Annotated in this window: 48 protein-coding genes (1 of these 48 running past the window's edge); 21 read left to right on the top strand and 27 right to left on the bottom strand. The window is 69.1% G+C overall.

Annotated elements, in window-relative coordinates; genetic code table 11:
• From ccoG to ccoN, 5 genes are all read right to left on the bottom strand, one after another.
• Positions 1–1,242, bottom strand: partial view of a cytochrome c oxidase accessory protein CcoG gene (gene ccoG, locus ACS5RC_RS04390; RefSeq protein ID WP_478342585.1) — the 5' portion only. 258 nt of this gene lie to the left of the window's left edge; the window shows 1,242 of its 1,500 coding nt (coding positions 1–1,242); the start codon lies at positions 1,240–1,242; its stop codon lies off the left edge, out of view.
• 178 nt (positions 1,243–1,420) lie between these two features.
• The gene (ccoP, locus tag ACS5RC_RS04385) at positions 1,421–2,299 is read right to left on the bottom strand and encodes a cytochrome-c oxidase, cbb3-type subunit III (protein ID WP_478342584.1); all 879 of its coding nucleotides are present in this window, start codon (positions 2,297–2,299) and stop codon (positions 1,421–1,423) included.
• A gap of 4 nt (positions 2,300–2,303) precedes the next feature.
• Entirely contained in the window at positions 2,304–2,462 is a 159-nt protein-coding gene (locus ACS5RC_RS04380) for a cbb3-type cytochrome c oxidase subunit 3 (RefSeq protein ID WP_478342583.1), read from the bottom strand.
• Positions 2,459–3,205, bottom strand: coding sequence for a cytochrome-c oxidase, cbb3-type subunit II (gene ccoO, locus ACS5RC_RS04375; protein ID WP_478342582.1), 747 nt, complete (start codon positions 3,203–3,205; stop codon positions 2,459–2,461). Before ccoO ends, ACS5RC_RS04380 begins: the two co-directional genes overlap by 4 nt.
• Before the next feature lie 68 nt (positions 3,206–3,273).
• Positions 3,274–4,953 carry a cytochrome-c oxidase, cbb3-type subunit I gene (gene ccoN / locus ACS5RC_RS04370; RefSeq protein WP_478342581.1) on the bottom strand — a complete coding sequence of 560 codons (1,680 nt, stop codon included), beginning with the start codon at positions 4,951–4,953 and terminating at the stop codon, positions 3,274–3,276.
• Positions 4,954–5,753: 800 nt separating this feature from the next.
• Between ccoN and ACS5RC_RS04365 the strand changes: the two genes are divergently transcribed.
• Together ACS5RC_RS04365 and ACS5RC_RS04360 are read left to right on the top strand one after the other, a co-directional pair.
• Complete coding sequence (locus ACS5RC_RS04365) at positions 5,754–7,034, top strand: SulP family inorganic anion transporter (RefSeq protein ID WP_478342580.1); 1,281 nt, start codon at positions 5,754–5,756, stop codon at positions 7,032–7,034.
• Positions 7,035–7,569: 535 nt separating this feature from the next.
• Positions 7,570–8,513 (top strand): IS630 family transposase gene (locus tag ACS5RC_RS04360; protein ID WP_478342579.1). Its coding sequence is split into 2 segments (ribosomal slippage): positions 7,570–7,906 and positions 7,906–8,513, totalling 945 coding nucleotides; the frame shifts between segments, so codons are not numbered across the junction.
• Between the two features lie 123 nt (positions 8,514–8,636).
• Here the strand turns inward: ACS5RC_RS04360 and ACS5RC_RS04355 are convergent.
• Positions 8,637–10,646 carry a methyl-accepting chemotaxis protein gene (locus ACS5RC_RS04355; protein ID WP_478342578.1) on the bottom strand — a complete coding sequence of 670 codons (2,010 nt, stop codon included), beginning with the start codon at positions 10,644–10,646 and terminating at the stop codon, positions 8,637–8,639.
• A gap of 204 nt (positions 10,647–10,850) precedes the next feature.
• Here ACS5RC_RS04355 and ACS5RC_RS04350 point away from each other — a divergent pair, with 204 nt between their 5' ends.
• Positions 10,851–11,318, top strand: a complete 468-nt coding sequence (locus tag ACS5RC_RS04350; RefSeq protein WP_478342577.1) for a PAS domain-containing protein — start codon at positions 10,851–10,853, stop codon at positions 11,316–11,318.
• Positions 11,319–11,512: 194 nt separating this feature from the next.
• Here the strand turns inward: ACS5RC_RS04350 and ACS5RC_RS04345 are convergent, their stop codons facing one another.
• From ACS5RC_RS04345 to ACS5RC_RS04335, 3 genes are all read right to left on the bottom strand, one after another.
• Positions 11,513–13,561 (bottom strand): GAF domain-containing protein, encoded by a 2,049-nt coding sequence (locus ACS5RC_RS04345; RefSeq protein ID WP_478342576.1) that lies wholly within the window; start codon positions 13,559–13,561, stop codon positions 11,513–11,515.
• A 391-nt stretch (positions 13,562–13,952) separates the two neighbouring features.
• On the bottom strand, positions 13,953–16,346 hold the full coding sequence (locus ACS5RC_RS04340; protein ID WP_478342575.1) for a putative bifunctional diguanylate cyclase/phosphodiesterase: 2,394 nt from the start codon (positions 16,344–16,346) through the stop codon (positions 13,953–13,955).
• A 9-nt stretch (positions 16,347–16,355) separates the two neighbouring features.
• Positions 16,356–17,831: a methyl-accepting chemotaxis protein gene (locus ACS5RC_RS04335; RefSeq protein ID WP_478342574.1), complete on the bottom strand. Its 1,476-nt coding sequence runs from the start codon at positions 17,829–17,831 to the stop codon at positions 16,356–16,358.
• A gap of 377 nt (positions 17,832–18,208) precedes the next feature.
• Here ACS5RC_RS04335 and ACS5RC_RS04330 point away from each other — a divergent pair, with 377 nt between their 5' ends.
• From ACS5RC_RS04330 to ACS5RC_RS04315, 4 genes are all read left to right on the top strand, one after another.
• On the top strand, positions 18,209–19,306 hold the full coding sequence (locus tag ACS5RC_RS04330; RefSeq protein ID WP_478342573.1) for a PAS domain-containing protein: 1,098 nt from the start codon (positions 18,209–18,211) through the stop codon (positions 19,304–19,306).
• Positions 19,307–20,403: 1,097 nt separating this feature from the next.
• Entirely contained in the window at positions 20,404–20,712 is a 309-nt protein-coding gene (locus ACS5RC_RS04325) for a hypothetical protein (RefSeq protein WP_478342572.1), read from the top strand.
• Positions 20,713–20,763: 51 nt separating this feature from the next.
• Positions 20,764–20,964 carry an FkbM family methyltransferase gene (locus ACS5RC_RS04320; RefSeq protein ID WP_478342571.1) on the top strand — a complete coding sequence of 67 codons (201 nt, stop codon included), beginning with the start codon at positions 20,764–20,766 and terminating at the stop codon, positions 20,962–20,964.
• 761 nt (positions 20,965–21,725) lie between these two features.
• The gene (locus ACS5RC_RS04315) at positions 21,726–22,502 is read left to right on the top strand and encodes a glycosyltransferase (protein ID WP_478342570.1); all 777 of its coding nucleotides are present in this window, start codon (positions 21,726–21,728) and stop codon (positions 22,500–22,502) included.
• Positions 22,503–22,818: 316 nt separating this feature from the next.
• Here the strand turns inward: ACS5RC_RS04315 and ACS5RC_RS04310 are convergent, their stop codons facing one another.
• Positions 22,819–24,306, bottom strand: a complete 1,488-nt coding sequence (locus ACS5RC_RS04310; protein ID WP_478342569.1) for a DUF2252 domain-containing protein — start codon at positions 24,304–24,306, stop codon at positions 22,819–22,821.
• 176 nt (positions 24,307–24,482) lie between these two features.
• Here ACS5RC_RS04310 and ACS5RC_RS04305 point away from each other — a divergent pair, with 176 nt between their 5' ends.
• Together ACS5RC_RS04305 and ACS5RC_RS04300 are read left to right on the top strand one after the other, a co-directional pair.
• A complete protein-coding gene (locus tag ACS5RC_RS04305; protein ID WP_478342568.1) occupies positions 24,483–25,520 on the top strand; it encodes a phosphatase PAP2 family protein in 1,038 nt (345 codons plus the stop codon).
• A 78-nt stretch (positions 25,521–25,598) separates the two neighbouring features.
• Positions 25,599–26,261 (top strand): DUF4142 domain-containing protein, encoded by a 663-nt coding sequence (locus ACS5RC_RS04300; RefSeq protein WP_478342567.1) that lies wholly within the window; start codon positions 25,599–25,601, stop codon positions 26,259–26,261.
• Between the two features lie 120 nt (positions 26,262–26,381).
• On the opposite strand, the gene ACS5RC_RS04295 is transcribed toward ACS5RC_RS04300, so the two are convergent.
• Entirely contained in the window at positions 26,382–26,657 is a 276-nt protein-coding gene (locus ACS5RC_RS04295) for a hypothetical protein (protein ID WP_478342566.1), read from the bottom strand.
• A 259-nt stretch (positions 26,658–26,916) separates the two neighbouring features.
• On the opposite strand from ACS5RC_RS04295, the gene ACS5RC_RS04290 reads away from it, so the two are divergent.
• Together ACS5RC_RS04290 and ACS5RC_RS04285 are read left to right on the top strand one after the other, a co-directional pair.
• On the top strand, positions 26,917–28,131 hold the full coding sequence (locus tag ACS5RC_RS04290) for a glycoside hydrolase family 5 protein (protein WP_478342565.1): 1,215 nt from the start codon (positions 26,917–26,919) through the stop codon (positions 28,129–28,131).
• Positions 28,132–28,238: 107 nt separating this feature from the next.
• Entirely contained in the window at positions 28,239–29,087 is an 849-nt protein-coding gene (locus tag ACS5RC_RS04285) for a metal-dependent phosphohydrolase (RefSeq protein ID WP_478342564.1), read from the top strand.
• A 135-nt stretch (positions 29,088–29,222) separates the two neighbouring features.
• Here ACS5RC_RS04285 and ACS5RC_RS04280 read toward each other — a convergent pair whose 3' ends face one another.
• The 9 genes from ACS5RC_RS04280 to ACS5RC_RS04240 form a co-directional block, all read right to left on the bottom strand.
• Positions 29,223–29,696, bottom strand: a complete 474-nt coding sequence (locus tag ACS5RC_RS04280) for a CoxG family protein (protein ID WP_478342563.1) — start codon at positions 29,694–29,696, stop codon at positions 29,223–29,225.
• A gap of 143 nt (positions 29,697–29,839) precedes the next feature.
• Positions 29,840–30,544 (bottom strand): ABC transporter ATP-binding protein, encoded by a 705-nt coding sequence (locus tag ACS5RC_RS04275; protein WP_478342562.1) that lies wholly within the window; start codon positions 30,542–30,544, stop codon positions 29,840–29,842.
• The gene (locus ACS5RC_RS04270) at positions 30,537–31,298 is read right to left on the bottom strand and encodes an ABC transporter ATP-binding protein (RefSeq protein ID WP_478342561.1); all 762 of its coding nucleotides are present in this window, start codon (positions 31,296–31,298) and stop codon (positions 30,537–30,539) included. The genes ACS5RC_RS04275 and ACS5RC_RS04270 overlap by 8 nt, the downstream gene beginning before the upstream one ends.
• Positions 31,295–32,308: a branched-chain amino acid ABC transporter permease gene (locus ACS5RC_RS04265; RefSeq protein WP_478342560.1), complete on the bottom strand. Its 1,014-nt coding sequence runs from the start codon at positions 32,306–32,308 to the stop codon at positions 31,295–31,297. Before ACS5RC_RS04265 ends, ACS5RC_RS04270 begins: the two co-directional genes overlap by 4 nt.
• A gap of 12 nt (positions 32,309–32,320) precedes the next feature.
• The gene (locus tag ACS5RC_RS04260) at positions 32,321–33,211 is read right to left on the bottom strand and encodes a branched-chain amino acid ABC transporter permease (protein WP_478342559.1); all 891 of its coding nucleotides are present in this window, start codon (positions 33,209–33,211) and stop codon (positions 32,321–32,323) included.
• A gap of 20 nt (positions 33,212–33,231) precedes the next feature.
• Positions 33,232–34,464 carry an ABC transporter substrate-binding protein gene (locus ACS5RC_RS04255; protein ID WP_478342558.1) on the bottom strand — a complete coding sequence of 411 codons (1,233 nt, stop codon included), beginning with the start codon at positions 34,462–34,464 and terminating at the stop codon, positions 33,232–33,234.
• Positions 34,465–34,532: 68 nt separating this feature from the next.
• A complete protein-coding gene (locus ACS5RC_RS04250) occupies positions 34,533–36,899 on the bottom strand; it encodes a xanthine dehydrogenase family protein molybdopterin-binding subunit (RefSeq protein WP_478342557.1) in 2,367 nt (788 codons plus the stop codon).
• Positions 36,896–37,399, bottom strand: a complete 504-nt coding sequence (locus tag ACS5RC_RS04245) for a (2Fe-2S)-binding protein (protein ID WP_478342556.1) — start codon at positions 37,397–37,399, stop codon at positions 36,896–36,898. The genes ACS5RC_RS04250 and ACS5RC_RS04245 overlap by 4 nt, the downstream gene beginning before the upstream one ends.
• Entirely contained in the window at positions 37,396–38,274 is an 879-nt protein-coding gene (locus tag ACS5RC_RS04240; protein ID WP_478342555.1) for an FAD binding domain-containing protein, read from the bottom strand. Before ACS5RC_RS04240 ends, ACS5RC_RS04245 begins: the two co-directional genes overlap by 4 nt.
• Before the next feature lie 200 nt (positions 38,275–38,474).
• On the opposite strand from ACS5RC_RS04240, the gene ACS5RC_RS04235 reads away from it, so the two are divergent.
• The gene (locus ACS5RC_RS04235) at positions 38,475–39,080 is read left to right on the top strand and encodes a TetR/AcrR family transcriptional regulator (RefSeq protein WP_478342554.1); all 606 of its coding nucleotides are present in this window, start codon (positions 38,475–38,477) and stop codon (positions 39,078–39,080) included.
• A 241-nt stretch (positions 39,081–39,321) separates the two neighbouring features.
• Here ACS5RC_RS04235 and ACS5RC_RS04230 read toward each other — a convergent pair whose 3' ends face one another.
• Entirely contained in the window at positions 39,322–41,412 is a 2,091-nt protein-coding gene (locus tag ACS5RC_RS04230) for a methyl-accepting chemotaxis protein (protein WP_478342553.1), read from the bottom strand.
• Positions 41,413–42,175: 763 nt separating this feature from the next.
• On the opposite strand from ACS5RC_RS04230, the gene ACS5RC_RS04225 reads away from it, so the two are divergent.
• Positions 42,176–43,474, top strand: coding sequence for an O-antigen ligase family protein (locus ACS5RC_RS04225; protein ID WP_478342552.1), 1,299 nt, complete (start codon positions 42,176–42,178; stop codon positions 43,472–43,474).
• Between the two features lie 42 nt (positions 43,475–43,516).
• On the opposite strand, the gene ACS5RC_RS04220 is transcribed toward ACS5RC_RS04225, so the two are convergent.
• The 4 genes from ACS5RC_RS04220 to fliL are packed head-to-tail and all read right to left on the bottom strand — an operon-like array spanning position 43,517 to position 46,519.
• Complete coding sequence (locus ACS5RC_RS04220) at positions 43,517–44,314, bottom strand: MotE family protein (RefSeq protein WP_478342551.1); 798 nt, start codon at positions 44,312–44,314, stop codon at positions 43,517–43,519.
• Complete coding sequence (locus ACS5RC_RS04215) at positions 44,311–44,784, bottom strand: DUF6468 domain-containing protein (RefSeq protein ID WP_478342550.1); 474 nt, start codon at positions 44,782–44,784, stop codon at positions 44,311–44,313. Before ACS5RC_RS04215 ends, ACS5RC_RS04220 begins: the two co-directional genes overlap by 4 nt.
• Before the next feature lie 4 nt (positions 44,785–44,788).
• On the bottom strand, positions 44,789–46,003 hold the full coding sequence (fliM, locus tag ACS5RC_RS04210; RefSeq protein ID WP_478342549.1) for a flagellar motor switch protein FliM: 1,215 nt from the start codon (positions 46,001–46,003) through the stop codon (positions 44,789–44,791).
• A gap of 12 nt (positions 46,004–46,015) precedes the next feature.
• Complete coding sequence (gene fliL, locus ACS5RC_RS04205; RefSeq protein WP_478342548.1) at positions 46,016–46,519, bottom strand: flagellar basal body-associated protein FliL; 504 nt, start codon at positions 46,517–46,519, stop codon at positions 46,016–46,018.
• A gap of 276 nt (positions 46,520–46,795) precedes the next feature.
• On the opposite strand from fliL, the gene flgF reads away from it, so the two are divergent.
• From flgF to ACS5RC_RS04165, 8 genes are all read left to right on the top strand, one after another.
• Positions 46,796–47,536, top strand: a complete 741-nt coding sequence (flgF, locus tag ACS5RC_RS04200; RefSeq protein ID WP_478342547.1) for a flagellar basal-body rod protein FlgF — start codon at positions 46,796–46,798, stop codon at positions 47,534–47,536.
• A 23-nt stretch (positions 47,537–47,559) separates the two neighbouring features.
• A complete protein-coding gene (flgG, locus tag ACS5RC_RS04195; protein ID WP_478342546.1) occupies positions 47,560–48,351 on the top strand; it encodes a flagellar basal-body rod protein FlgG in 792 nt (263 codons plus the stop codon).
• Positions 48,352–48,367: 16 nt separating this feature from the next.
• Positions 48,368–49,444, top strand: a complete 1,077-nt coding sequence (gene flgA / locus ACS5RC_RS04190) for a flagellar basal body P-ring formation chaperone FlgA (protein ID WP_478342545.1) — start codon at positions 48,368–48,370, stop codon at positions 49,442–49,444.
• 28 nt (positions 49,445–49,472) lie between these two features.
• A complete protein-coding gene (gene flgH / locus ACS5RC_RS04185; protein ID WP_478342544.1) occupies positions 49,473–50,216 on the top strand; it encodes a flagellar basal body L-ring protein FlgH in 744 nt (247 codons plus the stop codon).
• A 46-nt stretch (positions 50,217–50,262) separates the two neighbouring features.
• The gene (locus tag ACS5RC_RS04180; RefSeq protein WP_478342543.1) at positions 50,263–51,333 is read left to right on the top strand and encodes an NAD(P)H-dependent flavin oxidoreductase; all 1,071 of its coding nucleotides are present in this window, start codon (positions 50,263–50,265) and stop codon (positions 51,331–51,333) included.
• 127 nt (positions 51,334–51,460) lie between these two features.
• The gene (locus ACS5RC_RS04175) at positions 51,461–52,306 is read left to right on the top strand and encodes an ABC transporter ATP-binding protein (protein WP_478342542.1); all 846 of its coding nucleotides are present in this window, start codon (positions 51,461–51,463) and stop codon (positions 52,304–52,306) included.
• Positions 52,307–52,340: 34 nt separating this feature from the next.
• Positions 52,341–53,126, top strand: coding sequence for an ABC transporter permease (locus tag ACS5RC_RS04170; protein WP_478342541.1), 786 nt, complete (start codon positions 52,341–52,343; stop codon positions 53,124–53,126).
• Positions 53,127–53,137: 11 nt separating this feature from the next.
• Positions 53,138–54,145 carry an ABC transporter substrate-binding protein gene (locus tag ACS5RC_RS04165; protein ID WP_478342540.1) on the top strand — a complete coding sequence of 336 codons (1,008 nt, stop codon included), beginning with the start codon at positions 53,138–53,140 and terminating at the stop codon, positions 54,143–54,145.
• Between the two features lie 182 nt (positions 54,146–54,327).
• Here the strand turns inward: ACS5RC_RS04165 and ACS5RC_RS04160 are convergent, their stop codons facing one another.
• A complete protein-coding gene (locus ACS5RC_RS04160; RefSeq protein ID WP_478342539.1) occupies positions 54,328–55,248 on the bottom strand; it encodes an ROK family protein in 921 nt (306 codons plus the stop codon).
• On the bottom strand, positions 55,245–56,630 hold the full coding sequence (locus ACS5RC_RS04155) for a dicarboxylate/amino acid:cation symporter (RefSeq protein ID WP_478342538.1): 1,386 nt from the start codon (positions 56,628–56,630) through the stop codon (positions 55,245–55,247). The genes ACS5RC_RS04160 and ACS5RC_RS04155 overlap by 4 nt, the downstream gene beginning before the upstream one ends.
• Positions 56,631–56,791: the final 161 nt, after the last annotated feature.

Raw genomic sequence — 56,791 nt, 5'->3', positions numbered from 1 at the left:
CGTATAGCCGTTGCGAACCGAGCCATCGGAGAGTGTCACGGAGAGCGGGCTGCGGTCGTGCAGGACGCTCAGGCCGGTGAAGCTTCGGGTAACGAGACTGTAGAGCATGAAACCGCCGATGCCGGCTATGAGCGCCAAGTACAGAATCGTGCGAGCCCGAATGATGCGGCTGATGGGTTCCTTCCCGGCCGCCCGGCTCCGGCGGTTCGCCTCCGTGTCGTAACCGATCAGCCCGGTCGTGCGTCCGAGCTTGTCCATCACCGTGTCGCAGGCATCGACACACAGGCCGCACTGGATGCAAGCCATCTGCAGGCCATCGCGGATGTCGATGCCGGCCGGGCAGGCGGCCACGCAGGCGAAGCAGTCGACGCAATCACCGGCCGGCTGGCCAGCCGAGCGCAAAGCCGCCGCCCTCTTCGCCGGCGTGCGCGGCTCGCCGCGGTCGCTCGTGTAGAGAATGTTGAGGGCGTGCTCGTCCGTGAGCGCGGCCTGGATGCGCGGCCACGGGCACATATAGGTGCAGACCTGCTCGCGCATGTGGCCGGCGAGCCCGTAGGTGGTCGCCGTCAGGATCAGGATGGCGATGTAGGCCGGCGTTGGCGCCTGGAAGGTCGCGAGTTGGCCTACCAATGTGGGCGCGTCCGCGAAGTAGAGCACCCACGCGCCGCCGGTCCACCAAGCGATGAGGAGCCAGAGGGAATGCTTCATCCCCCGCAGCGCGATCTTTTCCACCGACCACGGCGCGGCATCAAGCTTCAGCCGCTCGCGTCGGTCGCCCTCGATCAACCGCTCCACGGCCAGAAACAGGTCCGTCCATACAGTCTGCGGGCAGAGGTAGCCGCACCAGACCCGGCCCGCGACCGCGTTCAGAAGGAACAGAGTCAGGGCCGCCAGGATCAGGAGACCCATCACGTAGGTCACGTCCTGCGGCCAAAGCTCGATGGAGAAGGCGTAGAAGCGCCCCCTGTCGAGGTCGAGCAGCACCGCCTGGGACGGCTGGGCTGGGCCCCGATCCCACCGAAGGAACGGTAAGGCGTAGTAGATGCCGAGCGTGACCGCGAGCAACGCCCATTTGATCCTGCGAAAAGCGCCGCGGACCGCCTGCGGTTGGATCTTGGTCCGGGCGGCGTAGAGCGATCCGTTCAGCGCCGGGATGGCTGTGCGCGTGGCGGCGGCGCCGAACTTGCCGACGCGGCGCGGCGTCGGCTTTTCGATCATCCGGCTGGGTTTGGTGCGCGACATCGGTCCTGGGTTCCGTCCAGCTGCGAGCCGGCCTCAAAGTCGTTAGAATGCCGTCGGGCGGTTCGCCTTGATCTCGCTCAAGCCGGGAGAGGAGCCACCTTCGGAACCGTGGGTTCTGAACGTGATCCGCGACACATCGGCCGCCTTGGCCGCCTTCGACGAGCCGGCTGAAATACCGCTACCTGCCACCGCCCAATCCGTGCACGTAGACGGCGAGTGACTTGATCGTGGCCGGATCAAGACGGCCTTCCCAGGCGGGCATCACGCCCTTCCGCCCGTTCGTGACCGTCGTGACGATCTGCTCGGGCGCAGACCCGTAGAGCCAGATCGCGTCGGTGAGGTTCGGCGCGCCCATCTCGGGATTTCCGTCCGCGCTCTCGCCGTGGCAGCCAGCGCAGTTGTCGGCGAAGATCTTGGCGCCTTTCTCCAGGCTCGCGCCTGTGACGCCCGGTCTGCCCGACAGCGAGAGCACGTAACTCGCCACTGCATCGACCTCATCGCGCTTCAGGACGCCGTCACGGCCGAAGGCCGGCATGTCCCCGCTATGGGTCTCGCCGTGACTCGAGCGTGCGCCATACCGAATGGTCCGCTCGATCGCCTCGGGCGTCCCGCCCCACAGCCAATCGTCGTCCTGCAGGTTGGGATAGCCTATCCGGCCGGTCGCTGCAGTGCCGTGGCAGGCGGCACAATTGTCGCCGAAGGCCGCCTTTCCGGTGGCGAGTGCGAGGCGGAGCAGGTCCGGATCGGCGCGGATCTCCCCGACGGTGGCGTTGGCGAGCCGCGCTTGGCCGCGGGCGTCGCGGTCGCGGCGCACTGCCTCGACCTCAGTCAGAGCGGCTTCGCGTCGGGAATAGCCGAGCGCCCCGCCGGTATAGCCGCTCAGAAGTGGCCATGCCGGATACGCGACCCAGTAACCGAAGGACCACACGATGGTCGCGTACAGAGTATAAAGCCACCAGCGCGGCAGCGGATTGTTGTACTCGGCGATGCCATCCCATTCGTGACCGGTGGTCTCCGGGCCGGAGGTCGACTTGTCGGTTTGGGCAGTATCGGCCACGGCGTCAGTCCTCGATCAGGGGCAGGTAGGCCGCTGCGTCGAACCCGGCCCGGTTGCGCGGTCGGAAGGTGTAGATGGCGACGGCCATGAAGACGCCGACGAAGTAGAGGAGTCCGCTGGTCTGCGCGAAAGCGGCAGCACTTTCGTAGGTCACTGCGCTCACCTCAGGTTTTTCTTGTCTTCGTAGATCTTGAAGTCGACCATCGTACCGAGGACCTGCAGGTAGACGATCAGTGCGTCGATCTCGGCGGGCCTGCCCTTGTCGCCGCCGAAGTCACGAACGGTCGCGCCGGGATAGCGGCGCTGTAGGTCGACAGCCCCCGCCCCATCGGGATCGAGTTGGGCCCGCAGGTCGGTGCGAGCGAGCGCGATCATCTCGTCGGTGTAGGGTACGCCCAGCGCTTGGTTCGCCTTGAGGTCGTCGGCGATGGCGTCGGCGTCGAGGGGTCGTTCGAGGAACGCGTAGGCCGGCATGATTGAAGCCGGCACTACGGCGCGCGGGTCCTTCAGATGCTCGCGGTGCCACGGGTCCGAATACTTGCCGCCGACGCGGGCGAGGTCCGGGCCGGTCCGCTTCGAGCCCCACTGGAACGGGTGGTCGTACATGCTTTCGGCGGCGAGCGAGAAGTGGCCGTAGCGCTCGATCTCGTCGCGCATCGGTCGGATCATCTGGCTGTGGCAGAGGTAACAGCCCTCGCGAATGTAGATGTTGCGACCAGCGAGTTCGAGCGGCGTGTAGGGACGTATGCCCTCGACCTTCTCGACGGTGCTCTTGAGATAGAAGAGCGGCGTAATCTCCACGAGGCCACCAATGGCCACGACGAAGAGCGCGCAGATGAGCAGAAGGATTGAATTCTTCTCGAAGATTTCATGCCTCTTCCAGAGGCCGGGCGGGGCGGTGGCCATCGGTCTTATTCCGTGATGTAGCGAGCGGGAGCACGGGGCTGACGGGTACGGGCGGCCCGGAGCGTTCTTCACTCCGCCGGGGCGAGACTGGTGGGATTTGGGCGGGTGGCGCCGGCGGGTAAGGGCTCGCTCTCAGCGGCCGTCCTGCCCGCGATGGTCATGGCGAGGTTATAGGCCATGATCAGCGCACCGGTCAGAAACAGGACCCCGCCGAGCGCCCGGACCAGATAGTAGGGCTGCAGCGCCTCGACCGTCTCGGCGAAGGAGTATTCGAGGAAGCCGAGAGCGTTATAGGCGCGCCACATCAGACCCTGCATGATACCTGCGACCCACATCGACGTGATGTACAGAACGATGCCGAGCGTCGAAATCCAGAAGTGCCATTCCACCAGCTTCAGGGAATAGACCTCACGCCGGTTCCACAACCAGGGCACGAGGCAGTAGAGGGCGCCGAAGGAGATGTAGGCGACCCAGCCGAGCGCGCCGGAATGCACGTGACCGATGGTCCAGTCCGTATAGTGCGAGAGGGCGTTCACAGCCTTGATGGCCATCATCGGACCTTCGAACGTCGCCATGCCGTAGAACGCAAGCGACACCACCATGAAGCGCAGGATGGGGTCGGTTCGAAGCTTGTCCCAGGCACCCGACAGCGTCATGAGACCGTTGATCATACCGCCCCAGGAGGGCATCCACAGCATGATCGAGAAGGTCATACCGAGCGTCTGCGCCCAGTCGGGCAGTGCTGTGTAGTGCAGATGGTGCGGCCCTGCCCAGATATACATGAAGATCAGCGCCCAGAAATGGATGATCGACAGGCGGTAGGAGTAGATCGGCCGCTCTGCGCGCTTCGGGACGAAGTAGTACATGATGGCAAGGAAGCCGGCGGTGAGGAAGAACCCCACCGCGTTGTGGCCGTACCACCACTGGATCAGGGCATCCTGCACGCCCGCGAAAACCGGGTAGGATTTGGAGCCGAGGAGATTCACCGGCATGGCCAAGTTGTTGACAACGTGCAGCATCGCGATGGTCACGATGAAGGCTAGGTAGAACCAGTTCGCCACGAAGATGTGAGGCTCGCTCCGCTTCCCGATCGTCGCGAGGAACACCAGCAGGTAGACGACCCATACAAGGGTGAGCCAGAGGTCGGCGTACCATTCCGGTTCGGCGTATTCCTTCGACTGGGTCACGCCCATGAGGTAACCGGTGCCGGCGATAACGATGAACAGATTGTATCCCAGCACCACGAACCACGGTGCGAGTTCACCCGCGAGCCGCGCCCGACAGGTGCGCTGGACGACATAGAATGACGTGCCGATGAGGACGTTGCCGCCGAATGCGAAGATCACTGCCGAAGTATGCAACGGGCGCAGGCGCCCGAATGTGGTGTATTCGAGCCCGAGGTTGAGCGCGGGCGCCCAAAGCTGGAAGGCGATGATGCAGCCGACAGTGAAGCCGGCGATGCCCCACGCCATCGCGGCAACGGACGCGAACTTAACCGGGCCGAGGTTGTAGTTCGGCTTGCCGTCGATCTCCTGCGGGATGGCCTGGACCGGCCGTCCTTCGTAGCGTTTGAGGAGCGCGGCGATTCCCGTCACCGCGGCGAGGGTGAACAATGCCATGTGAAAGCCGAACGGCGCGTCAACCGCACGGGCGGAGGCCAAAGCGCAGAGGCAGGCGCTGACGAGCAGAAAAATACCCAGGCCGGCCTCTTCCTCTGTCATGTATTTGGATGATGGCGTCGCACCCATGGGTCGCTCGATTCGTCTCGCGCTGGATCGGCTATGCCTACGCTTAAGATCGCCGCCCTCTGGGAGCTTTGATTTCGATCAACCGGGCTCTCGTAGCGACTCCGCTCGGTCGCGTGCCTCCCGAACGAGCAGCTACCTGAAGTTCTGCGCGTGATCAGGGCCGAGTACGCGCAGACCGTAGTTCAGTGGCACCGATGAGGCTGGTTTGGTCGAGGCGTAGTCTTATTTTAGGATTGAGCCACCCAGCAACCCCTATTAAAAGCCCAGTCGCGAGATCATCGCGGCTGCCCGGACTATTCGCGAGTGCATCGGCCAGGTAACTAGCCCTCCCGACAACGTTCTCACCGAGGCCAGATACTTGATTCGAGACATGGGTGCGACGGATGCATCTGCGGCCACGAGTGTCCGCGAGTGTCCGCGAGTGTCCGATAAAGGCAATCGAGGCTGGCCAACGCAAAATCGAATACGAGATTTTCGTCTCGCTTCAGAACAAAATTTGCTTTATATACAGGATCCTACCGTTGCCAATTCAGCACTTCGAGTTTTGTCACGGCAATTAGAGATGAGCCAGGCAACGATCCCGGGCCTCGCACGCTTCCGCAATCAGGCACTGCGCCGCAGGGGAGCCAAGCGGGTCTGGGCACGCGCAACATCTTTGATGTAGGTCTTTACAAACTCCGGCTCGACCCGAAGACACTCGCGCCTGCATGATTGCGATGGATTAAGGCGAAGCATGACGTTTTGGAAACGTGGATGCCGGAGCATCGTCACCATCGAGTTCTGCGAGACCCGTACGACCTATGCCTAACGGCGCCGCCACTGCTCATCTCTACAGGCCCAAGCTCGCCACGGTCCTAGCCGAGGGTTACGGACCCTCTGCGTTCCGCCGCGACATCATGGCGGCGCTTACCGTCGCCATCGTAGCCCTCCCGCTATCAATGGCCATTGCCGTCGCCTCCGGGGTCTCGCCTGATCGCGGACTCTACGCTGCCATTGTCGGAGGGTTTCTCGTCTCGGCGCTCGGCGGCAGCCGATTCCAGATCGGCGGACCGGCAGGTGCCTTCATCGTCCTCGTCTCGACCACGGTCGCCCGCTTCGGCATCGACGGTATGCTGCTAGTCGTGTTGCTCTCGGGGGCAATCCTCACCATTGTCGGCGTGCTCCGGCTTGGCTCGCTGATTCGACACGTCCCACATGCGGTGACGGTAGGGTTCACTGCCGGCATCGCGTGCACGATTCTCGCAAGTCAGTTGCGAGAACTCGGCGGCTTGCGGCTGGAGGGCTCAGAGCCTGGGCCGGTGATCCCGAAGCTTGTGGCCCTTGCGACGGCGCTGCCAAGCCTAAACCTAGCTTCACTCGTGTTGGGCACTGGGGTCACAATCACGATCTTCGCCCTGCGGCGCTGGAAGCCTGCTTTGCCCGGCATGCTGGTGGCCGTCGCCGCCGCCTCCGTTCTCACCTGGGCCTTCCGCCTCGACGTTGCCACCGTGACGACGAGCTTTGGCGGGGTGCCGAACAATCTGCCTATGCCCCGGCTCCCGGAGATAACGCTGCAGCGGTTGCTCGACACCTTGCCGACTGCGCTGGCCTTCGCGCTACTGGGCGGGATCGAAAGTCTGCTTTCGGCCAAGGTCGCCGACGGCATGACCGACCGCGTCCACCGTTCGAATATGGAATTGGTCGCGCAAGGACTTGCCAACGTCGCCTCTGCCCTGTTCGGTGGAATCAGTGTGACTGGCACCATCGCGCGGACTGCCACCAACATCCGAGCTGGGGCAGCGAGCCCGATTTCTGGCATGTTGCACGCCGTGTTCCTGCTCCTGTTCATGCTGATCGCCGCGCCCCTCGCCGGCTTCGTGCCCCTCGCAGCGTTGGCAGGCGTACTGATGGTCGTGTCTTGGAACATGGTCGAGAAGGCCGAATTCGCGCGTCTTCTGAAAACCCGGAACACGGCGTCAATTCTGCTCGCTACCTGCGGCCTGACCGTGATCCTCGATCTGACAGCAGGCATTGTCGTGGGATGCGCGCTGGCTGCTGCCTTCGCCCTGATGCGCCGAGGCGTGCCGGCAGAAGACCCCTGAGGCGTAGTCTGTCCTTGAGACGAGCTCCTTCTGATACCGAAACCTCAGCATGTGCACGGCCCGTGCGCGACCGGGAGGCTCGCAACCCCAATCAACTCAAGCGAGACGGCCTCTACTCGTTGCTTACATCTTGCGAATTTCGCGGAAAAATTTCAAGCCGTCGCTGTTTTAATGCTGGCGATCAGAATAGATTGGAAATCGCGATCCATTTATCTGCCACAAAACACGGCGAAAATTGCGAGGCATCGCGTTTTCTGCGTGCCTGGATCAAGCGTCGGTGAGCGACCTGAATCGTATCACTGAACAACGAACGAACTAGACGCGGCAAGCTCTCAGTCGCCGAACCGACGTCCTATTTGTGGAGCACGGCGAGGTTCGGTCCGGGGAACTCCCGCAAGTCGGCCAGCAAGAGCGTACTCAAGCCAGCGATTCCGTCCCGTTCTAGAGCGTTTTTGGCCTGAGCTGAATCGGACGTGCGGAATTCACGCAGCGGTGTAGGGCTGATTCATTGTACGCTCCCGATGAGGAGCGAGGCATGGGCCGACCCTACAGCCAGGACCTACGCGAACGCGTCGTTGACGCGGCCGGGGCGACGTCGCGTCGACAGGCGGCCGCGCGCTTCGGGGTCGGCGTCGCCACGGCGATCCGCTGGATGGCCGCCCTGACGACGACCGGGACGGTGGCAGCCCGTCCGCAGGGGCGAGCCCGCCGCTCCAAGCTCGACCCGCACGAGGCCTACCTACGGGGTCTGATCGCTGAGACAGACGACATCACCCTGGAGGAGATGCGCGCTCGCCTGAAGGACGCGCACGACCTCACGGTCGGGCTGGGTACCCTGTGGGCATTCCTCGACGCGCGCGGTCTGACCTACAAAAAAAGACGGCCCACGCCACGGAGCAGGACCGCCCGGATGTGAAGGCCGCGCGCCAGGCCTGGTTCGAGGGGCAGCCCGCTCTCGATCCAGCCCGCCTCGTCTTCATCGACGAGACCTGGACCTCGACCAACATGGCCCGCACCCACGGACGCTGCCCGCGCGGCGAGCGGCTGCGCTCTCCCGTGCCGCACGGCCACTGGAAGACCACGACCTTCGTCGCGGGCCTGCGCCTGTCGGGGATCACCGCGCCATTCGTGCTCGATGGACCGATCAACCGCGACGCCTTCGAAACTTACGTCGCGCGTGTGCTCGTGCCCGAACTCGCCCCCGGCGACATCGTCGTCATGGACAACCTCGGCAGCCACAAGGGGCCGGCCGTGCGCGCAGCGATCGAAGCGGCAGGCGCGCGGTTGCTGTTCCTGCCGCCCTACTCGCCAGACTTCAACCCGATCGAGATGGCATTCTCCAAGCTCAAGGCGCTGCTGCGCAAGGCGGCCGAACGCACGGTCGAGGGGCTGTGGACGGCCATCGGCTGGCTCATCGACACGGTCACACCCAACGAGTGCGCCCACTTCTTCGCTGCCGCAGGATACGAACCAGATTAAACCGAAAACGCTCTAGTCCCATGTCGGGACCAGAACGGGCGGGACGGTCGAGCGCGGCGCAGAGCCGCCGCGCCGTCTGCGACCAACTATCAAAGGGCAGGACGACGAATCCCGGTCACCGCCTCAAGCCGCGCGGATCTTCGCGAGGAAACGCGAGACCTCGCCGCCCAGATGCTCGGACTGGCGCGAGAGATCGGACGCAGCCGTGAGAACCTGGGTCGCCGCAGCACCTGTTTCCTCGGACGCGCGGGCGACCCCTACGACGTTGTTCGTAACCTCGGCCGTGCCGGTCGCGGCTTCGGCGACGTTGCGCACGATTTCCTGAGTCGCCGCGCCCTGCTGCTGCACTGCCGCGGCAATCGAAGATGCGACACCGTTAATCTCTTGGATGCGTCGACGGATGCTGTCGATTGCGCCCACGGCCCCGCCTGTCGCTCCTTGAATGCGCCCGATGTGGCCAGTGATCTCCTCCGTTGCACGCGCCGTCTGGTTGGCGAGTTCCTTGACCTCGGAGGCGACGACTGCGAAGCCTCGGCCGGCCTCGCCGGCGCGTGCCGCCTCGATCGTGGCGTTGAGCGCCAGCAGGTTGGTCTGGGATGCAATGGCCGAGATCATGGAGACCGCTGTGCCGATCTTGCGCACGGCCTCGCTGAGTTCCTGCACGAGGGCCACCGTCTGCTCGGCCTCCGAGGCCGCCTGGCCCGCGAGGTCCTCCGAGCCCGCCACCTGCCGGCCGATCTCGTTGACCGAGGCGCCGAGCTCCTCGGCGGCGGCCGCGACGGTGTTGACGTTGGAGGCGGCCTGGTTCGCCGCCGCGGCGACCGCCGTCGACTGGCGCGCGGTCTCGGTGGCGATGCCCGACATGCTGGAGGCCGTCGCCTGCAGCTCGGTCGCCGCGGAGGCCACGGTCCCGAGCACGGTCCCGACGGTGTGCTCGAAGGCGTCGGCCAGCTCGAGCAGGCCCGCCTTGTGGCGGGCCTCGGCCTCGACGCGCTGCCGGGTGCTCTCCTCCTCCAGGCGACGGACCTGCTCGCGCTGCTCGACCTGGGCGGTGACGTCGATGGCGAACTTGGTGACCTGCACCGGGCGCCCGTCCGCGTCGAACACCGGGTTGTAGCTCGCCTCGATCCAGACCTCGCGCCCGCCCTTGCCGAGGCGGCGGAACAGCCCGGCCTGATACTCGCCGCGCCGGAGCGCCTCCCAGAACCGGGCGTAGTCCGGGCTCGCGCGGTGGTCCGGCTCGACGAACAGGCTGTGGTGCTGCCCGACGACCTCCTCGGCCGCATAGCCGACGGCGGCGAGGAAGTTGGCGTTCGCCTCCAGCACCCGCCCGTTCAGGTCGAAGCTGATCACGGCCTGCGACCTGCGGATGGCGTCGACCTGCCCGCGCAGGGCGTTGGCCTCCACCGTCTGGGCGGTGATGTCGGTAGCATACTTGACCACCCGGGTGACCGCGCCGGCCCCGTCGCGGATCGGGTTGTACGAGCCCTTGATCCAGACGGTCCGGCCGCCCTTGGCGACCCGCTTGAACGCCGCGACCTCGGCGCGGCCCGAGCGCAGGCCGTCCCAGAAGGCCGCGTAGTCGCGGCTGTCGCGGTAGGCGGCATCGACGAAGAGGCCGTGGTGGCGCCCGCGGATCTCGTCGAGGGCGTAGCCCATGACGGCGAGGAAGGCCGGATTGGCCGTGAGGATGGTGCCGTCCGGCGCGAACTCGATCACGGCCTGGGAGGCCTCGACGGCGGCCAGGCGGCGCGCCTGATCCTCGCGCTCCAGGCGCTCGGCCGCGTCGCGCCACTCCAGCACGTAGCCCGCAAGCGTCGGGCCCTCGAGAAGGGGGGTGACGACGACGTCGAGGCGGCAATCCCCGAGGCTCACGACGGCCGCGTGGCGCCGGACCAGGCCGGTCGGGACCAGGCTCTGCCCGGCGGCGTCGCGCCAGAGGCTGTCGACGTGCCGGCCGACGACGTCGTCCGGACGCGGGCCGCCCGGGCAGGCGGTGAGCAGGTCGCCGAGCGCCGCATTCGTCGTGGTGACGATCGCCCGCGCGTCGAGACCCACAATCGCGGTGCCGAGGCCGGACAGCGCCGCATGATCGTACCGGGCATTACGTCTGCCGCCGAGAAAGTCGAACATCGATACCCCCTGAGGTCTTCTGAGTCCCGTCGGCGGCTATACCTTGGCCGGTCTTGGACGATGCTTCATTGTGGTGATGGCTGCATTTAAGATGTCTGAACTAAATCGAACACACGCCGCGCCAAACATGTCTTTGCCGAGGAAAGATTCCTTAACGAACTCTGATTTACGCTTCCGCCTGTCGGAGATGGAAGGAATCGTGCCATGGACCTCGCCGGCTTGGTCAGGCTGTTCGCGGAACCCCTGGACATCGCGGTGGTGCTGACGGACATCGATCTGGAACGGCCGGGCCCGACCGTGCTCTACGCCAACCCGGCCTTCGCCCGCCTCAGCGGATACGCCGTCGCGGACGTGGTCGGCCGCTCGCCGCGGCTGCTGCAGGGGCCGGGCACGAACAGGGAGGCCACGCGCCACATTCCGCGGCTGCTGACATCCGAGGGCCGCTTCCTCGGCTGCCTGCAGAATTACCGCCAGGATGGCGCCCCCTACCTGTGCGAGATCGACGTGCGCCCGATCCTCGGTCCGGACGGCCGGGCGCAGGCCTTCATCGCCTTCGAGCGCGAGGTCGTCCGGCGACGGGGCAGGCCCTCGCTCTCGGGCACCCGCCGTTACCGCGCCACGGACGCCGCCGTGGCGCCGCTGCTGGCCGGCGATGTCCCGATCTTCGCCTGAGCGCGGCGGCGCGCTGGCCGAGATCCGCGCCGGCGCCACGGGTCGACGGGCACGGGGCGATATCCAGCTTCGTCGGCCGCGACCCGAGCGGACGGGCGGACGACCGCCGCTCCTATGAGGTCACGGGATCCGCGGACAGGATCTCGGGCGAGGGCCCGAGGGTTCCGCGGGTTCGGCCGGACGGCTCTCCGGGCTCAGGCATCGACCTGGAAGGCCGCCAGGGGCGCCTCGACCGAGAAGACGAGCCCGTCCGGGGCATATCGGGACGCGACCACGCCCCCGACCTGGCCGGCCAGGCCGCGCTCGATCAGGCGGCTGCCGAAGCCCTTGCGCGCGGGCGGCGCGACCGGCGGCCCGCCGTATTCCCGCCAAGTCAGGTCCAGCCGCGCCCCCGCCCCCTCGCCGTGGACCTCCCATCCGACGGCGACCCGCCCGACATCGTTCGACAAGGCTCCGTACTTGACCGCGTTCGTCGCCAACTCGTGCAGCATCAGGGAGAGCGACAGGGCGACCTTCCCGCCGATCGGCACCTCCGGTCCCGAGAGGTCGAAGCGGGACGTCGCGTCCGCACCGACATGCAGGGCGCGCGCGACCACGTCGCGAATCGGGCTGCTCGCCATCTCGCCGTCGAGCAGAAGGTCGTGCGACTGCCCCAAAGCGGCGAGCCGGCCTGCGAGGACGTCGCTCGCGGCCGCGAGGTCGGTGGCCGAGCGCATGGTCTGCGTGGCGATGGCCTGGACCATGGCGAGGAGGTTCTTGAAGCGGTGGCCGACCTCGCGCATGCGCAGATGCTGCTGCTCCTCCGCGGTGATCCGGCCGATGGCGAGTTGGGCGCGCTCGGCCACGGCCTGGGCGAAGGCCACGTCCTCCGCTGTCCATTCACGGGGCGCCGCGTCGTGCAAGCACAGGACGCCGACGAGGCGCCCGTCGGCCATCGCCGGCACGTTGACGAGGGCGCCGATCTCGTAGCGCCCGAGGGCGCTCAGATTCGCGGCGGTGCGCGGGTCGGTCCGTACGTCCGGGATGATCACCGTCTCGCCCCGGCGCAGATCTTCGACATAGCGTCCGTAATCCGCGTAGCGATGGCGGCCGACCACGCTGGCCCGCCCCGGCCGCGTCCAGTCCCGGTCGATGCGGATCTCGTTCTCGGAGCGATCGACGGCGCCGTAGGCCGCCCGCGACAGGCCCAGGGCCTCCCCGGCCGTGGCCGCGGCGAGGATCGCGACCTGCTCGGCGTCCGAAAGCTCGTGCAGCCGTTCGCCGAGGCTGGTCAGGGCCGCTTGCCGCTCCGCGGCGCGTTTGGCCGCGGTCTGATCGCGCGAGATGGCGAGGAGACGCTCCGGACGTCCCTCCGACCCTTGGATCGGGGTCACCACCACGTCCCAGAACTTGCGCAGGCCGAGCTGGGTGTCGGCCCAGGCCGCGAACCGGCCGACGTCGCCCGCCCGCGCAGCCGCGACCGCCTGCCGGACCAGGGCGGCCTCCGGCTCCGACCAGAATCGCTCCCAGGGCGTGCCCATGACGGCGCCGAAATCCCGGATCCCGAGAACCCGCTTCCCCGGTTCGTTCATGAAGGTGATGGTGCCGTCGAGGTCGAGCACCTTGATGCAGTCCTGGGACGCGGCGAGCACGCCCGTGAGGAACGCCTCGCTGGCCCGGAGGCGGGCCACGGCCTCCACCTCGGCGTTCAGGGCGCGCCGCGCTTCCATCAGGGCCATCACCTGCTCGCCCAGCGTCCGCAGGATCTCGGACTGGGCCGCCGTCAGGCCGCCGTCGCGGGGCTCACGGTCGATGACGCAGAGCGTGCCGAGCCCGTGACCGGACGTCGTCCGGAGCGGCGCCCCCGCGTAGAAGCGCATCGCCGAAGGCCCCGTCACGGCGGGATTGCCCCTCGTGCGCGGGTCCTGCGTCAGGTCGGGAATGACGAGCAGCGCCGTCTCCGGCAGGGCATGCACGCAGATCGAGTGGTCGAGCGGCGTCTCGGCGTGATCGATGCCGACGCGCGCCTTGAACCTCTGCCGGTCGGACGCGACGAGCGTGATCATGCCGACCGGCGTGCCGCAGAGCTGCGTCGCCAGCCGCACGATGGCGTCGAACGCCGCCTCCTGGTGCGTCCCCAGGATGCAATAGGCCGCCAGAGCCGCGAGGCGTCCCGGCTCGTCGACCCACGGATGCGCGTCGACGGCGTCGTCGGTCCCGCCGGCGAGGGGCGCACCGGACCGGCTGTCCCACTCCGCGATCATGCGCCGGGGCTGATCGCCTGCGGCAGTCGCGCCGATGGGTCGCGGCTGGCGCGGGGCGGGTCGAGATCCGAAGCGACGTCCCCCGCAGCCTGGCTCGACACGGCTTTTCCCCACGACACGACGCGCTTCCCGCCTACGAGGTCGTGCCGCCGAGGCGGCGCCGACGAACGGACCCGCGCCGCGACCGCACCCGCCACGCCTGGACCGAACCCATGTTATTGCGTCGTTCGGGGTTTGAAAAGAGTTCCGCCTCGGCCCGCGCGCCATACAGCGACTAGCATGAGGGATTAAACTTCATTTCAACAGTTCAGGTCCAGAACGATGCCTGGATGATAGTTTTTGCCGCAAACCCTGATCGGAGCCGTTCTCGGGATCACGGTCTTGCGGTGGGTCAGGCGATGGCGAGGGCGGCGGATCGCGGCCAGTCGCGATCCCGCGCCACCGCCGGCGAGGCGACCGCCTCGATGCGCGCGATCAGGTCGATGATCTCCGAGGCCGGCCGGGCGGGGCTGTAGAGGAAGCCCTGCGCGATGTCGCAGCGCTTGGCGCGCAGCACGTCGAGCTGCTGCTGCGTCTCGACGCCCTCGACCGTCACGTTCATCGACAAGGCGCGCGCCATCCGGGCGATGGCCTCGACCACGGCGACCTTCTCCGGGCGGCCCTGCAGGTCGCGCACGAAGGAGCGGTCGACCTTCACCTTGTCGAACGGAAATTCGGTCAGGTAGCTCAGGCTGGAATAGCCCGTGCCGAAATCGTCGAGGGCGATGCGCACGCCGAGGGCGCGCAGCCGTTTGAGATTCTCAAGCACGTCGGGGCCGTGGTCGAGCAGGACCGATTCGGTGATCTCGATCTCCAGGCGCTCGGGCGCGAGGCCGGTCTTGCGCAGGATGGCGGCCACCTCGTCGTGGAAGGTCGGCATGCGCACATGGATGGAGGAGATGTTCACCGCGACCCGGAGATCGGACCAGGCGCGGGCGTCGGTGCAGGCGCGCTTGAGCGCCCAGCGCCCGATCTCGACGATGAAGCCGGTGGCCTCGGCGATGGGGATGATCTCGCCCGGCGAGACCCAGCCGTGATCGGGCTTGTTCCAGCGCAAGAGCGCCTCGAAGCCGGTGACGCGGCCGCTGCGCATGTCGACGAGGGGCTGGTAGTGCAGCTCCATCTCTTCGGCCGCAAGGGCGTCGCGCATGTCCATGTCGAGCCGGCGCTGGCGCTGCACCCGCTCCTCGAGGGACGGGTCGAAGCTGTGCCAGCGCCCCTTCCCGGCCGCCTTGGCGCCGTAGAGCGCGAGATCGGCGCGCGAGAGCAGGCTCGACGGCTCGATGGCATCGTCGGGCACGGAGGCGAGGCCGACGCTCACCCCGATCTCGATGCGCACCTCGTCGATGCGGAACGGCAGGCGCAGCTCGGCGACGATGCGCCGGGCCAGCGCCTCGGCCTCGTCCTTCGTCGCGCCCGCGGCGACCACGGCGAACTCGTCGCCACCGAGGCGGAAGACGGTCTGGTCGGGCCCGCACAGCGCGCTCAGGCGCAGGGCGGTCGCCGCGAGAAGCCGGTCGCCGACGAGATGGCCGCGCCCGTCGTTCACCGCCTTGAAGCCGTCGAGATCGAGGTAGCACAGGACGCCCCGGCGCCCCGCGCCCGTGGCGGCGGCATCGCAGAGCGCCTGCACCGCCTCCTGGAAGGCCGCGCGGTTGGGCAGCCCCGTCAGGTTGTCGTGACCGGCCAGGAAGGCGATGCGCTCCTGCGCCTCGCGGCTCGCGGTCGCGTCCGATCCGACGCCCCGGTAGCCGACGAAGGTCCCCTGGCCGTCGAAGACGGGCCGGCCGTTGAGCGTCAGCCAGCGCCGGCCCTCCGTCGCCCGGAGCCGGACGGTGCGGTCGCGGAAGGGGGTGCGGGCCTGGATGGCGGCGACGACCTCGTCGACGCCCGCGCCGGTGCCCGCCGCGTCGGCGAAGTCGCGCAGCAGGCCCTGGAGAGTGCGGTGGCGCAGGGCGGTGGGATCGAGGCCGAGCAGGCCGGCCATCGCCGGGCCGGATTGCCGGAGCCGGCCGAGGCTGTCGGTCTCCCAGAGCCAGTCGCTGGTGCCCTCGGCGAAATCCTTGAGCAGGAGCTCGATGGTCTCGCTCTGCGCCTGGACCACCACGCGGTCCCGGATGCGCTGGTAGGCGTGCCGGCACAGCCTGCGCGCGCTGACGAACACGAAGGTGGCGTAGAGCGTGAGCAGGAGCCCGACATACTGGCCGACCACGCCCTCGCAGCCGGCGAGCCCGACGAACATGCCGACGACCACCGGCAGCACGGAGAGGATCGCGAGCGAGAAAACCGGGCCGGCGACGTAGGCATGCGAGATCAGGGCGGCGCAGACGGCCCCGACCACCACCCGGTAGGCGTTGTCGACGCTGGGCAGCAGGACCGCGGGCATCGTCGCCCAGGCGAGGCCGCGCCCGAACGCGAGCAGGCGCAGGACCCGGAACGCCTCGCGTGCGGGGGGGCGGCCGTCGCCCTCGCCGACGCCGTCGCGATAGCGCCGGATCGCCGCGAAGGCGGCGGCGCAGAGCGCCGTCACCGCCGCGGCCAGGCCGGACAGGTAGGCCTGCGAGGCGATGTCCCAGAAGATCGCCGCGAGCGTCAGCACGACCGCGGCCTGGGTGAAGGCGGAGTAGCGGCCGAGCTGGAGGGTCTCCTTCAGCATCTCCGCGCGCGATGCGGCGCGGATCCGCGCGTCGGCGTCGGAGGGGCCGGTCGCGACGTCGGCGGATGGAACGCGGTTGCGGTCGGTCATGGCTGCCCGTCAGGCCGCCATGCTGCGGGAGGCGTCGCGGACGAGGCGGGCGGACCCGTCGACCTCGCGGGTCGAGGCCGCGATCAGGCCGACGTTCTGGCTGATCTCCCGGACGGCGTCCGTCATGGCCTGCATGTTGACCGACATCTCCTGGGCCACCGCCGCCTGCTGCTCGACGGCGGTCGAGATGGCCGCGGAGATCTCGTTGACCTGCCCCACGGTCTCGCCGATCCCCGCGATGGCGGCGGCGGCCTCGTTCGCGGCCTTCTGCGTCTCGGCGATCTGGGTGCCGATGCTCTCGGTCGCCTGGGCGGTCTGGGCCGCGAGGGTCTTCACCTCGGCGGCCACGACCGCGAAGCCCCGGCCGGACTCGCCGGCGCGCGCCGCCTCGATGGTGGCGTTGAGGGCCAGCATGTTGGTCTGGGAGGCGATCCTGTCGATGGTCTCGACCACCTCGCCGATGCGCTTGGCCGCCGCCGCGAGGCCGGCCACGACCGTCGAGGTGGCGGTGGCCTGCTCCACCGCCCGGCCGGTGATCTGCAGGGCGCGCGCGACCTGCCGGCTGATCTCGCCGACCGAGGCGGCGAGCTCCTCGGCGCCGGCGGCCACGCTCTGGGTGTTGCCGGAGGCCTGCTCGGCGGCGCTGGCCGCGCCCACCGCCTGCTGCGAGGCCTGCGCGATCGAGCCGGCGATGCCGTCGAGGTCGCGGTCGATGCCGCGCTGGAGCGCGGCCCGCCGCAGCCGCTCGGACGCGGCCGCGGTGATGTCGGTCGCGAACTTGACGACCTTCACGAGCCGGCCGGAGGCGTCGCGCACCGGGTTGTAGGTGGCCTGGATCCAGGCGTCCCGCCCGCCCTTGGCGAGGCGCTTGTACTCGGCCTGCTGGAACTCGCCCCGCCGCAGCGCCTCCCAGAAGCGCTGGTACTCCGCGCCCTGCTCGGCCGGGTCGACGAAGATCCGGTGGTGCCGGCCCTTCACCTCGGCGAGATCGTAGCCCACCACCGCCAGGAAATTGGCGTTGGCCGTCAGGATCGTCCCGTCGAGGGCGAATTCGATGATGCCCTGCGAGCGGTCGAGGGCGTCGAGCTTGCCCTCGAAATCGGCGTTGCGCAGCTTCTGCGCGGTGATGTCGGAGGCGCATTTGAACACCCCGTAGGGCTTGCCGTCGCGCCCGAGGAGGGGATTGTAGCTCGCCTGGATCCAGACCTCGCGGCCGCCCTTGCCGATCCGCCGGTACTCGGCCTGCTGGAACTCGCCGCGCCGCAGCGCCTCCCAGAACTGCCGGTAGGCCGCGCCCTCGCGCTCGGCCGGATCCACGAACAGGGAATGGTGCTGGCCCTTGATCTCGTCGAGGCGGTATCCGAGGGCCGCGAGGAAGTTGGCGTTGGCCGTGATCACCGTGCCGTCGAGGTCGAACTCGATGAGCGCCTGGGACGCATCCAACGCGTTGAGCTTGGACCTGAGTTCGTTAGTCGGCCACAGCATCGGGATCTCCAACCGGCGACGGGCATCGCTCGCCCCTCTTTCCCAAGGATAGACAGGGGGGTCCTACCGCAGCCTCAATTGAATCCGCGAAACCGAGGGGAAGATCGACATTTTTCGGTCGAATTTTCTGTCATTCTACCGAAGCCCCGGTGCGAAGGGCTCGGCTTGAAAGATTTCAGGTCAGACAACACGGGTGGAACGGGCGGATCCGCGGCGTAAACCTTACCGAATGATGCGAGCGTCGAGCGGGTCCGGAGACCGGCGGCCCCGGTCAGGCCTTGAACAGACATGGAACGCGGGACTTAACGGCTCGGCCATACCGACGTGGCATACAACCTCAGGCAGTTCGCGGCGGCGGCTTACTCGGGAGCATCAGGATGCCCACACGTGCGCTCATGCGCCCAAACCAAGCCGCGAACGGCAATGCCGCGCCTCGGCTGTTCTCGTCGCGCCACTTCCTCAAGCTCATCGAGGACACCGGGAAGGTCGGGTTCTGGTCGGCGGACCTGCGTGCCGAGCGGGTCGATGCCTCGCCGGGCCTCTACCGCATCCTGGGGCTCGACCCGGCCTCCGAGATGACCTTCGGCTTCGGGCTGGACATGATCCATCCCGACGATCGGGCCGCGCACGGCGACCAGATCGCGGTGCTGCGCTCCGGCCAGCCGGTCAGCCGCGAGTTCCGCATCGTCCGACCGGACCGGACCCAGCGCTGGATCCTGCACCATGCCGAGGCGCTGCTGGGCCCGGACGGCCAGCCGAGCCAGGGCATGGGCGTGGTGTTCGACGTCACCACGCAGCACGACACCATGAACGCCCTCATGCAGCGCCACGACCGCCTCAATGCCCTCGTCGCCGCCACCGCCTCGGTGTTCTGGGTCAACAAGGCGAACGGCGAACCCAGCGAGATGCCGCAATGGATGGCCCTGACCGGGCAGAACCATGCCGAGATGCAGGGGCTGGGCTGGCTCGATGCCGTCCATCCGGACGACCGGGCGCGCACCCATGCCGCCTGGAGAACCGCGGTCGAGCACACGGCCCCCTACAACACCGACTACCGCGTGCTCTGCGCGGATGGGATCTACCGCTGGTACAATGCCCGCGGCGCGCCCGTCCTGAACAAGGACGGCTCGGTCCGCGAGTGGGTCGGGGTCTGCCTCAACGTCCCGGGACGCAACCGCTACGGCGCCCCCGCCGCCGAGCCCCCGGCGGCGGCCTCCAGGTCCGCTGAGGCATCCGCCGGAGCACCTCTGACCTCGGGCCAGATCCGCGCCGCGCGCGGCCTCACGGGCCTGTCGAAGGACGAATTGGCCCGGCTGGCGAACGTCTCCGTCTCGACGCTCAATCGGCTGGAGGACGCGAACTCCACGATCCAACCCCGGCACGACACGCTGCTGGCGGTGCGCCGGGCCCTGGAGGCATCCGGGGTCGAATTCGTGTTCGAGCCCGGAAAGAAGCCCGGCGTGCGCGAGGCCTGAGCGTTTGGTCGCGCGACGAGGCGCCGGGCCCGCAGCCGCGGCAGGCGAACCCGAGCGTGGGCACCCGACCGACCGCGTCCGAAATGGGGATCCGGAACGGTCAGGCGCGACGTGCCCGGGCGGCCAGCCGGATCGGTCTCCGCCACGGCCCGGTCCGACGTCCGCGCGAGCGACGATGGCGCTTGCCGAAGTCCATGCGGCCCGCTTCGTGTCTCGCACGCTCGCAGCTTCGGAATGCTGGCCGACGACGCCGAAGCCGCCTGTCGGGTCGGCCGGTTTGAGCGGCTCCGGATGGCTTGACCGACGGTCCAGCATCGACCTGACTTCTGACCGGGATCGATTGCACGCTGAGCCGCGGGCCAGTCACATGCTCAATATCGCCCTCGCGCTGGGTCCGTCTTGGGACACCACGTCTCGCGGATCAGGCTCGATCCGAGCGGGTGCTTGGTTTTTTCCAGAGCACGCTTAGCCGACTGCTCCGGCCGTCCTTGCCGTCTGCTGCAAAGGCCTGCTCAGGCACGGGTTCCGTGATAGCGGGGCGCCGCCGGCGGCCCCGGAATGCATGCGGACCGGGCCCGATGATGCAGGGGTATCGGGCCCTTGTATGCACGGCGGGGTCGGAACCGCATGGATGTTGCGGATGGCGACCTTGTAAGATGCAGGACACAGCGCCTGACGCCGACGAGCAAAGTCGGATCTACGCGCTTTGCCCCACCGCCAATCCCGGCTCGAAGTCCGGTCCAGACCAGCATGTCGGACCTGCTCCGCGGCAATTGATCGAACATCGACTTGTTCCGATAACAGGTTTCAACTGTCGTTCATCACGAAAGATGCGTTGATCGTGATGTCCATGATCAGCCGACACCCCATCGCGCGACGAGCAGTCCTTGCAACGATGTGATTTTCCAAATAAAGGCGCAGCCATTTTGAATGAAATAAATAAAAGTTAGGCTTTAAACATGTAAATTCCAATAGGGAATGATATTAATGAGTTGAGAAGCCCGCAATAGATTTCGAATTATCTTGCCAGCAGGAATCATGACCACTGGCGCCGAAGCCACGTACAAACCGCATGCCGTCGCTCACCATCCAGTTTCATGACGACGATCAGTTCAGCGGAAGGATTCAAAATGCCGTATGATCCCGCAGCATATCTGCAACGGACGTTTTCACTGTGTGGTGAAGATACGTTCCTAGATCAGAATTTTTCATGGAGATGGGATCGGTTTTACGCCGATATCGGTGCGCACCATCCTTTTAGAAACTCGAATACTCCTCTTTATCACGAGCGCGGACGGCGTGGCATGAACGTTTATGTCGACCTGCGCGCGATCGAGGCCTTCAAGGACGGGAGGCCGAACGATGTGAATCTGTTGCAGGGCATGGCCCTGAAGCCTGGCAAATGAACAGCTCATATATTCAACGACGGTGCGGTCAACACATTTTCTCATGAGACGGTGGAAAATCATAAAACGAAGGACGGCCGGGAAGTCATCGAGGAACCAAACGCTCCCGTACGTCCTATATCCGACCTCCTTGACGATGCGCTTCCGAGCGAACAAGACATCGATATCATGAATATCGATGCCGAAGGTATGGACGAGGAAGTGATCAGATCAAAAATTCAAATACATATCGGCCTCGGGCATCGTTTGTAGAAGCTCACGGCGTTACGCACTACTATTTCCAATACCACAGCATCGTTCAATGTTTGACGGAACAGAGCTACGAAGTGGCAGGATTTCTCACCTTGACCACGATCTTCCGGCAAATCGGGCACTAGCTGTGCGTGAGCGATACAGAGCGCAGGAGCCTACGGTTAAGGGAATCGTCTGGGCGGCAGACGCTCGTATTCGGACCACCCGCCAGCCTGTCTGACGAGCCAGAATCTGTCGCGAAACGGAGCCATGAGACATTTCACGATCAGTCTGTCTGCCGGGACACTGCGATGAGTATAGCCGCGTGAGGGCTCACAGACGGGCGCGCACCGTCATCGGCGGGACGCCGCATCGGATCGTGCGCCCGTTCGGCGAATGCCGATCCCCATCGGAAGGCAGCGTGCCGTCGGCAAAGGCTTTTTTCAGATGTGCCGTCGCGCTGGGCCGGACACGACCGAATGCAACTTAAGAGGGAATACAGCCTGAATGAAACCTAGAGAAAGACAATGTCTCTTGAGTCCGCAGCATGAAGATTGTAGCAGGCGGCGATCCTCCAGGGAGGGGCATTATCGCGCGGAACTTTCTGGCGCTCCTGTGATTGCGGAGCATGTATCTGTCTCGAAACGCACGGCGTCGCTCAGCGGGCCTGGTCCCAGGAGTCGAGTCAGACTCTGAGAAGTGGTATGGCTTCACTGCCACGGTTGTTGGGCGACGAGTCGTATGATCCGGGTAGCGCCGTTTGCGTCCTCAGGAGAATGGTTTTGGGACTGAGAATCGATTTTTCCGACATTGAAATTTGCATGTTGACACATAACGAGGAACTGCTTCTCGAGCAAACGCTGCTCTTGGCAAAGCATTTCTTCCCGCGCTTCGCGTTTGTCGACCAGAGCTCCTCCGATCGGACAGTCGAAATCATCCGGGACGTCATCGGCGATCGAGCGACAATCGTCGTAGAGCCGCACGGATATATTCGGGATATCGGTTTTGCAGGCGCACGGAACAAGGTCAGCGATTTATGCACTCTGCCCTGGCTCCTGCACGTCGATGCGGACGAAGCCGTCAGCATTCTGAACCCGGAGAGCCAGATCGTCTCGGATAACGCCGATGCGGCGGCGCAATTCTTGGGTGTACGGCGTAACAACCTTGGCCGACCGGCCGGCATCACGATGCCGTCGACACCGGAGGAAATGTCACGCTTGCCCGTCGAGTCCGAGGAGTTTCACACGCGTCTGTATCGGAACAACGCGGGCATCAAATGGCATTCCTTCATCCATGAGGAGCTCTGGCAGGGTGGCCGCCGGCTGCCTCACGAGGTCCCGGAGTGCAACGTTCTACTCAATCATCTATCTCGATTTAAGGGACATGAGATTTCTGATAGAAAAGAAGAGTTTTATGGCTGGATGCTTGTTCACGGTTTTGGAATGTCCAACAAGCCGGAAGAGAACCTGTCTGAGTATTCCATAACTGTATTCCGGCAACGAGAAGAATACTTTCGCACGATGGCGAAGCAATTCGAAAAATCTCGACCGCGCGATTGAGGATGATCCTGCTGTTTCGGTATTCGACCGTTGACTGGTAACGAGCTTCGGCAGTCGCCGGCAACGTGTTGTAAGGCCTAAGGATACGCCGAAATCTTATCCTGACGCCCGCTATCGGCAACGCGATGACACGGCATGGCAGCCTCGCGAGATCCCCGGATCGGGGATCGATGCACGGGCCGGGAACACGGGACGATCTCCGGCGATCCGATCACGGTGATTTGTCCAAGTCGTTTAGGACCGTCGTTCATGACCCCTCGCCGCAGCGACGTGCTTTTCGCGGCGAATGATCCGCCGTATCGCAGCGCTTGACCCTCTACAGATGCGCATCCTCCGCGGCGACGAGACGCCCGGATCGGATCGCGTCGAGGAAACGGCCATGGTCCTCCGCGTTGCGGTCGCCGTAGGCATGCGCCCAATCGGCCAGGGCCTCGCGCAGGTCCGCGTGACCGCCGCGCCCGCAATAGCCGGCGATCGCCGCGGCGTCTCCGGTTCGCGCATGCGCGCGGGCCAGCAGCGCGCCGTAGGCCCAGGAGAAATACAGGAGCGGCTCCCCGCGCATGCAGGAGACCGGGATCTCGCCCTTCATGTTCTTCATCTGGCGGACGTAGAACGGCCGGCCCTCGATCGTGGTCCAGCCGAGGAGCGGGTCGCCGACCGCCTGGAGCAGGCGCTGGCCGTAAATTACCCGCTCGCCCTCATGGTCGGCATAGGGGCGCGGCATCGGCGGCAGGTAGGGCGCGTGGGCGGGACGCACGGCTTCCTTGACCTGGAGGAAGAGCACGTCCTGATCGGAATTGCCGCAGAGCAGCGCCACGTAGGCCCGCGTGCCGACGCTGCCGACGCCGACGACCCGATGGGCGACGTCGACCACGTGGTAGCGGTTGAGCATGAAGCGCCGCTCCCGCGGCAGGGTCTCGGCGTAGCGCTCGAGCCCTGCGATCACCGCGTCGCGAAGGTCCGGCGCGACGGGCGTGAGGATCGGCGGCTCGTCGCGGAAGCGCCAGCCGCCGTCGACGCGGCGCTCGCCCACCCGGTCGAGCAGACTCTGGTTGTGGCGCTTGCGGGCTTTGGCCACCGCCTTCAGGACGACGGCGCGGGAATCCGCGTCGATCGCGATGCCGGAGAACCGGAGCTGATCGGCCCGGGTGACCTGGTACCAGACCTCCAGGGAGCCCTGCGGCGCGAGCTCGCGCATGGTGTGCTGGTAGCCGCCGACCGCCGCGACGATCGCGCGGCGGCGCTCGCCCGCGGGCACTCCGTCGCCCCGGGCGGCTACCTCGATGCTGGCGACGAGCCGCTTCAGGTCCCATTCCCAGGGGCCGACCGTCACCTCGTCGAAATCGTTGAGGTCGAGCACCACGTCGCGCTGCGGCGTGCCGAACAGGCCGAAATTGCCGATATGGGCGTCGCCGTTCATCACCACCATGATCTCGCTCCGCGGCGCGTGGGCGAGATCCCAGGCCATGACGGGCGCGGCCCCGCGCAGAAAGGCGAAGGGCGAGCTCGCCATCCGGGCGACCCGCAGCGGGATCAGGTCCGCCTGCCGGCCCGCCTGCGCCGCCTCGATGAGCGCCACCGGGTCGGGCCGGTCCCCGGTCGGGTCGAGCGCGGCATGGGCCCGGTGCGGCACCGCCTCGCGCAGGCGCTTGCCCGCGGCGCGGCGGGTCTCCCAGGGCTCGCCGCTCCCGCGCAGGTCGATCCGCGGATAATCGGCCAGCGGCTCGAGCACGATCTCGGCGGCGGCCTCGGCCTCGCCCCGCACCACCGCGTCCTCCCCGTCGGTATCCCCCAGCCGGTCCATCTGCATCCTTGCGCGCTGTATTCTCCACAAGGTTTAGGGCGCGCCGGGCCCAGCCCAATGGGACCATTCCGCCTCGCCCGCCGCGACGATCCGCATTCCGCCTCGGGAGAGCGCAGAACCAATACCGCCGCCGCGCGTAACCCAGGGCGGGATTCGGGCGCGGAGCACGGGACGGGATGGAGTCGATCGAAGCGGGAGAGGCGCGGGCTCGCGCGCGACCTCGGCGCGCCGCCTTCCTCGATCGGCTCCTCTGGTTCTCGGCGGCGGTCGCCGCGCCCCACCCGCTGCTCTGGCTGGCCGCCGCCCTGATCGCGGCCGCGGATGCGGTCTGGCTCGCCGTCGCGGGCATCGCCCTCGACCCGGTGGCCCCCGCCTGGCTGGCCGCCCTCGGGCTCGCGCTCGTCGCCGCCGCTTCGTGCCTCGGGCGCCTGAAATCCGATCCGACGCTGCGCGCGATGGCGCTGGCGAGCGCCGCGCTCGTCGCCTTCACGATGCCGGTCGCCGTGCTGCACTACCTCCTCGCCACCCTCGACCTGCCGCTCGCCGACGCCTCCCTGGCGCGTGCGGAAGCTGCCCTCGGCTTCGACTGGCCGGCCTATCTGTCCTTCCTCGAGGCGCATCCGCGGCTGAACTGGTGGCTGTCGCTCGCCTACCATACCAGCGGCCCGCAGGTCGGCCTGACGGTGATCGTGCTCGCCGCCACGCACCGTCTCGGCCGGCTCTGGAACTTCGTGCGCCTGTTCTGCGCCACGCTGCTCTGCGTCGTCGCGGTCTCGGCCCTGCTGCCGGCGGCGGGGACCTACGTCCATTACGCCCCGCGGATCCTGCCCCAGGACCGTCTGGAGACGATGGGCGCGCTCTGGCATCTCGACGCCCTCAGGGGCCTGCGCGAGGGCAGCCTGCACAGCCTGGCGCTGGGCGACATCCGGGGGCTCGTCACCTTCCCGTCCTTCCACGCCTGCCTCGCCCTGCTCACGGCCTGGGCGCTCGCTCCGGTCCGCCTGATCGGCCCGCTCGCGATCCTTCTGAACGCCGCGGTCGTAGTGGCCTCGATCGGATCGGGCGGACATTACCTCCCGGATATCCTGGCCGGTCTCGTCCTGGCGCTCGCCGCGCTCGCCGGCCGCAACGGCCTGCGCGGCCGGTTGCTCGGCGCAGGCCGGCGGCCCGCCGCCCGGGGGCGACGTCCGGTCCCGGCCGCGTCAGGAACATAGAACGCAACTCTCGGTTGCAATTTTGGCAACCCGGCCTCTCTCGCGCGCGGGTCGCACCGTCCCAACCCGGAGCCCGAGATGCTGCGCCGCGATTTCCTCGTCCATCTGCTGACCGCGACCGCCGCCCTGGCGGTCACCCGCACCGCCCTCGCCCAGCCGATTCCCGCGGGCGCGGTCCCGACCCCGGCCTACCTCGCCATGGCGACCAAGGGCGGGATGTTCCTGGAGACCACCGCTCGCGACGCGCATGAGAAGACCGGCAACCCGCGGGTGAAGGCGTTCTCGCGCGCCGAGGTCGTCGAGCAGGTCGGCCTCGCCCGCAAGATCGACGGCTATACCGGCGGCGCGCCGATCGCCGCGGCGCCCGCCGCGCCGGGCGGCCTGATCGGCGGCCTCGTCGCGGCGCCGCTCGCGGTGGCGGGCGGGGCGGTGGAGGGCGCGGCCGGCCTCGCAGGCGGCGTGATCGGGGCGCCGCCGCCGAACGCCATGACCACGGACGCGCAGAAACAGCAGATCATGAGCCAGCTCGCCGAGCTGCCGCCGGGCCCGCAATACGATGCGGCCTTCGTCACCGCGTCGCTGCAGGGGCACCGCGAGGCGCTGGCGATCCACGGCTCCTACGCGCAGGCGGGCGAGGATCCGGGCCTGCGCCGCATTGCCCGCGGCGCGCTGCCGCTGATCCACAAGCACATCGCGCTCCTGTCCCGGATGCAGGCCCAGATGGGCCCGCAGCGGGGCTGACCCGGACAAGGGCGCGGGGCCTCCCCGCGCCGGTGCGACGTATAAAAAAGCCGTTCCCGCCCGTCCAGGGCGGAAACGGCTCAACGGCATCGGGCGGACACCCGCCCGGCCCGGAATTCCTCAGTACGGATAGCCGTAATAGGGCCGCCGCACCGGCGCCCGGCGATAGCGCACCGGCGCGTCCTCGTCGTAGCCGCCATAGGTCTGCAGGTAGGGATCGGTGCGCGGGTCACGGTAATTGCCGTTGTTGACGCCCGCCGTGCGGTCGTTCCCGCTCAGCGCGGAATAGGGCGAGAGACCGCTGCCGGAATCGCCGCCGCCGCCGCGCGCCATCGCGGTTCCGGAACCGCCCAACAGGACCGCGGCCATCGCGGCGCCGAACAGGATCGTCTTCATCGGAGATCTCCCAGGCAGAGGGGACGGGTCGTTCCCTAACGAACGGTGACCCGCCCGGTGATGTTCCGGGGCGCCCACTGCCCGCGACGAGAGCGCCCGGCGCGGGCGATGCATGAGGGACCGCATGGGACAGGCGCATCGCTCACCGCTTCGGGCAAAATCTGGGGCAAGACTTGGGGCAAGACTTGGGGCAAAGCTCCGGGCAAGGCTCCGGGCAAGGGGTCCGGCATCGCTGCGGACGGCGCTCGGAGCGCTGCTGATGCTGGCGCTCGCGATCGTCCCACCGCCGGGACGGGCGGCGGAGCACGGGCCGCCCGTCGCGACGATCCGCGACGGGCGCTTCGTCGCGGCGGACAGCAGGCCGCTCGATCTGCGGGGCATCAACCTCGGCAACTGGTTCGTGCCCGAAGGCTACATGTTCGGGTTCACCCGCGCGACCGCGCCGCGCGAGATCCGCCAGGTGGTGAACGAGCTCGTCGGCGAGGAGGCGGGCCGCCGCTTCTGGCGGCGCTGGGAGGACCGCTTCGTCACCGAGGCGGATCTCCGCTTCCTCGCCGGGATCGGCTTGAACCTGATCCGCGTCCCCCTCGACTATCGCCAGTTCCAGGTCGAGGACCATCCCGAGATCTGGCTCCAGGACGGGTTCGAGCGTCTCGACGATCTGCTACGCCGGAGCGCGGCGGCGGGCCTGCACGTGATCCTGGACATGCATGCCGCGCCCTGCGGGCAGGCCGGCCAGAACATCGACAACGCCTACGGCTACCCGCATCTCTACGCGGACCCGGCCTGCCGCGACCGCTTCGCCGCCATCTGGGGCAAGATCGCGGCCCGCTACGCCGACGCCCCGGCGCTCCTCGGCTACGACCTGCTGAACGAGCCCCTGCCGCGCCAGATCCCGGGCTTCGATTACGCGGCGGCCGATCGCGCGCTGGTGCCGGTCTACGAGGCGGCGATCCGGGCGATCCGCGCCGTCGATGCCCGCCACATCGTCTTCCTCAGCGGCACCAATGGCGGGATCGACTTCGACGTCCTGGCCGGCGCCGAACTCGACGAGGCCGTCGCGCTGACGTTCCACTATTACAAGGCCGAGCCGACCGACCGGGCGGTCGCCCGCTTCACCGACGTCGCCCGGCGCCTGCGGCGGCCGATCCTGCTCGGCGAATCGGGCGAGGCGCCGGACGCGTGGATCCGGACCTACCGCGAGCGGCTGGAGGCGAACGGAGTCGGCTGGGCCTTCTGGACCTACAAGAAGATGGACTCGACCTCGTGCCTGCGGACCTACGGCCCACCGCCCTACTGGAGCGAGATCGTGGCCTACGCGGACGCCTTCGACGCGCCGGTCGCCGAGCGGCAGAAACTCAGGCCGCGCGCCGAGCATATCAGGCTGGCGCTCGAGGGCCTGCTCACCAATGTCGCCTTCCACAACACCCAGGCGGTGCCGGGCTTCGCGCGGGCCCTGGGCCTGAGCGAGTGACCGGCCGGAGCCGATCGCCGGCGCGGGGGCCTGAACCGAGGGCCGCGGCGCCCTACCTCAGGTGACGGTTCCGGCCCGCGCCGCGCGGGGCCGCGGCGAGGCCTGCCATGTTCGACCCGACGAAGCTCCTGGCGAAGGCCCTCGGCGAGCATCTCGCCCAGACCTACACGCGCTTCTTCGGCGCGCAGGAGCCGCGCTACGCCGAGGTGATCGACGGCGCCGCCCGCCTCACCATCGAGCGCATCGTCGGCAGCGACGCGCTCTATCACGACGCCTACCACACCGCGCTCGTGACGATGGTGGCCCAGGATATCCTGCGCGGGCGCTTCCTGAGCCGCGGCGTCGGACCCGACGACTGGCTGCACGCCATCCTGGCCGCGCTCTACCACGATATCGGGCATGTCCGGGGCGTCTGCTCGGGCGACCGCGACGGCTGCTTCGTCATCGACCCGGACGGCCGGACCACGACCCTGCCGCGGGGCGCCTCGGACGCGGCGCTCGGCCCCTACCACGTCGAGCGCTCGAAGATCGTCGTGCGCGAACGCTTCGGCGGCCACGCCCTCGTCGATGCCGAGCGCGTCGCCCGGGCGATCGAGCTGACCCGGTTTCCCGTGCCGGAGGATGCCGACCATTCCGAGACGGGCACCGAGGCCGGCCTGATGCGGGCCGCCGACCTGATCGGCCAGCTCGGCGATCCGCTCTACCCGCGCAAGCTCAACGCCCTCTTCCAGGAATTCGACGAGTGCGGCCTCAATGCGCGCCTCGGCTACGCCAACCCGGCCGATCTCGCCGAGGGCTACCCGGCCTTCTTCTGGTCGAAGGTCGAGCCGGTGCTCGGCGACGGGATCCGCGCCCTCGACCTCACCGTCGAGGGACGGCGCTGGGTCGCCAACCTCTACGCCCACGTCTTCGCCATGGAGCACGACCGGCGCCGGATGGGCCCCAATCCCGGCTGACGGACCCGGCGCGGGCGGCACCCAGCGGCATTGTCCGAGAGCGCGGGCGCGACGGGGTGGGACGGCCGAGGGCCGGTTCGCCGTTCACCGGCGATGCCGATGCGTGGCGTCCTCGGCCGCCCGGGTTCGCGACCCTCAGGACGTCGCGGCGGCGTCCGTGATGGGCGCGGGGGCGCCGAGTTCGGCGGCGAAGGCGCCGAAGAACTGGTCGGCGAGCTTGCGCGAGGTCGCCTGCATCAGGCGGCCCCCGAGGGAGGCGATCTTGCCGCCGATCTCGGCCTTCGCCTCGTAGGTCAGGAGGGTCCCGCCGTCCTCCTCGTGGAGCGCGACGACGGCGCGCCCCTTGGCGAAGCCCGCCATGCCCCCGTTGCCCTGCCCGACGAGCGTATAGCCTTCGGGAGCGCGGACATCCTCCAGCCGGACGGTGCCGGCGAAGGTCGCCGAGACCGGGCCGACCTTCAGGGCGACCTTGGCGGCGAATTCCTCCGGCGCGGTTCGGGCCAGATCCTTGCAGCCGGGTATGCAGCGCGCGAGAACCTCCGGATCGTTGAGGGCTGCCCAGACAGCCGCGCGCGACGCCGCGATCCGATATTCCCCGGTGATGTCCATCGCGTTCTCCCGTCCGAAATCGCAGCCGCCGTACCGGGTCCGGACGATCCCTTCGGGATGGCGGATCCGGGCTTCGCTCAAGCGCCGCGCGGGCGCGCCCGATGCGGCCTCCGCTCGAACCGAGCGGAGGCCGCATCGGGCCGTCAGACCGCGCAGTAGCGCTCCTGAATCTCGCTGTCGGCGCGCAGCGTCGCGGCCGCGCTTTCGTGGACCACCGCCCCCTGATCGATGATCACGGCCCGGTCGGCCAGGCCGAGGGCCCACTCGACGTTCTGCTCCACGAGAAGGAGCGTCACGCCCCGCTCCCGCAGGGAGACGAACAGCCGTCCCATCTCCTCGACGAGGACGGGCATGATGCCTTCGGAGGGCTCGTCCAGCAGGATCAGCCTGGGCCGCGCGATCAGGGCGCGGGCGATGGCGAGCATCTGCTGCTCGCCTCCCGACATCGTCACCGCCACCTGATCGAGGCGCTCGGCGAGGCGCGGGAAGGTCTCGGCGATCTCCGCGATCGCGGGCCCCTCCCGGATCGCGGCGGGCGCGCGCAGCAAACCGAGCTTGAGATTCTCGCGCACGGTGAGGCCCGGAACGATGCGCCGGTCCTCCGGCACGTAGGCGAGCCCCAGGGGAAAGCGCCCATGGGCCGGGCGACCGAGCAGGTCGTGCCCGAGGAAGCGGATCCTGCCGCCGACCTTTGGGATCAGGCCCATCACGGCCTTCATCGTCGTCGTCTTGCCGGCGCCGTTGCGGCCGATCAGGGCCAGGATCTCGCCCTCGCGCACCGCGAAGGTGAGAGAGTGGAGGACATGGCTCGCCCCGTACCAGGCGTCGAGGCGGTCGATCTCAAGCATGGCCGTACCCGCCGCTCTGACCGAGATAGACCCGGCGGACCTCGCGGTCGGCCTGGATCTCGGCCGGGTTGCCGTCGGCGATGAGGCGCCCGTGGTGCAGGACGAGGATGCGCTCCGACAGGCCGAGGATCATCTTCATCTTGTGCTCGACGAGGAGGATGGCGCGCCCCTCCGCAAGGCGGTGGAGGAGAGCCACCATGTCCTTCGTCTCCTCCGGCCCCATCCCCGCCGTGGGCTCGTCGAGGAGCAGGAGCTTCGGCTCGGCGGCCAGCGCGATGGCGATCTCCAGGGCCCGCTGCTCCCCGTGCGCCAGGGCGGCGGCGAAGCGGCCCCGTCGGCCGGCGAGGCCGACGGACTCGAGCAGCGCGTCGGCCCTCTCTTCGAGCCCCGGCAGACGGTCGCGCCGGCTCCAGAAATCGTAGCGGCTCGCCCGCGCCTGCAGCGCGGTGCGGACGTTCTCGTGGGCGGTGAGCCCAGGGAAGACCGTGGTGATCTGGTAGGAGCGGGCGATGCCCAGATGCGCGAAGCGGGCCTGGGGCAGGCGGGCGAGGTCGCGCCCGCCGAACCGGATGGATCCGCTCGTGGGCTTCAGGGCCCCCGAGAGCAGGTTGAAGAAGGTGCTCTTGCCCGCGCCGTTGGGGCCGATGACCGCGGTGACGCGCTCGCGGCCGAGGGTGGCGCTGATGCCTTCGAGGGCGGTGAAGGCGCCGAAGCGGCACCCGAGATCCTCGACCTGGAGGACGGGGCCGGTCACGGGCGCCCCCGCATCGCACCGAGCCCGGCCAGCGCCGCGCCCCAGAGGCCCCGGGGCAGGAACAGCACGAACAGGATGAAGACGGTGCCCAGCGCCAGTTGCCAGTGCGGCGTCCACAGGCTCAGGGCATCCTCGAGCACGAGGACCGCCAGGGCGCCGACGAAGGGCCCGAAGAAGGTTCCGGCGCCGCCGACCAGGGTCATCACCACCGCCATGCCCGAGGTGTGATAGGCGAGGCTGTCCAGCGGCACGATCGAGAGGTGGATCGCGAACAGCGCCCCGGCGAGGCCGCAGAACAGGCCGGACAGCACGAAGGCGAGGAGCTTGGTGCGCTCGACGTCGAAGCCGCAGCTCCGCGCCCTGGTCTCGTTCTCGCGGATCGCCTCGATCACGGCTCCGAAGGGCGAGGCGAGGATCCGCGAGATCATCGCCAGGGCTGCGCCGACGAAGACCAGGACCACGCAATACTTGGTGAACGGGTTGAGGATGTCGACGGAGAGGGGCCCGAGGCCGATCCTGGCCACCGTGAAGCCCCGCAGGCCGTTCTCGCCGCCGGTCCAGGCGGAGGCCTGAAGCGCCGCGTAATAGACGAGCTGGGCCAGCGCGAGCGTCACCATGGCGAAGTAGATGCCCCGCGACCGGATCGAGACCGCGCCGAGGAGGAGGGCCAGCGCCGCGGCGGCGGCGACCGCGAGCCCCATCGCCGCGAGGGGATGCAGCCCATAGGCGCCGATGGCGATGCCGGTGACGTAGGCCCCGGTCCCGAAGAACGCTGCGTGTCCGAACGAGAGCAGGCCGGTGTAGCCGTAGAGCAGGTTGTAGCCGACGGCGTAGAGCCCGTAGATCAGGACGTTGACCGCGAGCGCCTGCGACGGGAGCAGGAACGGCAGCGCCAGCAGCGCCAGGATCGAGAGCGGCGCGCGCAACCGCGACAGGGTGCTCCCCGCGAGGAGCGACCGACGCGACACGGGCGGCGCGGTCGCGCGGATGGTCTGTTCGAGGGGCTGCATCGTCGCTCTCCCTCAGGCGCCGAGGCCGGGCTTGCCGAACAGCCCCTGCGGCCGGACGAGGAGCACCAGCGCCATGAAGGCGAACATGGCGATGCTGGCCATCTCGGGGGCGAGAAGGGCGGTCATCGCGACGACGACGCCGACGAGGAGCCCCGCGACGACGGAGCCGAGGAGGGAGCCCATCCCGCCGATCACCGTGACGGCGAAGGCCTCGCCCAATACGACGTTGCCCATATCCGGGTTGACCGACCGCATCGGCGCGGCGAGGACGCCGCCGAGTGCCGCGAGCGCGATGCCGAGACCGAAAACCCACAGCCACAGCCGCTCGATATCGACCCCGAGCACCCGCAGGATCTCCGGGTCGCGGGCCCCGGCCCGGACGATCAGCCCGAGCTTCGTCCGCTCGAGCCCGACCCAGAGGCCGACGAGGACCAGGGCGACGATGCCGATGACGAAGATCCGGTAGATCGGGAAGAAGCCGATGCCGAGGTCGGCCACGCCGGAGAGAGCCTCCGGGGTGGCGAAGGGCAGGCCGTCCGAGCCGAACAGGATGCGCACGCCCTCCACGAGCACGTAGCCGAGGCCGAAGGTGAGGAGCAGAGCGTCGTCCGGTGGGCGGCCGGCCAGCGGCCGGATCAGGAACCGTTCCACGACGAGGCCCAGGGCCCCGACGAGGAGCGGGCCGAGGATCAGGGCCGCCCAGAAGCTGCCGGTGCGCTCCATCACGAACACGCCCGCATAGGCGCCGACCATGAAGACGTTGCCGTGCGCGAAATTCACGATGCCGAGCATGCCGAAGATGATCGACAGGCCGAGCGCCAGCATCACGAAGACGGCCCCGAGCGCGACCCCCGAGAACAGCTGCATGGCGATCAGTTCGAGATCGAGGGATCCCCAGTCCATGGCCATCTCCCGCTTCCCGGTCAGGCGCGGTGCCCGAGTTCGTCGCAGCTGCGCAGGGCCGCCTCCGACCCCGCCTCGATCGCCAGGATGGAGAAGAGGTCGGCCTCGTTGGCCATCTCGGACTTCTTCTTCGATTCGGTGACCAGCACCGACTGCACCGCCTGGTGATCGCAGGCGCGGTAATGCTCCGGCCCTTTTGCGACGTCGTATGTCAGGGCTTCGAGGGCGGAGACGACCTTGTCCGTGTCGGTGCCGCCGGCCGCCTTCACGGCCATGAGGAGTGCGCGGACGGCGGCGTAGCCGTAGGCGCCGTAATCCGTCGGCACGGCGCCGCCATAGGCCGCCCGGAAGGCGTCGTTGAAGGCCTTCGCCGAGGGGACGCTCTCTTCCAGGCGCCAATAGTAGTTGCTGGCACCGACGACGCCTTCGAAGGCGTCGGGGCCGGCGGCGAGGCGCTGGTTGTGCAAGAGGACCGGCACCACGATCCGGGAGACCTTCTTCAGGCCGAAATCGTTGGCCTGCTTGATGCTGTTGGCTTGGTCGCGGCCGAAGTTGCAGATGCACAGGATGTCGGCCCGCATCGCGCGCAGACGCGGCATGAAGGTCGAGTAATCGGCCGCGCCGAACGGGTGCAGGATCTCGCCGGCCGTCTCCGCGCCGATCGCGGCGGCGGCGCGCTTGAAGCCGCGCAGCATCTCGTGGCCGTAGGCGTAGTCGGCGACGAGGTAGGCGACCTTCGTGCCCTTCCGGAACGCGTGCTTGGCGACCGCGGCGGTCGTCATGTGGGGGTTCAGCGCCTCGTGGAAGGTGGTGCGGCTGAAGTCTTTCGCCTCGTTGATCGTGTCGGACTGGCTGATCGACACGTAGAGCACGCCGCGCGAGCGGGTGATCTCGTTGACCGACAATTGCACCGCGCTCGACAGGGCGCCGACGATGAAATGGGCCTTGTCCTTCTCGATCAATTCCAGGGTGCGGGTGGCGGCCTCGCCGGGATTGAGCTTGTCGTCGCGGACCAGCAATTCGGCCATCCGCCCGTCCAGGCCGCCGGCGTGGTTGAACTGCTTCACCGCGAGTTCCGCCGACCGGATCTGGTCCTTCGCCTCGGCGCCGAACGGGCCGGTCACCGGCGTCGGGAAGCCGATCCGGATCGGCTCGGCGGCGCGGGCCGGGCGCGGACGGCCGATCCCGCCCAGGGTCCCCGCCACGGCCATGCCGGCGACGAGCGTGCGGCGCGAAAGCGTACCCTGTCCCATCACCCGTTCCTCCTGTGCGCGCGCGGGGCTCTTGAAGGCCGGCCCGCGTCGCGACCTCTCGACCAAGGTCAGACCACGCCGAGCGCACTCAGGATGCGCTCGGGCGTCATGGGCAGCTGCGAGATCCCGGCCCCGAAGGGGAGCAGGGCATCGTTGACGGCGTTGAGAGCGGCGCCGCTCGAGGCGGCCGTGCCGGCCTCGCCGCAGCCCTTGGCGCCCAGTTCCGTATCCTGCGTCGGCGTCTCGACGTGGCGGATGACGATGTCGGGCATCTCGCAGGCCATCGGCACGAGGTAGTCCGTCATCGACCCGTTCAGGAGCTGGCCGGTCTCGCCGTAGCGGCACTCCTCGAAGAAGGCGGCGCCGAGCCCCTGCACCACGCCGCCGCGGATCTGCTCGTCCACGAGGAGCGGGTTGATGATCCGGCCGCAATCCTCGACGACCCAATGCTTCAGGATGCGCACGAGGCCGGTCTCGGTATCGACCTCGACGTGGCTGCCGTGGATGCCGTTGGTGAAGGCGAAGGGATAGCCGTGGGGCGCGAAATGGTGCGCCACGGTGAGCGCGGACGACACGCCCGGCGGCAGCAGGTCGGAGCGATAATAGGCGAGGTTGGCGACCTCTTTCAGCGTCATCCGCGGATTGCCCTCCGCATCGGTCACCACGCCGTCGCGAATGTCGAGGGTGCCCGCCTCGGCCTGGAGGATGGCGGCGGCGATCGCGAGGATCCGCGCTCGCAGCTTGCGCGCGGCCTGGAGGGCGGTCTCGCCGCCGATCCCGGCTCCGCGGCAGGCCCAGGTGGCGCCGCCGGAGGGCGTCGTCTCGGTGTCGCCGGTGAGCACCCGGACGCGGTCGCGGTCGAGCCCCACCCCCTCGGCGACGATCTGGCCGACGATCGCCTCGCTGCCCTGGCCCTGCTCGGTGATGCTGATGGCGCAGGCGACGTCGCCCGCCGGCGTCAGCTTGAGGATGCAGCCGTCCTGCGCCGAGATGTGGGCGCCCCCCACGCCGTAGAAGGCCGGCGTTGGGTTGGTGATCTCCACGTAGGTCGCGATGCCGATTCCCCGGTGGATGCCCTTCTCCCGCAGGACCGCCTGCTCCGCACGCAGGGCCGGGTAATCCATGACGGCATGGAGCCTGTCGAGGCAGGTCGCGAGCGAGAGCCTCTCGAACCTGTACCCGCTCGGCGTCGTGTGCGGGTACATGTCGTCGGTGACGTAGTTGCGCCGCCGGATCTCGAACGGGTCGAGGCCGAGCTCGCGCGCCGCCAGATCGACCAGCCGCTCCGTCACCGCGCAGGCGATCGGGTGGCCGACCGCCCGGTACTGGCTCATCTGCACCTTGTTCTGGGCGAGGACCGTGAGGTCGGCCCGATAGTCGTCGATCCGGTAGGGCGCGCCGATCAGGCGCACAACCTGGTTGCCCTCCACGGCGCTGGTCCGCGGATAGGCCGAGAACGGGCCGACGCCGGTGACGTCGTCCACCTCGATCGCCCGCATCCGGCCCTCGTCCTCGAAAGCGAGCCGGGCGCAGACCCGGTGGTCGCGGGCGTGGATGTCGCTGGCGAAGGCCTCCATCCGGTCGGCCGTGAACTTCACGGGCCGCTTGAGCAGGAGGCTCGCACCCACCACCGCCATGTCCTCGTGGTAGAGATGCAGCTTCATCCCGAAGGAGCCGCCGACATCCGGAGCGATCACCCGGACCCGGGCCTCGGACAGCCCGAAATGGCGGGCGTAGATGTCCTGGAACTGATAGGGCGTCTGCGTCGATTGATGGACGGTCAGCCGTTCCTCGGCCGGGTCGTAATCGGCCACGAGGGAGCGGGGCTCCATCGTCACGGCGGTGTGCCGCCCGAAGCGCAGATCGACCTCGACGCTCCGGGCGCCCTGGAAGGACCGCTCCGTGTCGCCCGCCTCGATTCGCGTGCGGAACAGGACGTTGTCGGCGGCATCCGCATCGATCCGGGGCGCGTCGGGCGCGCGCGCGGTGTCGAGGCCGATGACCGGATCGAGCTCCTCGAAGTCGATGCCGATGACCTCCAGGGCATCCTCCGCCTCGGCCCGGCTTTCCGCGACGACCATCACCACCGGCTGGCCGGCCCAGACCACCTTGTCCGTCGGCAGAGGCATCTGGGGGGTCGAGCGCATCCCCTTGAAATGGGTGAGTGTGCCGGTCCAGGGCGTGCAGATCCGGGCGAAGTCGGCGCCGGTCAGCACCGCATGGACCCCCGGCATCCCGGCCGCCTCGGCCGTCTCGATCGACCCGAGGCGGGCATGGGCGTAGGGACTGCGCAGAAACGCGGCGTGCAGCATGCGGGGCAGCGCGACGTCGTCGGTATAGCGTCCCCGTCCCGCCAGGAGACGCTTTGCACCCGGCCGGGGCAGGCTCCGGCCGATGTAGCGTGTCCGGTTCGGGCCGTCGGTGGCCACGCTCATGCCGCCTCCCCCACGGTGCAGGCCGCCTTCGCGACGCTCTCGATGGCGTCGACGATCGCCTCGTATCCGGTGCAGCGACAGTAATTGCCCGAGAGGGCATCGCGGATCGCCTCCCGCGTGGGCGCGGCTGCGCCGGGACGGCATCCCGTCAGGAAGTCGAGGGCGACGACCAGGATCCCCGGGGTGCAGAAGCCGCATTGCAAGGCGTTGCGGGCGTGGAAGGCCGCCTGCAGCGCCGCGAGCGTCCCAGAATCCGAGAGCCCTTCGAGGGTGTCGACCCGCATCCCGTCCGCCTGCACCGCCAGCATCAGGCAGGCATGGACGGGCTGGCCATCGAGGTTGACGATGCAGGCCCCGCAGGCACCGACCTCGCAGCCGAGATGCACGGCGGTGAGTCCGAGGTCCTGGCGCAGGAAATCGGCCAGCGACAGGCGCGGCTCCACGAAGCGCCGGACCTTGGCGCCGTTGACCGTGAGGGCGATCGGATGGGGCGTGATCACGCGGCCTCCGCCTCCGAACGGCCTTCGCCGAGGGCGGCGAGCACCCGGCCGAGGAGGACCCGGGCGAGGTGCATCCGCGCGGCGGCCGAGAGGGTGTCGTCGTCGTCGGGAGCGAGATCGTCGGTGAGCGCGGCCTTCGCCGCCGCGATGCTCTCCGGGCCGAGGGGCCGGCCGGCCAGGGCGGCCTCGGCCGCCGGAACCCGCATCGGGGTCGGGCCGACCGAGCAGAAGGCGAGGCGGGCCGCCTCGACGGCATCCCCGGCGAGGGTGATATGGGCGGCGAGCCCGACCATCGCGTAGTCGCCCCGGCGTCTGGCGATCTCCTCGAAGCGCATCCGCGTGCCGGGGCGTGCGAGCGGCACCCGCACCGCCGACAGGATCTCCCCCGGCGCGAGGACGGTCTCGAACAGATCCTGGAAGAAATCGTCCGCTGCCACGGTCCGGGTTCCGGCCGCCCCGGTTATCTCGATCGATGCTCCGAGCGCCCGCATGCAGGCGGGCAGTTCGGAGGCGGGATCCGCCAGGGCGAGGCTGCCGCCCATCGTCCCGAGGTTGCGGATCGCCGGATGGGCCATGAAGGACGCCGCCTCGGTCAGGATCGGGGCATGGTCCGCGATCAGGTCGGAGGACAGGGTCTCCGCGTGACGCGTCAGGGCGCCGATCCGCAGGGCGTCGCCTTCGACCCTGATGCCCCGCAGGGCGTCGATCCGGCCAAGGTCGATGAGCAGGTCCGGGGCGTCGAGACGCAGGTTGAGGGCGGGCAGCAGGCTCTGGCCGCCCGAGAGGTAGCGTGCCTCGCCCGCGCAGCCGGCATAGGCGTCGAGCGCCTCCGCCACGCTCGTCACGCGCCGGTAATCGAAGGCCCGCGCCTTCATGTGCGTCCCTCCCAGGCCGCCGGGTCGCGGTTCAATCGTTGTTGACCGCTTGGTTACAAGCTATCGAGGGGCGAAGGACGCCGTCAAGCGAAATAACCAACCGGTCACGAGACATGGCCCCGACTGCCGATTGCCCCGGGCATCCCACGCCAGCGAGAGCGCGGCGGCGCCTGCCCGCGGCCGAGCGCGAGCGGCAGATCGTGGAGGCCGCCGCACAGTTCTTCGCCGAGCACGGCCTCGGCGGGCAGACGCGGGAACTGGCCAAGGAACTGGGCATCACCCATTCGGCGATCTTCCGATACTTCCCCACGAAGGAAGCCCTGCTCGAACGGGTCTACGAGCACGTCTACGTCAAGCGCTGGAATCCGGCCTGGACCGGGCTCGTCCGCGACCGATCCCAGACCTTGAGCTCCAGAATCGTTCGCTTCTATGCGGAGTATACCGAGCAGATCTTCGACTTCGTGTGGGTCCGGATCTTCGTCTTCTCCGGTCTGAAGGGCTACGACATCGCGCCCCGCTACCTCGCAACCATCCGCGAGCGGGTCATCCATCCGATCTGCGCGGAAGTTCGGGCCGATCTCGGCCTGCCGGACCCGGAGACGATCCCCTTGACGGAGCGCGAGACCGAGGCGGCCTGGGCCATGCACGGGAAAGTCTTCTATCTCGCGATCCGCAAATTCGTCTATGGATGGCCCATCCCGGATGATCTGTCTCAGACGATCTCCGACGACGTCACGTCGTTCCTGGAAGGATCGCGCTTCATATTTGTCGAGAGCGCAGGGAACGCAGATTCGAGCGGCCGTTGATCGACAGATGGCCCTGCCCGCGGCCGCTCGGCCACCCCAGTGATGGTGCCCGAGAGGCCCCTCCCCGCACGGCTCGCGGAAGGGTTACCCCCCGTTCGCACCCTCCTGCTATCCGGGTCTCTATCGTGCTCCGCCGGACGACGAACGCGGTGCGAATGCGCTGATCGGCGAACGGGAACGGCCGAAGTCTACCCCGGCCGCTCCCTTTGACGATCCCGACAGGGACGGATGGCCGATCCGCTCAGGCCGCACGAACCGTCGCGAGGAAGCGCGCGACTTCGGCCGTCAGGGTCTCCGACTGGCGCGACAACTCGGCGGCCGCGCCGAGGACCTGTGTCGCCGCCGCGCCCGTCTCCTCGGCTGCACCGGCGACGGTCGCGATGCTGCTCGTCACCTCCGCAGTCCCGGTCGAGGCCTGAGCCACGTTGCGCACGATCTCCTGCGTCGCGGCTCCCTGCTCCTCGACACCGGCCGCGATCATCGTCGCGACCGTGCTGATTTCCTGGATGCGGGCCGCGATCGAGCCGATCGCCTGGACGGCTTGTCCGGTCGAACCCTGGATCCGGGCGATCTGAGCCGAGATCTCCTCGGTCGCGCGCGCGGTCTGCGACGCCAATTCCTTGACCTCGCTCGCGACGACCGCGAAGCCGCGGCCCGCCTCTCCGGCCCGCGCGGCCTCGATCGTCGCGTTGAGGGCCAGGAGGTTGGTCTGACCCGCGATGGTCGAGATCATCGTGACCACGTCGCCGATCTTGGCGACCGCACCGCTCAATTCCTGCACCAGGGTGGCGGTCTGGCTGGCCTCGGTCACGGCGATCCGCGCCAAGCTTGCCGAGCCGTCGACCTGTCGACCGATCTCCTGAACAGACGCGCCCAGTTCCTCCGCGGCTGCCGCGACCGTGTTCACGTTGGCCGCAGCCTCCTCGGCGGCGCCTGCCACCAGCGTGGACTGGCTCGCCGTCTCCGTCGCTGTCGCGGTCATCGTCTGAGCGGTCGCCTGCAACTCGGTCGCCGAGGAGGAGACCATGCCGATGATCCCGCCGACCGCCTGCTCGAAGCTGTCGGCCATCTGCCGCATCCCCGCCTTGCGCTGCTCCTCGGCCGCGAGCCGCGCCTGAGCCGTTTCCGCCTCCAGCTCCCGGGTATGGATCAGGTTGCCCTTGAACACCTGCACGGCGGCCGCCATCGCGCCGATCTCGTCGTGCCGTCCAGCGCCAGGGATGGCGATCGAGGTATCACCGGCGGCCAAGCTGACCATCGCGCGTTCCAGGCGGATGATGGGCTGCGACACCCAGCGCTGCAGGATGAGGAAACCGACACCCGCAACGGCCAGGATGCCGATCGTCATGCCGGCGAGCAGCAACACCGAGACCCAGGCCTGATGCGCGGAGGCCGCCGCCCGGGCGGTCAGCACCTCCATCGCGACGGTCGCGATCGCGAACACCGTCGACTGCGCATCGCCGGCGAGTTTCAGCCACGTCTCCATGGTGAAGGCGAGCGGCTGCCCGCTCGCGGCGGAGGCTTCGATCTCCTTGCGCAAGGTGGTGAACGCGGCCCCCGAGAAATTCTCCCGCGCGGCATCCAGAGCGGTGCGAAGGTCCGCGGGGCTGCGCTCATCGATCAGGTCGGCCATGACGGTGAGGCCGGACGCGACCTGATGCGCCTTCTCGCGCAGATCGACGGCTTCCTCGGGACGCACGGCCCTGTTCTTGGCAAGGATGGTCCGGACCTGGAACCGGATCATCCCGGCATTGAGCCGCGCCTGCCACGCCGTGGCGCTGATCTGAATGAGGGGGAACGTCGTGGCGTCGAGCGCCTCGATCCGGTGCCCGAGAAGCTTGGCGCCATGCTGCAGGGCGTTCAGGACCGGCTCGAGCTGCTCGTCCAGACGGGTCCGCACGGTCGCATCGCGCGCGGCCAGATCCTGACCGAAGCCCCGGTCGACCTCCCGGCGGATCGCTTCCCAGCCCGTGTAGGCGGTTGCGAGCTCACGATGCACAACGCTGGCCTCGGGCAGAGACAGGCCGGCCAGACCGCTCAGGCTGGTCTCCACGACCTTCGTGGCGTCCTGGCGGAACCCGAGGGCGGCCTTGCGCTCGCGCTCGTTCCGATCGCTCCCGATCAGGAGCGCGGCCGAGGACGAGCCCCATTCTAGGCGGATGGCGGCAAAGCTCTGGAAGATCGCCTTGTCGAGTTGCGCCAGCCTGGCCACCTCGCTCGCACTCTGTTCTGCCGTCAGAGACTGTTGGATGGCCCCGCCCGCGAGGCACAGGGCGATGACACACATCAAACCGAACAGGCCGGAGAGGAGCGCGCGTACCGAGATCTTCATACCGAGGCTCAAGTCAGTGCGCTGCACAAAACTTGGCCGCGCTGCCTAGGATCATAGCTGGCGAAACAGTTGAGGAAGATTTAATCGTCCGGTCAGGCGTGTTTTCTGAGTAACGAGCCGGCATGATGTTTGGCGGTTCAGCCTTCAGATCGGTGGAGCCGATCGTCGCCGCAAAGACCCTCTGCTCTCGTCTTGTTTCCGGGCAATCGGTTGGGGGCTGATCAGTCACTCCCATCGCGGCGAGGGCAGCGTTCACTTCCGCATTCCGTCCCGCGACGAGGACCATGCTCGCCAACGCAGGTTCGCAGGCCTTCCGGTCCGGCGTCGATGGTTGTCGGCGTGTGACCGCTCGCCCGGCAGCCTGGGACTGCCCGATCGAACAAATGGCTATGAGGGTCGTACCGGAGGGATTGCAGGCCGGAACCCGGGGCCTGACCGGCGCGCCGTCGCCCGGATCGCCCTCCCCGCCCGAGTCGTCGGGTGGTGGCCCCGCGCCGTCCGCGGGATCCGCCGTCCCGACAATCCGGCGCCTTGCTGGGTGAACGGATCGGCGATCCGGTGTCTCGCTGTCGCGTCCTGACAACGGACCGGGCGATACGCGGATCCGCCCTCCTCGGCTGATCCGGTCCCCACCTCCGGGATGGCCTGTGCACAACCTGTGGACGGAGCGGGCCTTAAGGCTTTCCTGACCCGCCCGGGCGGATCGTCGACCGGATGCGTCCCGAGTGCGGGGGCGGCATCGCCCGCACGACAGGGATCCGGCATGGACGCCGCCATCGATTTCGCCGGTCCCGGCCCTCTCGGCGCGCCCGTCCGGGGCGGGACGCGCGCGCGGGACGACCGTCGCACGGTGCGCGGGGCGCTCGAGGCGGTGGGGTACGGGCTCTACGCCCTGTTCGTGTTCTTTACCTGCTTCACCTTCCTGCGGCCCTCGCCCTACGACTTCGTCGCGGTGCCGACGCTGCTGCTCTGGTTCTGCCTCGGCATCCGGGTGCATCGCCCGGCGCTGGTGATCCTCGGCCTGCTGCTGGCCTACGGCACCTGCCTCGGCCTCGCGCTGATGCCCTATCTCGACGAGGCGCTGCCGGTGGAATGGACGATCCAGTCCGCCTACCTGATCCTGACCGGCATCTTCTTCGTGATGTTCCTGTCGGACCGGACCCGCGACCGGGTCGAGCTCGGGCTCAAGGCCTATCTCGCCTCGTGCCTGTTCGCGGCCGTCTGCGGCATCCTCAGCTATTTCGACGTGATCGGCGAGGAGGTGCTGTTCAAGATGGACGGCCGCGCGGCCGGCGTGTTCGAGGACCCGAACGTGCTGGGCTCGTTCCTGATCCTCGCCGTGCTCTACCTGATCCACAACCTGATCACCGGCCGGACCCGCCGCATGGTGCCGACGCTCGCCGCGCTCCTGACGCTGGTGGCGGGAATCTTCCTGTCGTTCTCGCGCGGCTCCTGGGGCGCGCTGGTGGTGGGCACCGCCCTGATGGTGTTCATGGCCTGGCGGACGGCCGAGCCGGCGATCCGGCGGCGCATCGCCCGGCTGTCGATGCTGGCGATGCTGGGATCGGGCCTCCTCGTCGGCGGCCTGCTGGCGATGCCGGGCGTGGCCGAGCGCTTCAGCGACCGCGCGGTGGTGACGAAGGATTACGACGAGGGCGAGACCGGCCGCTTCGGCAACCAGCGCCGCGGCTTCCTGATGCTTCTGGAGCGCCCGGCCGGGCTCGGGCCCCTGCGCTGGCGCCGCACCTTCAACCTCGAGCCGCACAATTCCTACCTCGGCGCGTTCTCGAACGGCGGATGGGCCGGCGGCCTCGGCTTCCTCGCCATCGTGCTCACGACCTGCGCGGTCGGATTCCGGCTCTGCTTCCGGCCCTCGCCCTACCGCCGCCTCGGCCAGATCGTCTTTCCGGCCCTGCTGATGTTCTTCCTGCAGGGCTTCCAGATCGACATCGAGAAGTGGCGCCACGTCTACATGATGCTCGGCATGGTCTGGGGCCTGCACGTGGCGCGCTGGGCCTGGCTCAGCGGGCTGCGTCCGGGAGCCGAGGATCGGACGGCCTGAGCGGCCCGCCCGGCCGCGACGCGCGCTGCCGGGCCGCCGCGCTCAGCGGGCGGGAGCGGGATCGATCGCGGGCAGCTCGTTCGGCGGCAGCCCGGCGGCGGCGGTCCGGGCCTGCGCGCCGGCGCCGCCCCGGGCCCGGTTGGCCAGCGCCACGGTCAGGCGCTCGGCGGCCTCCGGCTGCATGACCGCGAGCACCTCGGCCATCTTGCGCGGGTTCATCGCGAGCACGATCGGCACCAGCACCTCGTGCCCGAGGCGGTCGAAGACGCGGGCCGCGTCCTTCGGCTTCATGGTCTCGTACATCGTGACGATGTTCTTGAGCCCGGACTTCTCCGGGTCTTCGCGGCCCCGGCCGGCGTCCGCCTTCTCCTCGGCCTGCTTCAGATCGCCGACGCCGGTCTCGAGCTTGCGCTCGGCCTCTCCGAGCAAGCGCTCGCGCTGATCGAGCTGCTCGCTGCGCTGCTTCAGGGCGTCGCGGCGCGCCCCGAGCTTTTCCAGCAGCGCGCGCTCGGTCGGCGAGACCGGATCGGGCCGCGGCGGCTGGGCCTGCGGCGGCGGGGCGGGCTCCGGCGGCTTCTCGGCCTCCTTGGGCGTGACGGAGCCGGTCGTCGTCGGCTCGTAGCCGCCGCGGGCATCGGCGAGGACGCGGCCGAAATCCGTCCGCATGACGGCCGGGCCCGGCCCCACCATCGCCAGGAGCTTCAGCACCAGCAGGCCGCCGGCGGCCAAGATCACGGCATCGATCAGGCGCAGGCGCAGCGAGCGCGGCGGCTTGAGGCGCGAGCGCCGCAGCGCCGTCCCGGTCCCGGTCTCCCGCTTGGCCGGCGGACCTGCCGTCATGCCGCCCGGCTCCGGACCCGTTGCAGGGCCCGCTCGGTCATGGCGCGGGCGGCGGCGGCGGCGGCGCCGAGGCGCTCGCCGTGGACGCCCTCGGCCGCGGCGTCGGCGGGCGGCGCGGCGGCGGACGCCGGCGCGCGCGCGCCGCGCGCCTCGCCCACGATGGCGCCGATCCGCGCGATCACGGCCTGGCCGGCACTGACCTGCGCGGCGATCTCCGCGGCGCAGGCGCCGGCGAGCTCGACGCGCTCGGCCAGCGCCCGCTCGCTCTCCTCCATCGTGCCGCGCAGCGTCGCGATCGCCCGCTCGGCCGTGGCGCTCGCCACCATCAGGTCGCCGATGGTCTGGCGGAAGGCGGCCTCGTCGCCCTTGAGCTGCGCGATGCGGCGCGACAGGCGCAGCGAGGTCATGATGGTGGCGACGAGCAGCACCGCCACGAGGATGTCGGCCAGCAGGGTGATCAGGATGCTCATCGCCCTACACGTCGTTGCGGTTGTTCATGGAGGCCTCGTAGGCCTGGAACGTCGTGCGCGAGCGGCGCAGCGGCCGCGTCACCTGCACGGCGATGTTGTCGTCGATCCGGCCGATCCGCCCCTGCGTGAGACCCCATTCGCCGCAGCGCACGGTGACGAGGTCGGTCGGCTTGGCATCGAACATCAGGGTGTCGCCGACCTTGAGCGCCATCACCTTCTTCAGCGGCAGCATCAGCTCGTGCAGCACGGCCTCCATGGTGAGGTCGGCCTGCCAGATCTCGGTGGCGAGGTGGCCCTCCCAGATCTGGTCGCGGCCGAGCTTCTCGCCCATGAAGCTCTGCATGAGCAGTTCACGGATCGGCTCGATCGTGGCGTAGGGGAACAGGATCTGGAGCAGGCCGCCGCGCCCGTCCATGTCGAGGCGCAGGCCGATCAGGATCGCGGCGTTGCCGGGCCGCGTGATGGTGGCGAAGCGCGGGTTCGTCTCGATCCGGTCGATGGCGAAGCGCACCGGCGAGAGCGGCTGGAACGAGAGTTCGAGATCGCCCAGGATGATCTCCACGAGCCGACGCACGAGCTGCATCTCAATCGTGGTGAAGGGCCGCCCGTCGAGGCGCGAGGACGAGCCGCCGCGCTTGCCCCCGAGCAGGAGGTCGAGGGTCGAGTAGGCGAGGTTCGACTCGACGGTGACGAGGCCGGAATTCTCCCAGGCATCCGCCTTGAACACGCCGAGAAGCGTCGGCAGCGGGATGGCGTTGACGTAGTCGCCGAAGCGCACCGAGGTGATGTTGTCGAGGGTGACCTCGACGTTGTCCTGGAAGAAGTTGCGCAGCGAGGTCGACAGCAACCGGATCATCCGGTCGAAGACGATCTCGAGCATCGGCAGGCGTTCGTACTGGACGACGCCCGAATCGACGATGGCGCGCACGCCCCCGGCCCCGGAGGCCGAGAGCTCGCGCATGGAGAAGCCGAGGACGCCGTCGATCTCGTCCTGGGTCAGGATGCGGTCGTTGCCGGCGAGTTCGGGGAGGTTGTCGGTCTCCCCGTCCTCGATCATCGTCGCCCATTCGGCGGCGACGTCGCTGGCGTTACGCGTGGTGCCCTGCTCGGCGAGGGCCGCGCCCCATTCCTCGGCGAGGGAGGCGTCGCCGCCCTCGGCGTTCTGCTCGATCAGGGCTGCCGCCCAGTCGTCCTCTTCGATCGGATCGTCGGGTTCCATGATCGTCTGGGCCTACTGGAGGATCACGTCCTTGAAGAGCACCGCCTCCACCTTGGCGGGATAGATCGCCACGTTGACGCGGCGCAGCAGCTCCTCCCGCAGGCGGTAGAGGCCGGCCGAGCCCGACAGGTCGCTCGCCCGCAGCTCGCGCATGTAGGTCTGGAGCGTGTCCTCGACCCGGGGCATCAGCGGCTTGACCTCGCCCTCGACCTTATCGTCCTTGAGCTCCAGCGCGATGCGGAACTTCGCGAATTTCGCCTTGTCCTGGCTGCTCTCGGGCGTGAGGTTGAGGATCATCTCGCGCACGTCGAGAAACACGACCGGCTTCTTCTCCTCGACATGGGCAGCCTCGCCGTGGCCGCCGCCCCGGCCCTTCATCAGGAAGAAGCCGCCTCCGCCGCCGACCGCGAGCAGGGCTGCCGCGCCGATGATGACGAGCTTCTTCTTGCTCTTCGGGGCTTCGGCCTCGGCGGCCTCGCCCTCCGCGGCGGGCGCCTTCTTGGGCTTCTTGGCCATGGGCGTCGGATCCGGCGCTGGGAGTGACGTCGCGTGCCGGCCCGCCGCGAGCGGCGGGCGACGTCCCGGTATCGGACCGTCACGGTTAACGCGCCGTTAAGCGGGCAAAATCTGCCGGGTCGGCTTTGCCGCCGGGCGGTCCGCGCCGCGCCCCCGACCGCCTCTCAATTCGGTCAACCCATTGATAATGCTGGGATGGAGCGGGCCGTTAACCCTGGCACGAGGGATGCGGAACCGATTGCGCCGCATCCGCGGCCGTACCCCTCGGGTTCCAAGATGCAGAACGCCCTCCTCGTCGGTGTCTCGAGCCAGGTCGCGCTCCAGCGCGAGCTCGACGTCATCGCCAACAACATGGCGAACGTCTCGACGAACGGCTTCAAGGGCCGCAACGTGCGCTTCCAGGAGTATCTCGCCCCCGTGGCGAGCGCGGATTCCTTCCAGCGCAGCGACCGGCGGGTCTCCTACGTCATCGACCAGGGCACGGTGCTCGATCTCGCCCAGGGCCCGATCGAGCAGACCGGCAACCCCCTGCACGTGGCGATCCGCGGCGCGGCCTTCCTGGCGGTGCAGGGTCCGCAGGGCGAGCGCTTCACCCGCAACGGCGCCCTCGAGGTCAACGCGCAGGGCACGCTGGTGACGAGCGACGGCTACGCCGTCCAGGGCGAGGGCGGACCGATCCAGATCAACGCGCAGGAGACCGGCCTGTCGATCGGGCCGGACGGCACCGTCTCCACCAATATCGGCGTGCGCGGCAAGCTCCGGCTCGTCACCTTCGCCAACCCGCAGCGGCTGACCAACGAGGGCGGCAACCTCTACGCCTCACCCGATCCCGCCCAGCCCGCCGGGCTCCAGGGCCGCGTCGAGGCCGGCGCGCTCGAGCGCTCCAACGTCCGCCCGGTGATCGAGATGACCCGGCTGATGGACGTCAACCGCAGCTACGCGATGGTCTCCAGCGTGATCTCGCGCCTCGACGACCTGCGGGGCACGGCGATCCGCCGCCTCGCCGACGTCGCCTGAGCCGACAGGGGAGATAGGGTCCGATGCGCGCGCTCTACGCCGCCGCCACTGGCATGGCGGCCCAGGAACTCAACGTCCAGGTCATCTCGAACAACATCGCGAACCTGCGCACCACCGGCTACAAGCGCCAGCAGCCGCATTTCCAGGATCTGCTCTACCAGAACCTGCGCCGGGCCGGCTCCTCGACCTCGGACCAGAACACGCAGCTCCCGGCGGGCCTCGCCATCGGCTCGGGCGTGAAGACCACCTCGACGGCGCGGGTGATGTCGCAGGGCACGCTCACCTCGACCGAGAAGGATTACGACGTCGCCATCCGGGGCGAGGGCCTGTTCCGGGTGACGATGCCCGACGGGCGCACAGCCTACAGCCGGGACGGCTCGTTCGACCTCTCCGCGCAAGGTCAGCTCGTCACCCGCGACGGCTACCTCGTCGATCCGGGCATCACCGTGCCGAGCACCGCCACCGCGGTGACCATCAGCGCGACGGGCGCGGTGCAGGCCACCATCCCGGGTCAGACCGCGCCGCAGACGCTCGGCCAGTTCCAGCTCGCCCGCTTCGTCAACAAGGTCGGCCTCGAATCGATCGGCGACAACCTGTTCATCGAGACCGCGGCCTCGGGCCCGGCGATCAGCGGCCTGCCCGGCTCGGAAGGCTTCGGCAACCTGCAGCAATCGTATCTCGAGGAGGCGAACGTGAACGCCGTCACGGAGATCTCGTCGCTGATCGCCGCGCAGCGCGCCTACGAGATGAACTCCAAGGTCGTCACCGCCGCCGACCAGATGCTGTCCACCACCTCCCAGATGTTCCGCAGCTGATCCCGGAGGCGCGACCATGACCTTCGTCCTCGATCCCATCGATCTCGCCGCGCTGAGGCCCATCGGGCGGACGGGGCGCGGGCGCGCGGCGCCGATGCGCTTCGGCATCGTGGCCCGGGCCGCCCTCGCGCTGCTGACCCTCGCGCTGATCGGCGCCCTCGTCCTGCCGGCGACGGCCGCGCAGCCGATGCGCCTGCGCGGCGACGTGACGGCGCGCGGCGACATCCTGACCCTCGGCGATCTCGTGGAGAACGCGCCCGAGGCGGCGGCCAAGCGCCCGCTCTTCCGCGCCCCGGCGCTCGGCGCGACGGGCACGATCCAGGCCCGCCGCATCGCCGACGCGGTGGCCGCAGCCGAGCTCGGCCCGCTCGAATCCGGGGGCCGGACCCAGATCAACGTCCAGCGCGCCGCGCGCCGGGTCGGCCCGGCCGAGATCGAGGCGGCGCTCAAGCGCGGGCTCGAATCCGGGTTCGGGCTCGACGCCAAGCTCGTGACCATCCGCTTCGACGGCGAGACCCCGGTCCTGCTGGCGCCGGTCGACCTCGACGGGCAGGCGCTCGCCCTCGACATGACCTACGACCCGCGCTCGCGCCGGGTCGGGGCCCTCGTCAGCCTCGGCGAGCGGCAGGCCAACCTGCGGGTGGCCGGGCTCGTCGTCGAGATGCGCGAGGTGGCCGTGCTGACCCGCGCCGTCGCCCGCGGCGAGCGCGTCGCCGCGGGCGACGTCGCGGTCGAGCGCCGGCCGCGCGACGGCGTGCCGCCGGACGCGGTCACGGGTGCGCCCGCCGGCGAGGTCGTCCAGCGCGCGCTCAGCGTGGGCGCCGTCCTGCGGGCCGGCGACACGGCGCCGCCGGAGCTGGTCGCACGCGGCGAGATGGTGACGATCATCTACGAGACGCCCGGGATCAGCCTCTCGATGCGCGGCATCAGCAACGATGCGGGGCGGCTCGGCGCCACGGTGAACGTGGTCAACGCCGCCTCGAAGAAGATCCTGCAGGCCACCGTGATCGGGGCCGGGCGCGTCTCGGTCGGCCCGTCGGCGCCCCAGCGCCAGGCCAGCGCCGACCCGGCCGGACCCGCCACGCTCCGCTGAGCCCCTCACGCCTCCAACGGTTTTCGCGATGAAACAGCGCCTCGCACTCCTCGCAACGATCGTCGCCTGCGGCGGCCTCGGCGCCTGCAACACGATCGACCGGCTCTCGCAGATCGGGGCCCAGCCGGCGCTCTCGGCGATCGAGGACCCGACGAGCCAGCCCGGCTACAAGCCGGTGCGGATGCCGATGCCGGACGTGCAGCCGGTCTCCTACGCGCCGAACTCGCTCTGGCGCACGGGATCGCGCGCCTTCTTCAAGGACCAGCGCGCCGCCCGCATCGGCGATCTCGTCACCGTGAAGGTCAACGTCACGGACAAGGCCAACCTCAACAACGAGACCAAGCGCTCGCGCGCCAACAGCGAGGGCGTGGGGCTGCCGAACGCCTTCGGCCTGGAGAAGAACGCCGCGGTGCTGGCTGCCGGCATCGCACCCGACAAGCTGATCAACGCCACGTCGAGCACGTCGAGCGACGGCGCCGGCTCGGTGCAGCGCGCGGAGACGGTGACGACCAACATCGCCGCCATCGTCACGCAGGTGCTGCCGAACGGGAACCTCGTGGTCGAGGGCAAGCAGGAGATCCGGGTCAATTTCGAGGTGCGCGAGCTGATCGTCGCGGGCGTGGTGCGGCCCGAGGACATCGAATCCGACAACACCATCGATTCGGCCAAGATCGCCCAGGCGCGCATTGCCTACGGGGGACGCGGCCAGATCACCGACGTGCAGCAGCCGCGCTACGGCCAGCAGGTGATCGACGTCCTGCTGCCGTTCTGACACCGGAATGCTATGTCTCCGCCCGTCGGGAGGACGGGAGGACGACATGGATCCGCGCACCGCGTTCTGCGAGCTGTTCGGACTGGAGCATCCGGTCGTGCAGGCGCCGATGATCGGGCCCAAGCCCGCGCTCGCCCCCGCGGTGAGCGCGGCGGGCGGTCTCGGCTCGATCGCCTGCGCGGCCATGACGCCCGATCAGGTGCGCGCGGAGGTTGCCAATCTGCGGGCGCGGACGGATCGCCCGTTCAACCTCAACTTCTTCGCCCATCGCCGCGCCGCGGCAGATACCGAGCGCGAGGCGGCCTGGCGCGCCCGGCTGGCGCCCTATTACGCCGAGTTCCGCCTGGATGCGGACGCGGCGGCGACGGGCCCCGAGCGCGCGCCCTTCGACGCGGCCATGGCCGAGGCCCTGCGGGATCTGAGCCCCCCGGTGGTGAGCTTCCATTTCGGCCTGCCCGACCCCGATCTGTTCGACGCCGTCCGGGCCGTGGGCTGCCGCATCGTCGGCTGCGCGACGACGGTGGCGGAGGCGCACTGGCTCGCCGCGCGCGGGGTCGACGCGATCATCGCCCAGGGCCTCGAGGCCGGCGGCCATCGCGGCCTCTTCCTGGAGCCCTTCGTCGGCGACGATCTCGGGCGGCAGGTCGGCACGATGGCTCTGGTGCCGCAGATCGTCGACGCGGTCGATTGCCCGGTGATCGCCGCGGGCGGCATCGCGGACGCGCGCGGCGTCGCCGCGGCCTTCGCGCTGGGCGCGTCGGCCGTGCAGGTCGGCACCGCCTACCTGCTCTGCGACGAGGCCGGCCTCTCCGCGCCCCACCGCGCCGCGCTCGAGGCTGCGACGGACACCGATACGGCCGTCACCACCGTGTTCACCGGGCGGCCCGCGCGGGGTCTGCGCAACCGGGCGATGCAGGAACTCGGGCCGATCAGCGCGGACGCACCGGCCTTCCCGCGGGCGGCCTCCGCCCTCCAGCCCCTGCGCGCGGCGGCCGAGGCCCGGGGATCGGGCGATTTCTCGCCGCTCTGGGCCGGTCAGGGCGCGGCGCTCGCCCGCGCGCAGGACGCGGCCAGCCTGACCCGCTCGCTCGCCGAGGGACGCGCGCGGCTGCGCTGACGCCCGCTCGATCAGCGTCGCGGATCTGTCGCCGCGTCCGGCGATCGGCGCTTGATCTTGCGGGCGGTTCTCCGGCAACAGGCCGGGCACGGCCGCGCGGACGGCCGGCGGAGGAACGGCGGGAGCGATGAGCCAGCCCGGCTTGAGCGAGACGCGGCAGACGCGGCCGGGCGTGGCGGAGCCGGCCCTGCGCCTTGAGGGCCTGACGATCGCCTTCGGCCTGGCGGGCGCGGCGCGCTACGTCGCGGTGGAGGGCATCGACCTCGCGGTGGCGCCGGGCGAGTTCGTCGCCGTGGTGGGCCCGACCGGATCGGGGAAGTCCACGCTGCTCAACGCCGGGGCCGGGCTCCTGAAGCCGGCCGCGGGCATTGTGCGGGTCTTCGGCGCGCCCCTCACGGGCCTCAACCGCCGCGCCGGCTACCTCTTCCAGGCCGATGCGCTGATGCCCTGGAAGACCGCCCTCGACAATGTCGCCGTGGCCCTGGAGCCGCAGGGCGTGCGGCGGGCGCAGGCCCGGGAGCGGGCTCAGGCCTGGCTCGGCCGCGTCGGGCTGGCGCCCTTCGCCGGGCGCTACCCGCACACCCTCTCGGGCGGCCAGCGCAAGCGCGTGGCGCTCGCCCAGATGCTGATCCGCGATCCCGAGATCCTGCTGATGGACGAGCCCTTCGGGCCTCTCGACGCGCAGACGCGCCAGATCATGGGCAACCTCCTGCTCGATCTCTGGGCCGCCGACCGCAAGGCGGTGATCTTCGTCACCCACGATCTCGAGGAGGCCATCGCGCTCTCCGATCGCGTCGTCGTGCTCTCGGCCGGACCTGCGGCGCGGATCGTCGGCGAGTTTCCGGTGCGCCTGCCTCGGCCCCGCGACATCAGCGAGATCCGCCTGGACCCGGGCTTTCACGATCTTTACCGGGAGATCTGGTCGCGCCTGCGCGTCGAGGTCTCCCGCGCCTACGCGGACGGCCCGGCCTGATGCGCGGGACCGCCGCATCCCCGGAGGCCGCCCCGTGAACCGCCTCGTCCTCCTCGGCCTGCAGATCGGCGTCGGCCTCGCGGGCCTCGCGATCTGGCACGTGCTGACGGCCTATCCGATTCTCGGCGCGCCGCGGCAGATCCAGTTCTTCTTCTCGACGCCCGGCGCCGTGCTCGCCCGCGCCTGGGCGGAGGTGACCACGCCCGAGATCTGGGGCCACATCTGGATCACCCTGCAGGAAACGGTGCTGGCCTTCCTCACCGGGGCGGGCGGGGGCATCGCCTTCGGCTTCCTGTTCGCCCGCAACGCCCTGCTGGCAGCGGTGTTCGACCCCTACATCAAGGCCGCGAACGCCCTGCCCCGGGTGGTGCTGGCCCCGATCTTCGCCCTGTGGTTCGGCCTCGGGATCTGGTCGAAGGTGGCGCTCGGCTTCACGCTGGTCTTCTTCATCGTGTTCTTCAACGTCTACCAGGGCGTGCGCGAGGTGAGCCCCGTCGTGCGCGACAACGCCCGCATGCTCGGCCTCGGCGAGCGCGGCCTGCTGCGCCACGTCTACTGGCCGTCGGCGCTGACATGGATGTTCTCCTCGCTGCACACCGCCGTCGGGTTCGCCCTGGTGGGCGCCGTGGTGGGCGAGTATCTCGGCTCGTCGGCGGGCCTCGGCTACAAGATCCACGAGGCCGAGAGCGTGTTCGACGTCACCGGCGTCTTCGCCGGGATGCTCATCCTCGCCGTCTTCGTGATCGCCATCGACGCGCTGGTCACCCTCGTGGAGAACCGCCTGCTGGTCTGGCGTCCGCAGGCCGGCGGACGGGATTGAAGGGACTCGCCATGCTCCGCCGCAGCTTCCTCGCCACCGCCGCCGCCGCCCTGGCGATGCCCGCCCGGGCCCAGACGGCCGAGCCCGTGAAGGTCCGGATCGGCGTCGGCGGCAAGCCGCTGCTCTACTACCTGCCGCTCACGGTGGCCGAGCGCAACGGCTACTTCAAGCAGGAGGGAATCGACGCCGAGATCAGCGATTTCGGCGGCGGCGCGCGCTCGCTGCAGGCTTTGATCGGGGGCTCCGTCGACATCGTCACCGGCGCCTACGAGCACACCCTGCGGATGCAGGCCAAGGGGCAGGACGTGCGCGCCGTGTGCGAGCTCGGCCGCTTGCCCGCCATCGTGATCGGCGTGCGCAAGGAACTGGCCGGCACCGTGGCAGGCGTCGCGGATCTGAAGGGGCGTAAGATCGGCGTCACCGCGCCCGGCTCCTCCACGGCGCTGGCGATGCAGTTCGCGATGATCAAGGCCGGGCTGAAGCCCACGGACGCGGCGCTGATCGGCATCGGCGGTGGTCCGGGCGCCATCGCGGCGATGAAGCGCGGCGAGATCGACGCGATCTCGCATCTCGACCCGGTGATCGCCAAGCTCGAGGCCGATGGCGACATCAAGGTCCTGGTCGACACCCGCACCGAGGCCGGCACCCGCGCGCTCTTCGGCGGGCCGAACCCGGCGGCCGTGGTCTACACGAAGCAGGATTGGATCGAACGCCACGCCGCGACGACGCAACGGGTGGTGAACGCCTTCGTCCGCTCCCTGCGCTGGCTCGCCTCCGCCAACCCGGACGCCGTCGCCGACCTCGTGCAGCCCGCCTACCATTTCGGTGACCGCGCCCTCTACGTCCAGGCCGTGCGGAACTCGCTGGAGAGCTACTCGCGCACCGGCATCCCGACCCAGGAAGGCATGGCGAGCGTGCTCGATCTGGTGCGGACGCTGGATCCGGAGTTGCAGGGCGCCCAGATCGATCTCGCCACGACCTTCGAGGAGCGCTTCGTGCGCCACGCGCCGACGCCCTAGGGCCGCTCCCGATCTCGGCGCGACAGGCCCGAGGGCCCGATCCGTGCCGCGAGGTGCCTGCGTTCGGCGCGTCGGCTCCCGTCGGCGGAGAGCGGGTTCGCGCCGCAACGGAGGTTCCGGAGCGACGCGCGCTGCCCCCGGATCGCCGATGCGGCGCCCGCGTCGATCGGCGGGAAACCGCGTCAGTCCCCGGGGCTCCAGAGCCAGGCCGCGCCCCGGACGCCCGAGGCATCGCCGTGAAGGCTCGGACGGATCGGCGTGTCGAAGGCGTCGGAGAAGACGTGCGGGGCGATTGCGGGGGCGAGATCGGTCAGGAGCTCGGGCACGCGGGAGAGGCCGCCGCCGATCACGATCACGTCCGGATCCAGGATGTTGACCACGTGAGCCACGGCTCGTCCGAGACGGGCGCGATAGGCCGCGACCGTCTCCCGCGCGGCCGGGTCGTTCGCCCGGAGCGCGGCGACGACCGCCTCCGCCGCCATCGCGGCGCCGCTTCGGCGTCCGTGATCGGCCGCGAGCCCCGGCCCCGAGAGCCAGGTCTCGATGCAGCCGCGACGGCCGCAATAGCAGGGCGGGCCAGGGCGCTCGCACTCGTCCGGCGCCGGCAACGGGTTGTGGCCCCACTCGCCCGCGATGGCGTCCCGACCCGAGAGCGCGCGCCCGTCGATGGCGATGCCGGAGCCCACGCCCGTGCCGAGGATCACGGCCCAGACGACGCGGGCGCCCGCCGCCGCGCCGTCGACCGCCTCGGAGACCGCGAGGCAATTGGCGTCGTTCTCGATCCGAACCGGACGACCGAGGGCGGCCTCCAGGTCGGCCCGGAAGGGCCGCCCATTCAACCAGGTGGAGTTCGCGTTCTTGACGCGTCCGGTGCGCGCCGAGATCGCCCCGGGCATCCCGATCCCGACCGTGCAGGACGCGCCGGCCTCCGCCTCGAGACGGGCGACGAGGCCCGCGATCGCCCCCAGCGTGCCTGCGTAATCGTCGCGCGGGGTCGGCACGCGCGCCTCGGCCCGCGTGCCCGATCCGTCGAGGACGATCCCGGCGATCTTGGTGCCGCCGAGATCGATGCCGAGGCGGAGCCTACCGGGCGACGCGCTCACTCGGCGGCAGCGACCTTCGGCCCGGCGGCCGTGCCCATCGGCTGGGGCGACTCGTCCGAGATGTCGGTGCCGATGGAGACCGGGTGGGCCATCACCTCGTTGAGCTTGGCCAGGTCGAGCTCGCCCTCCCAGCGGCTGACCACGACGCAGGCCACGCCGTTGCCGACGAGGTTGGTGAGCGCGCGGCACTCCGACATGAACTTGTCGACGCCGAGCACCAGCGTCATCGCGGCGACCGGGACCGGGTTGTTCGGGATCGCCGCGAGGGTCGCCGCCAGGGTGATGAAGCCCGCGCCCGTCACGCCGGAGGCGCCCTTCGAGGTGAGCATCGCCACGACGATGATGGTGGCGTATTGCCCGAAGCTCAGGTCGGCGCCCACCGCCTGTGCCAGGAACAGCGTCGCCAGCGTCATGTAGATGTTGGTGCCATCGAGGTTGAACGAGTAGCCCGTCGGGATGACGAGGCCGACGACCGAATCCGAGGCGCCGAGGCGGCGCATCTTGGTCATCATGTGCGGCAGCACCGTCTCCGAGGACGACGTGCCGAGCACGATCAGCAGCTCGTCCTTGATGTAGGCCAGGAAGCGGAAGATCGAGAAGCCGGCGACGCGCGCGATGCCGCCGAGCACGAGGATGATGAACAGCGCCGCGGTGACGTAGAAGGTGCCGACGAGCCAAGCGAGGTCGATCACCTTGGTGATCCCGTACTCGCCGATGGTGAAGGCCATTGCCCCGAAGGCGCCGAGCGGCGCGAGCTTCACGATCAGGCCGATGATGCGGAAGAACACCTGTCCCGCCGTGTCGATGGCGTGGGAGATGCCCGCGGCCCTGGACCCCATGCCGGTGACGACGACGCCGGTGAGGATCGAGATCAGCAGCACCTGCAGCAGGTCGCCGGTGGCGAAGGCGTCGAAGAAGCTGTTGGGAATCAGCGCCATGATGTGCGCGACCGTCGAGTCGGCCGCGGCCTTGCTGGCGTAGCTGGCGACCTTGGCCGCGTCGAGCTTAGCCGGGTCGGCGTGGAAGCCCGCGCCCGGCCTGACCACCTCGCCGACGAGGACGCCGATCAGCAGCGCGATGGTCGAGACCACCTCGAAGTAGATCAGCGCCTTGAGGCCGACACGGCCGACCTTCTTCAGGTCGCCGATCGAGGCGATGCCGTGGACGATCGTGCAGAAGATGATCGGCGCGATCATCATCTTGATGAGCTTGACGAAGCCGTCGCCCATCCATTTCAGCGACTTGCCGAATTCCGGATAGAGGTATCCCACCGCGACGCCGAGCACGATGGCGATCAGAACCTGGATATAGAGAACCTTGTACCAAGGTTCGGCGGCATGGCCTGCCGCGGGGCTGGCGTGCGTGGTCGCTGCTGGGGTCATCTGGGCCATCGGTCACCCGTGCACGACGATCGTGCACCCTCGCATTCCCTGACGGTCTCGCGCCGCATCGGGATTAAAATCAATGCCGCCGGTTCGTCCGGCTTGAGGCCAGTCCTAGCGGCTTTGCGGAATGGCCTCAACGGCGGCACGGCTGGCCGGTT

This window comes from Methylobacterium sp. HJ2 (genome assembly GCF_056431005.1).
Note: the sequence above shows the minus strand (reverse complement) of the source record. Positions and strands in the feature narration are given on the sequence as shown.

Excerpts from the sequence above, each read along its gene's own strand:
- ccoO (WP_478342582.1), bottom strand. The coding sequence starts at position 3,205 with ATGGCCACCGCCCCGCCCGGCCTCTGGAAGAGGCATGAAATCTTCGAG.
- ccoN (WP_478342581.1), bottom strand. The coding sequence starts at position 4,953 with ATGGGTGCGACGCCATCATCCAAATACATGACAGAGGAAGAGGCCGGC.
- ACS5RC_RS04365 (WP_478342580.1), top strand. The coding sequence starts at position 5,754 with ATGCCTAACGGCGCCGCCACTGCTCATCTCTACAGGCCCAAGCTCGCC.
- ACS5RC_RS04355 (WP_478342578.1), bottom strand. The coding sequence starts at position 10,646 with ATGTTCGACTTTCTCGGCGGCAGACGTAATGCCCGGTACGATCATGCG.
- ACS5RC_RS04350 (WP_478342577.1), top strand. The coding sequence starts at position 10,851 with ATGGACCTCGCCGGCTTGGTCAGGCTGTTCGCGGAACCCCTGGACATC.
- ACS5RC_RS04345 (WP_478342576.1), bottom strand. The coding sequence starts at position 13,561 with ATGATCGCGGAGTGGGACAGCCGGTCCGGTGCGCCCCTCGCCGGCGGG.
- ACS5RC_RS04340 (WP_478342575.1), bottom strand. The coding sequence starts at position 16,346 with ATGACCGACCGCAACCGCGTTCCATCCGCCGACGTCGCGACCGGCCCC.
- ACS5RC_RS04335 (WP_478342574.1), bottom strand. The coding sequence starts at position 17,831 with ATGCTGTGGCCGACTAACGAACTCAGGTCCAAGCTCAACGCGTTGGAT.
- ACS5RC_RS04330 (WP_478342573.1), top strand. The coding sequence starts at position 18,209 with ATGCCCACACGTGCGCTCATGCGCCCAAACCAAGCCGCGAACGGCAAT.
- ACS5RC_RS04325 (WP_478342572.1), top strand. The coding sequence starts at position 20,404 with ATGACGACGATCAGTTCAGCGGAAGGATTCAAAATGCCGTATGATCCC.
- ACS5RC_RS04310 (WP_478342569.1), bottom strand. The coding sequence starts at position 24,306 with ATGGACCGGCTGGGGGATACCGACGGGGAGGACGCGGTGGTGCGGGGC.
- ACS5RC_RS04305 (WP_478342568.1), top strand. The coding sequence starts at position 24,483 with ATGGAGTCGATCGAAGCGGGAGAGGCGCGGGCTCGCGCGCGACCTCGG.
- ACS5RC_RS04300 (WP_478342567.1), top strand. The coding sequence starts at position 25,599 with ATGCTGCGCCGCGATTTCCTCGTCCATCTGCTGACCGCGACCGCCGCC.
- ACS5RC_RS04295 (WP_478342566.1), bottom strand. The coding sequence starts at position 26,657 with ATGAAGACGATCCTGTTCGGCGCCGCGATGGCCGCGGTCCTGTTGGGC.
- ACS5RC_RS04290 (WP_478342565.1), top strand. The coding sequence starts at position 26,917 with ATGCTGGCGCTCGCGATCGTCCCACCGCCGGGACGGGCGGCGGAGCAC.
- ACS5RC_RS04285 (WP_478342564.1), top strand. The coding sequence starts at position 28,239 with ATGTTCGACCCGACGAAGCTCCTGGCGAAGGCCCTCGGCGAGCATCTC.
- ACS5RC_RS04280 (WP_478342563.1), bottom strand. The coding sequence starts at position 29,696 with ATGGACATCACCGGGGAATATCGGATCGCGGCGTCGCGCGCGGCTGTC.
- ACS5RC_RS04275 (WP_478342562.1), bottom strand. The coding sequence starts at position 30,544 with ATGCTTGAGATCGACCGCCTCGACGCCTGGTACGGGGCGAGCCATGTC.
- ACS5RC_RS04265 (WP_478342560.1), bottom strand. The coding sequence starts at position 32,308 with ATGCAGCCCCTCGAACAGACCATCCGCGCGACCGCGCCGCCCGTGTCG.
- ACS5RC_RS04260 (WP_478342559.1), bottom strand. The coding sequence starts at position 33,211 with ATGGACTGGGGATCCCTCGATCTCGAACTGATCGCCATGCAGCTGTTC.
- ACS5RC_RS04255 (WP_478342558.1), bottom strand. The coding sequence starts at position 34,464 with ATGGGACAGGGTACGCTTTCGCGCCGCACGCTCGTCGCCGGCATGGCC.
- ACS5RC_RS04250 (WP_478342557.1), bottom strand. The coding sequence starts at position 36,899 with ATGAGCGTGGCCACCGACGGCCCGAACCGGACACGCTACATCGGCCGG.
- ACS5RC_RS04240 (WP_478342555.1), bottom strand. The coding sequence starts at position 38,274 with ATGAAGGCGCGGGCCTTCGATTACCGGCGCGTGACGAGCGTGGCGGAG.
- ACS5RC_RS04230 (WP_478342553.1), bottom strand. The coding sequence starts at position 41,412 with ATGAAGATCTCGGTACGCGCGCTCCTCTCCGGCCTGTTCGGTTTGATG.
- ACS5RC_RS04225 (WP_478342552.1), top strand. The coding sequence starts at position 42,176 with ATGGACGCCGCCATCGATTTCGCCGGTCCCGGCCCTCTCGGCGCGCCC.
- ACS5RC_RS04220 (WP_478342551.1), bottom strand. The coding sequence starts at position 44,314 with ATGACGGCAGGTCCGCCGGCCAAGCGGGAGACCGGGACCGGGACGGCG.
- ACS5RC_RS04215 (WP_478342550.1), bottom strand. The coding sequence starts at position 44,784 with ATGAGCATCCTGATCACCCTGCTGGCCGACATCCTCGTGGCGGTGCTG.
- fliM (WP_478342549.1), bottom strand. The coding sequence starts at position 46,003 with ATGGAACCCGACGATCCGATCGAAGAGGACGACTGGGCGGCAGCCCTG.
- fliL (WP_478342548.1), bottom strand. The coding sequence starts at position 46,519 with ATGGCCAAGAAGCCCAAGAAGGCGCCCGCCGCGGAGGGCGAGGCCGCC.
- flgF (WP_478342547.1), top strand. The coding sequence starts at position 46,796 with ATGCAGAACGCCCTCCTCGTCGGTGTCTCGAGCCAGGTCGCGCTCCAG.
- flgG (WP_478342546.1), top strand. The coding sequence starts at position 47,560 with ATGCGCGCGCTCTACGCCGCCGCCACTGGCATGGCGGCCCAGGAACTC.
- flgA (WP_478342545.1), top strand. The coding sequence starts at position 48,368 with ATGACCTTCGTCCTCGATCCCATCGATCTCGCCGCGCTGAGGCCCATC.
- flgH (WP_478342544.1), top strand. The coding sequence starts at position 49,473 with ATGAAACAGCGCCTCGCACTCCTCGCAACGATCGTCGCCTGCGGCGGC.
- ACS5RC_RS04180 (WP_478342543.1), top strand. The coding sequence starts at position 50,263 with ATGGATCCGCGCACCGCGTTCTGCGAGCTGTTCGGACTGGAGCATCCG.
- ACS5RC_RS04175 (WP_478342542.1), top strand. The coding sequence starts at position 51,461 with ATGAGCCAGCCCGGCTTGAGCGAGACGCGGCAGACGCGGCCGGGCGTG.
- ACS5RC_RS04165 (WP_478342540.1), top strand. The coding sequence starts at position 53,138 with ATGCTCCGCCGCAGCTTCCTCGCCACCGCCGCCGCCGCCCTGGCGATG.
- ACS5RC_RS04155 (WP_478342538.1), bottom strand. The coding sequence starts at position 56,630 with ATGACCCCAGCAGCGACCACGCACGCCAGCCCCGCGGCAGGCCATGCC.